We start from the raw sequence: 47,867 nt of genomic DNA, 5'->3' as shown, positions 1-47,867 counted from the left end.
TTTGTCGATTGACTTCAACCTCTGCGAGTGCCCACACAGATTGCTTGAATTGAATTGTTAAAGAGCGGTTTGACCCGGTTTCACCGGCGTCGTGGGATGCGCATCTTACTCGCTTCCCGCTTTGAGTCAAGCGCTATTTTCTCGCCGCTTTCCTCTGCTGCCGGGCTGTGCCCTGACAACGAGGGCGCATTATAGGGAGCGAAATTTACTTGGCAAGAGGTTAAGTGAAAAAAATCACAAACAACATAACTGACCGTAAATAACGCTACAAAACACGCCATCCAATAAAACAAAAGGCCGGGTTTCCCCGGCCTTTATTGCATTTGCTGAATTACTCTTCAGCGGCAGCTTCAGCGGCGGCAGGACGACCTACCAGCTCGATGTAAGCCATGGGTGCATTATCACCGGCGCGGAAACCGCACTTGAGGATGCGGGTGTAACCACCAGCACGCTCAAGGTAGCGCGGACCGAGTTCGGTAAACAGCTTGCCCACCACTTCTTTATCTTGGGTGCGGGCAAAGGCCAGACGACGGTTTGCAACGCTGTCAGTCTTGGCAAGTGTAATCAAAGGTTCAACTACACGACGCAGCTCTTTGGCCTTGGGCAGAGTCGTCTTGATAATTTCATGACGAACAAGGGAGCTGGCCATGTTGCGGAACATAGCCTGACGGTGGCTGCTGTTCCGGTTCAGTTGACGACCACTCAAACGATGGCGCATGACCTAATCCTTCTAACTAAATCAGTGGAATCCGTAATCTGGATTACTCGTCAGCGATGCTGGCAGGCGGCCAGTTCTCCAGGCGCATGCCCAGAGAAAGACCACGAGAGGCCAGGACGTCTTTGATTTCAGTCAAAGACTTCTTACCCAGGTTAGGCGTCTTAAGCAGCTCAACCTCGGTACGCTGTACCAGATCACCAATGTAATGGATGGCTTCTGCCTTCAGACAGTTCGCAGAGCGAACCGTCAGTTCCAGGTCATCGACAGGACGCAGCAGGATCGGATCGAATTCCGGCTTCTCTTCCTTCTTCTCCGGTACGGAGACATCACGCAGGTCCACAAAGGCATCCAGCTGCTCAGCCAAAATGGTGGCAGCACGACGGATGGCTTCCTCGGGGTCCAGGGTGCCGTTGGTTTCCATATCGATAACCAACTTGTCCAGGTCAGTCCGTTGCTCAACACGAGCCGCATCGACATTGTAGGCGATGCGAACTACCGGGCTGAAAGCAGCATCCAACAGCAGACGGCCGATCGGACGCTCTTCATCATCGGCATGAGCACGAGCAGAAGCGGGAACATACCCACGACCACGCTGCACCTTCAAGCGCATGCTGATTTCAGCATGATCACTGGTCAGATTGCAGATCAGGTGGTCGGGGTTGACGATAACAACATCATCACCATGGACGATGTCACCTGCGGTGACAGGGCCCGCACCAGACTTGGTCAGTGACAGGGTGACTTCGTCCTTCCCGTCCAGCTTCACAGCTACACCCTTGAGGTTCAGCAGAATCTCCAGGATGTCTTCCTGAATACCTTCTTTACTGCTGTACTCGTGCAGCACACCGTCGATTTCAACTTCGGTGATCGCACAGCCAGGCATAGAGGAAAGGAGGATGCGACGCAGCGCGTTACCCAGCGTATGACCAAAACCACGCTCCAACGGCTCAAGCGTAACTTTCGCATGAGTCGGGTTGAGTTGTTCAATGTCAACCAGCCGTGGCTTAAGAAAATCTGTTACAGAACCCAGCATTATGTCCTCTCTTAGAAGCTAGCCTTACTTGGAGTAAAGCTCGACGATCAGCTGTTCGTTGATATCAGCGGACAGATCGGAGCGCTCCGGCAGACGCTTGTAAACGCCTTCCAGCTTGTCGGCATCAACCTCAAGCCAGGTGGGCTTTTCGCGCTGGCCGGACAGGTCCATAGCGGCCTTGATCCGAGCTTGCTTCTTCGCCTTTTCACGAACGGCAACCACGTCTTCCGGGGAAACCTGGAAAGAAGGAATGTTCACAACGCGACCGTTAACTACGATGGCCTTGTGGCTTACCAGCTGACGCGCTTCGGCGCGAGTAGCACCAAAACCCATGCGGTAAACTACGTTGTCGAGACGACCTTCCAGCAGTTGCAGCAGGTTCTCACCGGTGTTGCCCTTGATCCGAGCAGCTTCGCGGTAATAGTTACGGAATTGCTTTTCCAGAATGCCGTAAATACGACGAACCTTTTGCTTTTCACGCAACTGAACGCCGTAGTCAGACAGACGCGGCTTGCGCGCACCATGTTGACCCGGGGCGGTATCAATTTTGCACTTTGAGTCAATCGCGCGAACACCTGACTTCAGGAACAGGTCAGTGCCCTCACGACGGCTAAGCTTGAGCTTAGGACCGATATATCTTGCCATGTTCTTTCTCCAACAATCCTAATCCAAAAAGCAACGTTACACGCGGCGCTTTTTGGGAGGACGACAACCGTTATGCGGGATCGGAGTCACATCAGTGATGTTAGTAATGCGGAAACCAGCCGCATTCAGAGCACGGATAGAGGACTCACGGCCAGGGCCAGGGCCCTTTACCATCACTTCCAGGTTCTTAACGCCATATTCTTTGGCGATTTCACCAGCACGTTCAGCAGCCACCTGGGCGGCGAACGGAGTGGACTTACGAGAACCACGGAAACCAGAACCACCAGCAGTAGCCCATGAAAGAGCATTGCCTTGGCGGTCGGTGATGGTGACGATTGTGTTGTTGAAAGAAGCATGTACGTGAGCGATACCATCACTCACTTGCTTTCTTACGCGCTTACGAGCACGAGTCGGAGCTTTTGCCATTTTCTACACCTTCCCGCTTACTTCTTGATGGGCTTACGCGGACCCTTACGGGTACGAGCGTTGGTCTTGGTGCGCTGCCCACGGACAGGCAGACCGCGACGATGACGCAGACCGCGATAGCACCCCAGATCCATCAATCGCTTGATGTTCATGGAGATTTCGCGACGCAGGTCACCTTCAACGGTGAACTTAGCTACTTGCTCACGCAGTTTTTCGATCTGGGCTTCGTCCAGATCCTTGATCTTCACATCCTCGGCAATCCCGGATTCAGCACAAATCAGCTTAGCGCGGGTGTTGCCAACGCCATAAATAGCTGTCAAAGCGATGACAGCATGCTTATGGTCAGGAATGTTAATGCCAGCGATACGGGCCACTATAGCACTCCTACAAAGTAATAAAAATTTGACCACCACAAAGCCCGTTCCGGATACATGGTGGTCTACCAACACAACAAAGGTGGCTGGCTAATTTAGCCAGCACGCCTTCTTTTTGCAAGTCTCTACCGTAAATAAATCAGCCTTGGCGCTGTTTATGCTTAGGCTCGCTGCAGATCACACGAACCACACCGTGGCGCTTGATGATCTTGCAGTTACGGCAGATGGCCTTAACGGAAGCACGAACTTTCATTGCTTAACTCCGTAACTAGTAACGCCAACCTTAGCGGCCGTAGCCCTTCAGGTTAGCCTTTCTCAGAACATCCCCATACTGATTAGACATCATATGGGTCTGAACCTGAGCCATGAAGTCCATGATGACTACCACGATAATCAGCAGCGAGGTGCCACCGAAATAGAACTGTACGTTCCAGGCATTCATCAAGAACTGGGGAACAAGACAGATAAAGGTGATGTACAGGGCGCCAGCCAGAGTCAGGCGGGTCATCACTTTATCGATAAATCTTGCAGTTTGTTCGCCAGGACGGATCCCAGGGATAAATGCACCGCTCTTCTTCAAGTTATCTGCCGTCTCGCGCGGATTAAATACCAGCGCAGTATAGAAGAAGCTGAAGAAGATGATCGCGGCCGCATACAGCATCTCGTACAGCGGCTGACCGGGTTGCAGAGTCATCGAGATTTCTTGCAACAGGTTAGCCACCCAGCTGTCACCTTGACCAAACCATGAGGCAATGGTGCCGGGGAACAGTATGATGCTGGAGGCGAAAATCGCCGGAATAACGCCAGCCATGTTCAGTTTGAGCGGCAGATGCGTACTCTGTGCGGCGAAGACGCGGTTACCCTGTTGACGCTTGGCATAGTTCACAACGATGCGACGCTGCCCACGCTCAACAAACACCACGAAATAAGTCACAGCAAAGACGATCACTGCCAGCAACAACAGCAACAGGATGTGCAATTCGCCTTGACGCGCTTGCTCTGCCGTTGCGCCCAACGCATGCGGCAGGCCGGCGATGATACCTACGAAGATAATCAACGAGATACCATTACCAATCCCCCGCTCGGTGATCTGTTCACCCAACCACATCAAGAACATGGTACCGGTGACCAGGCTAACGACGGCGGTGAAATAGAAGCCAAAGCCAGTGTGAACCACCAGCCCCTGCATCATATTCGGCAAGCCTGTCGCAATCCCCGTAGCTTGGAACGTTGCCAGAACCAACGTGCCATATCTTGTGTACTGACTGATCTTGCGGCGACCGCTTTCCCCTTCCTTCTTCAGCTCAGCCAAAGCAGGATGGATGACCGTCAGCAGCTGGATGATGATGGATGCCGAAATGTACGGCATGATCCCCAGCGCAAAGATAGAGGCGCGAGAGAGGGCACCACCACTGAACATGTTGAACATTTCAATGATGGTCCCTTTCTGCTGCTGGAACAGCTCGGCAAGAACATTGGCATCAATCCCAGGAATTGGCACATAGGAGCCTGCTCGGAAAACGATAATCGCCCCGAGAACGAAGAGCAAACGACTCTTCAGTTCACTCAGACCGCCCTGTGAGTTTTTAGCTTCAAATCCTGGTTTCTTAGCCATGTTGCTTATTATTCCTCGATCTTACCGCCTGCGGCTTCGATGGCGGCGCGGGCACCCTTGGTGACGCCCAGACCGCGAACGGTCACTGCACGCTCAATCTTGCCAGACAGAACAACCTTGGCGAACTCGATGTTCTTAGTGATAACACCGGCTTGCTTCAGGGTGTTCAGGTCGACTACGTCGCCTTCTACCGCAGCGATTTCGTTCAGACGAACTTCGGTGGTTACTGCACCCTTACGGGAGAAGAAACCGAACTTCGGCAGACGCTGCTTCAACGGCATTTGACCGCCTTCAAAGCCCAGACGGACACCGCCGCCTGAACGAGAGCCCGCGCCCTTGTGACCACGGCCGCCGGTCTTACCCAGACCAGAACCGATACCACGACCCCGACGCTTCTTCTCAGGCTTAGAACCTGCGGCCGGAGAAAGAGTGTTCAAACGCATGGATTACTCCTCCACCTTAACCATGTAGAAAACCCGGTTGATCATGCCGCGTACGCAGGCAGTATCTTCCAGTTCTACAGTGTGACCAATGCGACGCAGGCCCAGGCCACGCAGGGTTGCCTTGTGCTTCGGCAGACGACCGATCGCACTGCGAGTCTGAGTTACTTTTACAGTTTTATTAGCCATGGCGCATTACCCCAGAATTTCATCTACGCTCAGACCACGCTTCGCAGCCACTTGCTCAGGAGACTTAATCTGAGCCAGGGCATCGATGGTAGCGCGGACTACGTTCATCGGGTTGGTGGAGCCGTAAGTCTTCGCCAGTACGTTGTGTACACCAGCCACTTCCAGCACGGCACGCATGGCACCGCCAGCGATGATACCCGTACCTTGAGAAGCAGGCTTCATGAACACGTTGGAACCAGCGTGGACGCCCGTCACCGGATGGTGCAGAGTGCCAGCATTCAGCTCAACCTTGGTCAGGTTGCGACGAGCTTGTTCCATAGCCTTTTGAATGGCAGCCGGAACTTCGCGAGCCTTACCGTAACCAAAACCTACACGGCCGTTACCGTCACCCACTACAGTCAGTGCGGTGAAGGAGAAAATACGACCACCCTTAACAACCTTTGAAACACGGTTTACTGCAACCAGCTTTTCCTGCAGTTCACCGGCTTGAGATTCGATTTTAGACATTGTCGACTCCTAGCTTAGAACTGAAGGCCAGCATCACGAGCAGCAGCAGCCAGAGCGGCTACACGACCGTGATATTGGAAACCGGAACGGTCAAACGCAACGGTGGTGACACCCTTGGCGATGGCGCGTTCAGCGATGGCCTTGCCCACAGCGGCAGCGGCTTCAGCGTTACCGGTGCTTTTCACCTGCTCAGCGATCGCCTTCTCTACAGTAGAGGCAGCGGCCAGCACTTCAGCACCGCTTGCGGCGATGATCTGAGCGTAAATGTGGCGCGGAGTACGGTGAACCACCAGACGAGTCGCACCCAGTTCCTGCATCTTCTTGCGTGCCTTAGTAGCACGACGGAGACGAGCTGCTTTCTTGTCCATAGTGTTACCTTACTTCTTCTTAGCTTCTTTAGTACGCACAACCTCATCGGAGTAGCGTACACCCTTGCCCTTATAAGGCTCCGGAGCGCGGTAAGCGCGGATATCCGCTGCCACCTGGCCCAGCAGCGCCTTATCGGCACTCTTCAGAACGATTTCAGTCTGAGACGGGCACTCGGCAGTCACACCAGCCGGCAACGCGTGCTCAACCGGATGTGAAAAGCCCAGCGCAAGTGCTACAGCATTGCCCTTGACGGAGGCACGATAACCCACGCCAACCAATTGCAACTTGCGCTCGAAGCCAGCGGTAACACCGATGACCATGTTGTTCACCAGGGCGCGAGCAGTACCGGCCTGAGCATCTGCGCCGACGATACCGTCGCGCGGAGCAAATTTCAGGACGTTCTCTTCCTTGGTGATCTCAACGGCAGCATTGATGATGCGGTTCAGAGAGCCATTCTTACCTTTTACGGTAATTTCTTGACCGTTCAGGTTTACTTCTACGCCGGCAGGAATCGCGACGGGTGCCTTAGCAACACGAGACATTTTCCTACCCCCTTACGCTACGTAGCAGATGATCTCACCGCCCATACCCGCTTTACGCGCGGCACGGTCGGTCATCACACCCTTAGAAGTGGAAACGACGGCGATACCCAGACCATTCATGATCTTTGGCAGTTCGCCGCACTTCTTGTAGATACGCAGACCAGGGCGGCTAACGCGCTGGATCAGCTCAACTACTGGCTTGCCCTGGAAATACTTCAGTTCAACTTCCAGTTCCGGCTTCGCGTCACCGACAATCTTATAGTCAGCCACGTAACCTTCTTCTTTCAGCAGCTTGGCGATTGCCACCTTCTGCTTGGAAGAAGGCATAGAAACCGCAACCTTGCCTGCCGCCTGACCGTTACGGATGCGGGTCAGCATGTCGGCGATCGGATCTTGCATGCTCATTTGTCTTACTCCCGTGATTCGATTACCAGCTGGCCTTCTTCAGACCAGGAATTTCGCCCTTCATCATGTGCTCGCGCACCTTGATGCGGCACAGACCAAACTTGCGCAGATAGCCATGCGGACGACCGGTGATGTTACAACGGTTGCGCTGACGGCTCGGGCTAGAGTCACGAGGGAGTTGTTGGAGCTTGAGCACGGCATCCCAACGGGCTTCGTCAGAAGCATTAACGTCGGAGATGATCGCCTTCAGAGCAGTACGTTTTTCAAAGTACTTTTCAACCAGTTTGGCACGCTTAACTTCACGTGCTTTCATGGATAATTTTGCCATAACCCTACACCTTACTTGCGGAATGGGAAGCTAAAGGCAGCCAGCAGAGCACGGCCTTCTTCATCAGTCTGAGCGGTAGTGGTGATAGTGATATCCATCCCGCGCACCTTGTCGACCTTGTCATAGTCGATTTCGGGGAAGATGATCTGCTCACGCACACCCATGGAGTAGTTACCACGACCATCGAAGGACTTGGCGCTCACACCACGGAAGTCACGCACGCGCGGCAGCGCGATGCAGATCAAACGTTCCAGGAATTCCCACATACGCTCGCCGCGCAGGGTTACTTTACAACCGATCGGGTAGCCTTCACGGATCTTGAAGCCTGCAACAGACTTGCGAGCCTTGGTAACCAGCGGTTTTTGACCAGAAATAGCAGCCAGATCTGCGACCGCGTTTTCCAGGATCTTCTTGTCCGCAAGGGCCTCACCGACACCCATGTTCAGGGTGATCTTTTCGATCCGAGGGACTTGCATGACAGTCTTGTAGCCGAACTGAGTCATCAGTTCACTAACTACTTTCTGCTTGTATGAATCATGCAGTTTCGCCATCGTTAAACTCCAAATTACTTAACAAGTTCGCCGTTGGACTTGAAGAAGCGAACCTTCTTGCCGTCTTCAGTCCGGAAACCAACACGATCCGCCTTGCCAGTGGCAGGGTTGAAGATCGCTACGTTGGATACATCAATCGGGGTCTCTTTGGTGACGATGCCACCAGCCACACCCAGAGCCGGAACCGGCTTTTGGTGCTTCTTGACCTGATTGATGCCTTCTACGATTACCTTACCGTGCTGAACCAGGACTTGAGTGACTTTGCCACGCTTGCCCTTGTCCTTACCGGTCAGAACAATTACTTCGTCATCACGACGGATTTTTGCTGCCATGTTTCGACTCCTTACAGTACTTCCGGGGCCAGGGAGACGATCTTCATGAACTTCTCAGAACGCAGTTCACGAGTCACCGGGCCGAAGATACGGGTACCGATCGGCTGATGGTTGTTGTTCAACAGCACAGCCGCGTTGCGGTCGAAACGGATGACAGACCCATCCTGACGGCGAACGCCTTTCTTGGTGCGAACGACCACCGCGTTTACTACATCACCCTTCTTCACCTTACCGCGGGGAATGGCTTCCTTGATGGAAACCTTGATGATGTCACCGATACCGGCGTAGCGGCGGTGCGAACCACCCAGAACCTTAATACACATTACGCTGCGAGCGCCGGAGTTGTCGGCGACGTCCAGCATACTTTGCATTTGGATCATGTTAGTGCTCCGCTTTACTTTACTACTTACCCCTTTCGGGATCTGGCTGCCATTAAAGGCGCGGCATAATACCACGGTAGATCCGGAAATGGTAGCCGAAAAAAAGAACGGCCCCGGAGGGCCGTCCCGTTAGTGTGAAGGCGGATTAGGCCTTCTCAACGATGCTGACCAGGGTCCAGGACTTGGTCTTGGACAGCGGACGACATTCGCGGATTTCCACGAGGTCGCCGGCCTTGCATTCGTTGTTCTCGTCATGCACGTGCAGCTTGGTGGTACGCACGATAATCTTCCCGTAGATCGGGTGCTTTACCTTACGCTCAACCGCAACAGTGATGGACTTGTCCATCTTGTCGCTAACCACACGACCTTGCAGAGTACGGATTTTATCGGTCATTACGCACCCGCCTTCTCAGTCAGAACAGTCTTCACGCGCGCGATATCGCGGCGTACTTGCTTCAGAGTGTGAGTCTGAGCCAGTTGACCGGTGCTGGCTTGGATGCGCAGGTTAAACTGCTCACGCAGCAGACCGATCAGCTCGGCGTTCAGTTCTTCAACGCTCTTTTGACGCAGATCTTGAGCTTTCATCACATTACCGTCCGAGTTACGAAAGTGGTCTTAACTGACAGTTTAGCGGCCGCCAGGGCGAACGCTTCACGAGCCAGAGCTTCAGGCACACCGTCCATCTCGTACAGCATCTTACCCGGTTGGATCAGGGCGACCCAGTACTCCACGTTACCCTTACCTTTACCCATACGAACTTCGAGGGGCTTTTCGGTAATCGGCTTGTCCGGGAATACACGGATCCAGATCTTACCTTGACGCTTAACGTGACGAGTCATCGCACGACGAGCTGCTTCGATCTGACGAGCAGTCAGTTGACCGCGAGATACCGCCTTCAGACCAAAGGTACCGAAGGAAACTTCGTTACCGGCATTCGCCAGGCCGCGGTTACGGCCCTTATGGATCTTGCGGAATTTTGTACGCTTAGGTTGCAACATTTACCCAATCTCCTTACTTAGCAGCACGCGGCTTGCGCTTCGGCTTGGCAGGAGCGGGTTCTTGTTGAGCAGCCGCGGCAGCAGCGTTCACTGCAGCCAGACCACCCAGCACCTCACCCTTGAAGATCCAAACCTTGACGCCGATTACGCCGTAGGTGGTGTGAGCTTCAGAAGTTGCGTAGTCGATATCTGCACGCAGAGTGTGCAGGGGCACGCGACCTTCGCGGTACCATTCGGTACGGGCGATTTCCGCGCCACCCAGACGACCGCTCACCTCGACCTTGATGCCCTTGGCGCCCAGACGCATGGCGTTTTGGACGGCACGCTTCATGGCACGACGGAACATCACACGGCGCTCGAGCTGAGAGGTAATGCTGTCAGCTACCAGTTGGCCGTCCAGTTCGGGCTTGCGAACTTCGGAGATGTTGATCTGAGCAGGTACGCCGCTCAGCTTGGCAATGTGCTTCCGCAGCTTTTCTACGTCTTCACCCTTCTTGCCAATCACGACACCCGGACGAGCGGTGTGAATGGTCACACGGATGCTCTTGGCCGGACGTTCGATGACGATGCGAGCGACAGACGCAGCCTTCAGCTCCTTGGTCAGGTACTGACGTACCTGGAAGTCGCTGTACAGGTTGTCCGCAAAGTCAGCGGTGTTGGCATACCAAGTGGAGTTGAACGGCTTGGTGATGCCAAGACGAATACCATTAGGATGTACTTTCTGACCCATTGCTTATCTCCCAGCCTTAGCGTCGGATACCACCACAGTGATGTGGGCGGTACGCTTCAGGATACGGTCCGCGCGGCCCTTGGCACGGGGACGGATGCGCTTCATGCTCGGACCCTCATCAACCATGATGGTGGCGACCTTCAGCGTATCGATGTCCGCGCCTTCGTTGTGCTCGGCGTTAGCAATGGCTGACTCCAGAACCTTCTTGACCAGCACAGCAGCCTTCTTCGGGCTGAAGGTCAACAGGTTCAGGGCCCGCTCTACAGGCATACCACGTACCTGATCAGCAACCAGGCGTGCCTTCTGGGCAGAGGTACGGGCGAAACGGTGTTTAGCAATAGCTTGCATCATCTACCCCTTATCTCTTCTTGGCCTTCTTATCGGCGGCGTGGCCGCGATAAGTACGAGTCGGCGCAAATTCACCCAGCTTGTGACCGATCATTTCATCGGTAACGTACACAGGTACGTGCTGACGACCATTATGGACAGCGATGGTCAAACCGATCATATTCGGGATGATCATTGAACGACGGGACCAAGTCTTAATAGGCTTCTTGTCCCCGCTTTCCACCGCTTTCTCTACCTTCTTCAGCAAGTGCAGGTCAATAAATGGACCCTTCTTGAGAGAACGTGGCATGGCGATTCCTCTATAAAAGAATTACTTGTTACGACGACGTACGATGTACTTGTCGGTACGCTTGTTCTTGCGGGTCTTGTAGCCCTTGGACGGGGTACCCCAGGGTGACACGGGTTGCATACCCTTGTTACGCCCTTCACCACCACCATGCGGGTGATCGACCGGGTTCATCGCCATACCGCGAACGGTCGGACGAACACCACGCCAGCGGCTAGCACCGGCCTTACCCAGTTGACGCAGCATGTGCTCGGCGTTGCCGACTTCACCTACGGTGGCGCGACACTCAGACAGCACCTTACGCATTTCGCCAGAGCGCAGACGCAGGGTCACATAGGCGCCTTCACGGGCCAGGATCTGAGCGAATGCGCCAGCAGAACGAGCGATCTGAGCGCCCTTGCCCGGCTTCATTTCGATAGCGTGGACAGTGGTACCCACCGGGATGTTGCGCATCGGCAGGGTGTTACCTACCTTGATGGCCGCATCGATGCCGGAAGCAATCTTGTCGCCAGCCTGCAGGCCCTTGGGGGCCAGGATGTAGCGACGCTCACCGTCTGCGTACAGAACCAGCGCGATGTGAGCAGAACGGTTCGGATCGTATTCCAGGCGCTCAACGGTGGCAGGAATGCCATCCTTGTTGCGCTTGAAGTCGATCAAACGATAGTGCTGCTTGTGACCGCCGCCGATATGACGAGTGGTGATGTGACCGTTGTTGTTACGGCCACCGCTCTTGCGCTGATCTTCGATCAGGCCGGCAAAGGGCTTACCCTTGTGCAGTTCCGGGGTGACGATCTTGACGACGTGACGGCGACCCGGAGAAGTAGGCTTACATTTTACGATTGCCATTTAACTGGACTCCTCTTACTCGGCAGCGCCGCCCATGAAGTCGATGTCTTGACCCGGAACCAGCGTCACATAAGCCTTCTTCCAATCGGAACGACGGCCCATGCGAGCACCAGTACGCTTGGTCTTGCCCATCACGTTCAGGGTGCGAACAGCTTCAACTTTTACTTCAAACAGTTTTTCAACTGCAGCCTTGATTTCCGCCTTGGTCGCGTCAGTGGCAACCTTGAACACGATGGTGTTTTGCTTTTCAGCCACCATGGTGCTCTTCTCAGAGATGTGCGGAGCCTTCAGAACTTTCAGCAGACGCTCTTCACGGATCATGCCAGCATCTCCTCGATTTGCTTCACTGCGTCGGCAGTCATCAATACCTTGTCGAAAGCGATCAGGCTAACCGGGTCGAGGCCAGTCACATCGCGCACGTCAACCTTGTACAGGTTACGGGCGGCCAGGAACAGATTCTCATCGACTTCCGGAGTCACGATCAGCACATCGGCCAGGTCCAGACCCTTCAGCTTGGCTACCAGATCCTTGGTCTTGGGAGCATCGATACCGAACTGCTCAACCACGATCAGGCGCTCTTGACGTACCAGCTCAGACAGAATGCTCTGCAGAGCGGCGCGGTACATCTTCTTGTTCACCTTCTGGCTGTGGTCCTGAGGACGCGCAGCGAAGGTCACGCCACCGGAACGCCAAATGGGGGAACGGATGCTACCAGCACGGGCACGGCCAGTACCCTTCTGACGCCACGGCTTCTTACCGCCGCCAGACACTTCGGAACGGCTCTTCTGAGCGCGGCTACCTTGGCGTGCGCCGTTGGCATAAGCCACAACTACCTGATGGATCAGGGCTTCGTTGAACTCACGCCCGAAGGTAGTTTCGGAAACTTGAAGAGCGCTCTGGGCGTCTTTCATTACCAATTCCATTACTATCTCCTCAGACGTTACGCTTTGACGGCGGGTTTAACGATCAGATCGCCGTTGGTTGCGCCAGGAACTGCGCCTTTAACCAGCAGCAGATTGCGTTCAACGTCGACACGAACCAGTTCCAGGGATTGAACGGTGATCCGTTCGTTGCCCAGATGACCAGCCATCTTTTTGCCCTTGAATACCTTACCCGGGGATTGGTTTTGACCGATGGAACCCGGAACGCGGTGCGAACGGGAGTTACCGTGGGTCATATCCTGAGTGCGGAAGTTCCAGCGCTTAACAGTACCGGCAAAGCCTTTACCCTTGGAGGTACCAGTAACGTCTACCTTTTTAACGTCAGCAAACACGCCAACGTTCAGCTCAGCACCAACGGCTACGTCGGCCGCTTCGCTTTCATTCAGACGAAATTCCCACAAACCACGACCAGCATCGACGCCGGCTTTAGCAAAGTGACCTGCTTCAGCCTTGGTCAGGCGGTTAGCCTTCTTGGTGCCGGTGGTAATCTGGATGGCAACATAGCCGTCGCTTTCCAGAGACTTAACCTGAGTCACACGGTTTGCTTCAACTTCGATAACAGTCACCGGGATGGACACGCCGTCTTCAGTGAAGACGCGGGTCATGCCCAGCTTGCGACCTACAAGACCGATTGTCATTGTTATCAACCTCTATTCCGTAATTAACCCAGGCTAATCTGTACATCGACGCCAGCGGCCAGATCCAGACGCATCAGGGCGTCAACGGTCTTGTCGGTGGGCTCAACGATGTCTACCAGACGCTTGTGAGTGCGGATCTCATACTGATCACGTGCGTCTTTGTTCACGTGTGGAGAAATCAGTACGGTGAAGCGCTCTTTGCGAGTCGGCAGCGGGATAGGACCGCGTACCTGGGCGCCAGTGCGCTTGGCAGTTTCAACGATCTCCGCGGTGGACTGGTCGATCAAACGATGATCAAAAGCCTTCAGGCGGATACGGATTCTTTGGTTCTGCATGGACCAGAGCTCCAAATGGCAAAAAGAACATAAAACCAAACCGACCAAACCCCATTGAGGTTGGTGGCTGATTTCAAACATTTCCCTTCCAATCGAAGGGACTGTGGAACCAGCGGTAGATATTCCACCGTGGCCGAGCCCGCAGGCTCTGCTTAGCCAGATTGGCAAGCCCGTGCATTATACGGATCCCTTGCGCCGTTGCAAGGGGTTATCTGCTGCTTTATTCAACAATCCGAGGCCCAGCAGCAGACTCTTCCACAGCGACATTCGCCCTACTGAAAAAAGGGGGCTAAGCCCCCTTCGTGTAGCGTTTTTCCGCGTGACGCACCGACCGTTACAACTGACGGGCCGCGAGGCGGGACTGCGCCTCGGCCAAGGCCGCCGCAATCTGATCCGGCGCCACGCCGCCCTTGGCCACCCGCTTGCCCAGGGTGGACTCCAGCGACAGCACAGGATAGACATCCTCAGCCATGACTGAGCTGAACTGCTGCAGCTCGGCCAGGCTCAGATCTTCCAGTGGCTTAGCCACCTGGATGGCATAGACCACGGCCTCACCGACGATATGGTGGGCCTCGCGGAACGGAATGCCCTTGGCCACCAGGTAATCGGCCAGTTCGGTGGCATTGGCGTAACCGCCCTGGGCCGCCGCCAGGGTGCGTGCCTGATTCACCTTGATGTCATCCAGCACCAGAGACGCCATGTCCAGGCAGTCGTGCCAGGTGTCCAGGGCATCGAACAGCCCTTCCTTGTCTTCCTGCATGTCCTTGTTGTAGGCCAGCGGCAGCGCCTTCAGGGTCATCATCATGCCCATCTGGGCGCCCACCACCCGACCCACCTTGCCACGGATCAGCTCCAGGGCATCGGGGTTCTTCTTCTGCGGCATCAAGGAGGAGCCGGAGGTGACCTTGTCGGACAGCTCGACGAAGCCCGCCTCACCGGTGTTGTAGAAGATGAGATCTTCGGCAAAGCGCGACAGGTGGATCATGGACAGGGAGGCACAGTTCATCAGCTCCACCACATGATCCCTGTCCGCCACCGTGTCCAGGCTGTTGCGGGTCGCCCCGGCAAAGCCCATGTCCAGTGCCAGGGCCTCACGGTCGATGGCGTAGGCGGTGCCAGCCAGGGCGCCGCAGCCCAGCGGGCTCAGGTTTAGTCGCGCCAGGGCATCCTGCAGCCGGCTGTAGTCGCGCTCCAGCATCTCCACATAGGCCAGGGCCCAGTGGGCGAAGGTGACGGGCTGGGCACGTTGCAGGTGGGTGTAGCCCGGCAGTACCGTACCCTGATGAGCATCGGCCACCGCCACCAGCTGCCGTTGCAGGCCGTGAATGGCCAGCAGCAGCTGGGCGCCCTGGGTCTTGCACCAGAGCTTGAGATCCGTGGCCACCTGGTCGTTACGGGAACGGCCGGTGTGCAGCTTCTTGCCCAAATCCCCTACCCGCGCGATGAGCTGACTCTCCACCCAGGAGTGAATGTCCTCGGCGTCCGATTGCAGTATCTGCTCGGGATCGGCCTGCACCTGGGCCAGCAGATCCTGCATGGCCGCCTCCAGCTTGCGCTGTTCCTCGGCGGTGAGTACCCCCACCTTAACCAACGCCCGCGACCAGCTGATGGACCCCAGCACATCCTGCTCGGCCAGCCGATAGTCAAACGGCAGTGAGTCGTTGAATTGTTTAAACCGCGTATCAGCCGCCTGGCTGAACCGTCCGCCCCATAAGGCCATGGCGCTTCTCCAAATCTGTCTGTTCAAGAAATGACGACTCCCGCCAGGGCAGGAGTCGTTGGATTACTGGCGCCCCTGAGGGAGCGCTGGCTGACCCGGCTTACTTGCTCTGCTCCTTGAGGGCGCGGATGCGACTGGCCAGGGTGTAGAGACGGATGAAGCCTTCGGCGTGGCTCTGGTCGTACACCTCGTCGGCACCGAAGGTGGCGAAGTCTTCGGAGTAGAGGCTGTTGACGGAACGCTTCTGCACCGCGGTCACCGAGCCCTTGTACATCTTCAGCACCACCTCACCGGAGAGATCTTCGGCGATGGCGTCGGCAGAGGCCAGGATGGCCTTGCACAGCGGGGTGAACCAGCGGCCGTCATACACCAGGTGGGAGAACTCGGCCCCCAGCTTCTCGCGCCAGGCGCGAGTGGTCTTGTCCAGCACCAGCTCTTCCACCGCCCGCAGGGCAGCCATCATCACGGTGCCACCGGGGGTTTCGTAGCAGCCACGGGACTTCATGCCCACCAGCCGGTTTTCGGTGATGTCGATACGGCCGACGCCATGCTTGGCGGCACGCTCGTTCAGGGTCAGCAGCACCTCGTAGGGCGACAGGGCCTGGTCGTCCACCGCCACCACTTCGCCTTGGGCGACGGTCAGCTTGACGTACTCGGCCTTGTCCGGCGCAGCTTCCGGATCCACGGTCCACTGCCATACAGCGGCGGAGGGTTCGTTCCAGGTGCTTTCCAGCTCGCCACCTTCGGTGGAGATGTGCCAGGCGTTGGCATCCCGGCTGTAGATCTTGGTGATGGACGCCTTGCAGGGAATGTTGCGCTCGGACAGGTAGTTGAGCAGCTCTTCCCGGGAGCGCATGGTCCAGATCCGCCAGGGGGCGATCACCTTCAGCTGCGGCGCCAGGGCGGCCACGGCGCCTTCGAAACGCACCTGGTCGTTGCCCTTGCCGGTGCAGCCGTGGGCGATGGCATCGGCGCCTTCGGCCATGGCCGCTTCCACCATGGCCTTGGCGATCACGGGCCGCGCCATGGAGGTTCCCAGCAGGTAGGTGCCTTCGTAGATGGCGCCGGTCTTCAGGGTCGGATAGACGTAATCCTTGACGAACTCGTCCTTCAGATCCTTGACGATGCACTTGGAGGCACCAGAGGCCAGGGCCTTTTGCTCTACCCCTTCCAGGTCATCGGCCCCTTGCCCCACATCGGCCACGAAGCAGATCACTTCACAGCCGTAGTTTTCCTTGAGCCAGGGCACGATGGCAGAGGTATCCAGACCACCGGAATAGGCCAATACAACCTTGTTGATGCCTTCCATTTACTTGTCTCCTTGATTGATCAGTGTGTGGAGGATGGCGTTCTGGGCATGCATGCGGTTCTCCGCCTCATCCAGGATGAGGGAGGCCGGCCCGTCCATCACTTCCGATGTAATTTCCAATTCCCGGTGCGCCGGCTGGCAGTGCAGCACGTGGCGAATGCCGGTCTTATCCAGCAAGCCCTGGTTGATCTGATAGGGCATGAACTTGTCTTTTACCGTCTCCAGCGGGGTGTTGTCACCCATGGAAACCCAGGTATCGGTGTAGACCACATCGAAGCCCTTAATATCCTCTACCTGGTCGGTGACCGCCAGACGGGCACCGCTCTTTTTCGCCAGGTCCAGAGCCTGATTGAAGATCTGTACGTCCGGGCCGTTGCCCTTGGGGCAGACGGCGGTGACGCTAGTGCCCAGCAAGGCCCCCAGGATCAGCAGGGAGTGGGTCACGTTGTTACCATCGCCCAGGTAGGCCAGCTTGACCTTGGAGAGATCGTCATAGTTCTCGGCGATGGTCATGAAGTCGGCCAGCGCCTGGCAGGGGTGATAAAGGTTGCACAGGGAGTTCACCACCGGCACGCTGGCGTGATCCCGCAGCTCGATCAGCGTCTGATGGTCATAGACCCGCGCGACTATCCCCTCGCACCAGCGTGACAGGTTGCCGGCGAAGTCCTTGACGCTCTCCCGCTGCCCCATGGCGCCGTTTTGCTGATCCAGGTAGACCGCATGGCCCCCCAGACGATTGATGCCGATGTCAAAGGTCACCCGGGTACGCAGGGACGGTTTTTCAAACAGGGTGACCACACTCTTGCCGGCCAGGCTGGTGCGGTAGGCTGCCGGGTCGGCCTTCATGGCGCGGCCCAGGGCAATGAGCCCGAGCAGCTCATCCTGAGTGAATTCCATTGACGTTAACAGGTGACGCATTGCTCTCTCCTTATTGCTTTAAAACGAGTGTGGCGCTCAGGCCATGACCTTGGTCCCCACGGCGCCGCCCGCCAGCAGGCTGGACAGCTGCTCGGGATAACGCCAGCTGGCCACGGCGATGGGCCGGCCCAGGGTGGCGGCGGCGTGCAGGGCAGCCCGCACCTTCACTTCCATGCCGCCAGTGATGACCCCCTTGGCGATCAACTCTTCGGCCTTGGCCTGGCTCATCTCGGGGATCAGTTGGCCCTTGCCATCCAGGATGCCGCTCACATCGGAGAGCATCACCAGATCGGCGCCCAGCAGCTCGGCGATGGCGGTGGCCGCTTGGTCGGCGTTGACGTTCATCAGATCGCCCTGCTCCGTGATACCGATGGAGCTGATGACCGGCATGCAGCCCATGTTCAGCACCGCCTGCACCAGGCTGGCCTCGTTGGGCTGACACTCGCCCACCGCGCCCAGTTCAGGATCCAGCTGGGTGACCTTGCACATGGCGCCGTCCGCCAGACACAGACCCACGCTCTTGATGCCGTGGGCGATGGCCTTGGCCATCATCTGCTTGTTGGCGGTGCCCGCCAGGGCGCCGGCGATCAGCGGAATATGTTCAAACGGGGTGACCCGCAGGCCGTTCTTCTTGGTGCTCTTGAGCCCCAGGCCCTTGAGCAGATCATCCACCAGGCAGCCGCCACCGTGCACCAGCACCAGGGGTCTATGGCTGTCATTGAGGAACTGGGTCAGGCCGTCGAACAGGGCGGTCAGGGCCTCGTCGCTCTCCAGCAGGGTGCCGCCCAGTTTGATTACCAGGGTGTTGTTCGCCATCGTATTCTCCAATCAGATGAGGCCAGTGGTCTGGTCAAAGCCGTAATTGATGTTGATGCACTGCATGGCCTGGGATGAGGCGCCCTTGAGCAGGTTGTCGATGGCGGAGCCCACGATGAGCAGACCATCCTGCAATTGCCAGTGCAGGTCGCAGAAGGGCCGACCGGCCACACTGCGGATAGAGGGCCACTGGGCGCTCAGGCGCACCAGCGGCTGGTGACCGTAGGCGGCCTGATAGGCGGCATCCACCTGCTCGGCGGTCACACCGTCCGCCAGCTGCACATAGAGGGTCGCCAGAATGCCGCGCACGAAGTTGCCCAGGTGCGGCTGGAACACCACGCTGGTGCCCAGGTGATGGCTGATCTCCGGCTGATGGCGGTGGTTGAACACGCCATAGGGATTCAGGCTCACCTCGCAGAAGCTGGTGCCGATGGCGGCCTTGCGACCGGCGCCGGACACACCGGACACCGCATTGATGATGGGCTTGCTACCGGCCTGGATGAGCCCCGCTTCTTGCAGCGGCTTCAGGGCCAGCAGGGAGGCGGTGGGGTAGCAGCCGGGCACGGCGATGAGTTCGGCCTGCGCGATGGCGTCGGCATTCCACTCCGCCAGACCGTAGACGGCCTTGTTCAACCACTCGGGTTGGTTGTGGGCAAAACCATAATACTGGTCATAGAAGCCGGCCTGCTCCACCCGGAAGGCGCCGGAGAGATCGAATACCTTGATACCGGCGGCCAGAAACTGGGGCGCCAGATCCATGCTCACCTCGTGGGCGGTGGCCAGGCAGACCAGATCGGTGCCCGCCATGGCCTCGGCCATGCCTTCGTCGGTCAGCGGCTGCACCGGCAGGTCGATCAGGCCCAGGTATTGGGGATGCAGGGCGGAGAAGGCCTTGTTGGCATCCTGGCTGTTGGCGGAGACGTACAGCCCCTTGAGCTGCAGCTGAGGGTGGCCCTGAACCAGGCCCGCCAGATCTGCGCCGGCATAGCCACTGGCGCCAATGATGACCACGTTAAGCATCTTGCTATTCTCTATCTCGCTACGAAAACCTGAAGGAAGCGGGTCGCCTCGAAACGGGGCTGGACAGGGCATCCTGCCCATGTCAGGGTCGGAGTTTCGTTGTCGCGGCTGCGACACAATTCCGACACACAGTTGCCACTATTTCTTTACCGTGCCGACCAACTCGATTAATTTAATATTTATGCACTGATTTTGCATTTGTATTATTTACCAGATTCACCGCCGGCCCGCAAGGAGCAGTTATGTCCAAGCTAGATTTTTTTCAAATGTATCGGGATATCATCGCCATCCCATCCATCAGCAGCACGGATCCTGCCTGGGATCAGAGCAACCAGCAGGTGATTAATCTGCTGGCGGACTGGTTTACCGGACTGGGCTTTGCGGTGGAGGTACAGCCGGTGGCGGGCTTGGCGGGCAAGTTCAATCTGGTGGCGACCCTGGGCCAGGGCAGTGGCGGCCTGCTGCTGGCGGGGCACACGGATACGGTCCCCTTTGATGCTGACCGCTGGAGCAAGGATCCCTTCAAGGTCACCCAGGAGGGGGATCGCCTCTACGGCCTGGGCACCATCGACATGAAGGGCTTCTTTGCCTTTATTGTCGCCGCCTTGCAGGAGCTGGATCTGACCCAGCTCACCAAGCCCCTGCGCATCCTGGCCACCGCCGACGAAGAGACCACCATGGCCGGCGCCAAGGCCATTGCCGAAGCCGCCAGACTCAAGCCCGACTATGCGGTGATCGGTGAGCCCACCGGCCTGGTCCCCGTCATCATGCACAAAGGCCACATGTCCGAGTCCATCCGCATCACGGGCAAGAGCGGCCACAGCTCAGATCCGGCCAACGGCGTCAACGCCATCGAGCTGATGCATAAAGCCATCGGCAAACTGATGGGGCTGCAGCAAGAATTGAAGGAAAAATACAACAATAACCACTTCAAGGTGCCCTACCCCACCCTGAATTTCGGCGCCATCCACGGTGGGGACAGCCCCAACCGTATCTGCGGCTGCTGTGAGCTGCACATCGACTTGCGGCCCATCCCGGGTGTCAGCCCGGAGGAGCTGGTGGCCTTGCTGCAGGCGAACCTCGGCGAGCTACATGAGTGCCATCCCGGCTGCCTGCACATCAGTCACCTGCATGACCCCATTCCCCCCTATGCCTGCGCCGAGGACTCCCCCCTGATCGCCGAGGCGGAACAGGCCACAGGCCACGCCGCAGAAGCGGTCAACTACTGTACCGAGGCCCCCTTCATCCAGCAGCTGGGCTGCGACACGCTCGTGCTGGGCCCGGGCCACATCGCCCAGGCCCACCAGCCGGACGAGTACCTGGATCTCTCCTTCGTCAAGCCCACCCAGGCTGTGCTGCAGCACCTGGTGCGCCGCTTCTGCTGCTAATTGCCTCAATTGAGCCCGCCCCGCATAAATTTGCAGGTTGGAGCGGGCTCACTATTTGACCTGGCTCACCCATTACGGATAGATTGTTACGTCTGCTGGTGAGGGGCTTCTGTAGTAATCCTCACAAAATTAGGGAAGGACGACTATGAACGACAAGTATGCGGCGCTGCGCGGAAACGTGGGCCTGCTTGGCCAACTATTAGGGAAGACCATCAAGGAGCACATGGGGGAGGAGTTTCTCGACAAGATCGAGACCATTCGCCGCCTGTCCAAATCCGCTCGCAAGGGAAATGCAGAAGATCGTCAACGCCTTCTCGACACCCTGCACAACTTGAGTGATGACGAGCTGCTGCCCGTGGCCCGGGCCTTCAGCCAGTTCCTGAATCTGGCCAACGTGGCCGAACAGTTCCACACCATTTCCCGTCAGGGCGAGGATTACCTGAGTGCCGACGCGCTGGACAAGCTGTTCGTCAAGCTCAAGGCTGCCGACCTGAGCAAGGAGCAGATCCTGCAGGCGGTCACCGATCTCGACATCGAGCTGGTGCTCACCGCTCACCCCACCGAAGTGACCCGCCGCACCCTGATCCACAAGCACGTGCAACTGAACGAATGCCTGGAATACCTGGAGCTACAGGATCTGGGCAACCGTGAGCGTCAGTTCTTCCTGCACCGCATCGAGCAGTTGATCAATCAGGCCTGGCACACCAACGAAATCCGTCAACAGCGGCCCACGCCGGTGGATGAAGCCAAGTGGGGCTTCGCCATGATAGAGAACAACCTGTGGCCCGCCATTCCCGAATTCATGCGTCAGCTGGATGACCGACTGCACGAGGAGTTCGGCCTGCGCCTGCCGCTGGATGCCGCGCCGGTGCGCTTCGCCTCCTGGATGGGTGGCGACCGTGACGGCAACCCCTTCGTCACCGCCAACGTGACCCGGGAAGTGCTGACCCTGTCCCGCTGGGTGGCCATCAACCTGTTCCTCAAGGACATTCAGGAGCTGGTCTCCGAGCTGTCCATGATCGACTGCAGCGCCGAGTTGCGCGCCCGGGTCGGCGAAGGTTCCGAACCCTATCGGGTGCTGCTGCGCTCCCTGCGAGACGATCTGAAAGAAACCCTGCAACACCTGACCACCAAGGTGCAGGGCCAGCGCTCCGAGAGCCGCGACCTCATCACCCGGACCTGTCAGGTACGTGAACCGCTGGAGCTGTGCTACCGCTCCTTGCAGGAGTGCGGCATGAGCATCATCGCCGACGGCCTGCTGCTGGATGTGCTGCGTCGCCTGGCGTGCTTCGGCATCAACCTGAGCAAGCTGGACATCCGTCAGGATGGCGAACGCCACGGCCTGGTGCTGTCCGAGCTGACCCGCTATCTGGGCCTGGGGGATTACGCCCAGTGGAGTGAAGAGGACAAGCAGGCCTTCCTGCTGAACGAGCTCAACTCCCGCCGCCCCCTGCTGCCCCGCGACTGGCAACCCAGCGAAGAATCCCAAGAGGTGCTGGACACCTGCCGGGTGATCGCCGAGGTGGATCCGGATGCCTTCGGCATCTACATCATCTCCATGGCCCGCCAGCCCTCCGACGTGCTGGCGGTACAGCTGCTGCTCAAAGAATGTGGCGTCACCTTCCGCATGCCGGTGGCCCCGCTGTTCGAGACCCAAGCCGACCTGCAAAACGCCGCCGCCGTGATGAACCGTCTGTTGTCCGTCGACTGGTATCGCGGTTATATCCAGGGCCAGCAGTACGTGATGATCGGTTACTCCGACTCCGCCAAGGATGCCGGCATGCTGGCCGCCAACTGGGCCCAGTACCGCGCCATGGAAGAGCTGGTGGCCATCGCCGAGCGCGAAAGCCTCAAGCTCAACCTGTTCCACGGCCGTGGTGGCACCGTGGGTCGTGGCGGTGGGCCGGCTCATCAGGCCATACTGTCGCAACCGCCGGGATCCCTGAAGGGCGGTTTCCGGGTCACCGAGCAGGGCGAGATGATCCGCTTCAAGTTCGGTCTGGCCAAGGTCGCCATCACCAGCCTCAAGCTGTACACCAGCGCCGTGCTGGAAGCCAACCTGTTGCCGCCGGCCAAGCCCAAGCAAGCCTGGTGCGATCTGATGGAGCAGCTGGCCAAGGTCTCCTGCGATCACTACCGCAGCATCATCCGTGGCGAGCCGGACTTTGTGCCCTACTTCCGCGCTTCCACCCCCGAGATGGAGCTGGGCAAGCTGCCCCTGGGTTCACGTCCGTCCAAGCGCAAGCCCAACGGCGGCGTCGAATCCCTGCGCGCCATTCCCTGGATCTTCGCCTGGACCCAGAACCGCCTGATGCTGCCCGCCTGGCTGGGCACCCACGCAGCCCTGGAGCGGGCCATGGCCGATGGCCACGAGGAGCTGCTGCGGGAGATGAGCCGGGAGTGGTTCTTCTTCCGCACCCGGCTGGAGATGCTGGAGATGGTGTTCCTCAAGGCCGACCTGGGTCTGTCCGAGTACTATGACCACCGCCTGGCCCCCGAAGCGCTGTGGCCCCTGGGTCAGCGCCTGCGGGAAGAGCTCAAGGCCTCCATCGCCGCCGTGCTCAAGCTGCGGCCCCAGGGTGGTCTGCTGGATGATCAGCCCTGGATCAAGGAGTCCATCAAGCTGCGCAACCCCTACACGGATCCGTTGAACATGCTGCAGGTGGAGCTGCTCAACCGCTCCCGCACCGATCCCGACTCCCTGCACCCGGAGATCGATCAGGCCCTGATGGTGACCATCGCCGGGATTGCCGCCGGTATGCGCAATACGGGCTAGTCCTGTCACAGCAAGGCCGGGGGAAACCCCGGCCTTTTTCTTTGCCTGCGTTACCTCTGCCCACATCACAATGGAGAATAGGCGTATGACCCCTGCTATCCGTTATCTGCAAATGAGCCAGATCCCCTTCGACAGCCACAGCTATCACTGCGAGGTGAGTGAGGACTTCGGTCGTCACGCCGCCGACCAGCTGGGCCTGCCCGCCGAGGTGGTCTACAAGACCCTGCTGATCCACCAGGAGAAACAGGTGGTGGTGGCCGTCATTCCGGTGGACTGCCACCTCAACCTCAAGGAGGCCGCCAAGGCCGCCGGGCTCAAGAAGGTGGAGATGCTGAAGCCCGCCGATGCCGAGCGCCTCACCGGCTACAAGGTGGGGGGCATCAGCCCCTTCGCCCAGAAGAAGAAGCTGCCCACCCTGCTGGACAGCCGGGCCCTGGCCCAGGAGAAGATCTTGGTCAGTGGCGGCAAGCGTGGCCTGTCGGTGGGGCTGACCCCGGCGGATCTGGTGCGCAGCCTCGGCGCCACCGTGGCGCCCATCGCCGAATGACTCTCAGCCCTGGTAACGCCGCCGGTAGTGGGCGGGCAGACAGCCCACCGGTTCACGGAAGCAGCGGGTAAAGCCGCGCTGATTGGTAACCCCAGCGTCGGTCGATGTCCAACCCCCGGCCATAAAAAAGCCCCTGCAGTGCAGGGGCTTTTGTCTTGGGGCTCGGGCTCAGAGCGCCGGGGTGAAGGTGGGGGCCTGACGGGGCTGGGCCACCTGCTCGTAGCCGTAGGCCAGGTTCAGCAGGGTCTGCTCGTCAAACTCCCGCCCCAGCAGCTCGATGCCCACCGGCAGCGCCGGGTCGGTATCTGCCATGCCGGCCGGCAGCGTCAGGGCCGGGAAGCCGGAGAAGGGGCTCAGGCGGTTGTTGCTGCCGGAGGTGGGCGAGGAGCCCAGCGCCGGTGCCAGCCCCAGGATGCTGGGATAGACCAAGGCATCGAAGGGTTCGCCCTGGGAGACCCCGGCCTCGCTCAGGTTCTCCAGCGCCTGCATCAGGGCACCGCGCACGACTATGGGTCGCTCGATCAGGTTCAGCTGATAGTCGGTGTTGGCACTCTGATCACCACAGAAGGAGCCGTAGAAGGTGAAGGTGGACTGGTTGCGGGTCTCGTACTCCAGGCTGTCGGCCACCGCCTGGAAGCTGGTGTAATGGCCATCCAGTTCGTTGGACCAGGCGCTGAGGTAGCTGGTGAGGTCGTTGCAGAACTCGTAACGGGAGACACTCTTGTAGGTGGACAAGATGGTGTCCAGGTTGGGGATGGTCACCTCCTCCACCAGGGCACCGGCCGCGGTCATCTTCGCCAGCGCCGAGTCCAGCACCGCCTGCACCGCCTGGTTCTCTTCCGACTCGCCATCACCGAACAGGGCCCGCACCACGCCTATGTGCGCCCCCTTGAGGGCGGTGGCGCTCAGGCCGCTGGCGTAGCTGGCAGGCACACCCGTCACCTGCTGGTACTCGTAGGCGGAGGCCACCAGGGGGGCATCGTACTCATAGCTGTTGCGCTGGCCGCTGTCGCTGGCGCTGTCGTAGCCCACCAGGGCATCCATCACCAGGGCACAATCTTCCACGGTACGGCACATGGGGCCGGCGGTGTCCTGGGTATGGGCCAGGGGCACCACGCCATCCTGACTCACCAGCCGCAGGCTGGGACGCAGCCCCACCAGCCCCTCCAAAGAGGAGGGCACCCGAATGGAGCCGCCCGTGTCCGTACCCAACCCCACCATGGCGAAGCTGGCGGCGATGGCGGCGCCGGTCCCGGCGGAGGAACCGCCCGGCCCCTTGGTCTGGTCATAGGCATTCTTCACCTGACCGCCCACCGAGCTGCTGCCCTGGTAGCCGAAGGCGAACTCATCCAGGTTGGCCTTGCCCAGTATGATGGCACCTTGCTCGCGCAGCCGCTTGACTATGTAGGCATCGTCCTCCGGCTGACTGTGTTGCAGGGCCAGACCGCCGGCGGAGGTGGGCATGTCGGCGGTGTCGATGTTGTCCTTGAGCAGGACGGTCACACACTGCAACGGCTGCATGCTCTCGCCAGCAGCCAGCGCCTCATCCTGCTCCCTGGCCGTGGTCAAGGCCTCGTCGCTGACGCTGATGACGCTGTTGAGGGTCGGACCGGTTCTGTCATAGGCCGCAATCCGATCGATATATTGCTGCACCACGGCCTCGCAGCTGGTGGTGCCGGCCGTCAGGGCGGCGTGCAGTTGGGCTATGGTGCCCTCCACCGGGGAAAATTCGGCAACCACCGGATTCGCGGATTCCTTGCTGTCACCACAGCCGGTCAGCAGCGCGGCAACCACCAGGCTGGAGAGCAGGGTCTTGGACGGAAGAATGATCATGTTGCTCCTTGCAATCAAATGACGTCACTCACGTTCGGCAACCAGTTCGCCGACGTACCTGAGGCGGCCATCGCAACGAGCGTGCCAGTTAAGGGCGGTAAGCGGATGTGGGGAGAGTGTCAGGGCAAGTTGAGCAAGGAGCACAGGCGTCATAGGGCAACCTGCATAAGGTGTCGCTGTAAATCACATCGGTTGTAAACTACAGATATAAAAAGAAAAACCATGCAAATATAGAGTGATTGCTCGATTTTGGTGTCGCCGCCTCGCACCAGGGCACCAACCCGCATCAGCTATCCGCACCTTGCCGTCTTCCCCGTGCAAATCCGTCCATCGTCAGAAGATGCAAGCTCAATTGCGCTTTTAAGCGCGCCGGGTAGATTGCTGACAGCTTTCCTGTTGCGCCCGTCCTGGGTCATTGGCCGTATCGGAGTTTCATGTGAGTGGTGACAATGTCTGCATGAGCTGCGGCGCCTGCTGCGGCTTCTTTCGCGTGTCGTTTTATTGGGGAGAGGTGGAAGGGGAATACCAGGTGCCCGAGGCGCTGGTGGAGCCGCTGCCGCCATTTCGCGGCTGCATGCTGGGCACCAACCAGGCCCAGCCGCGCTGTGTGGCCTTGACGGGCACCATAGGCGAGGCGGTGAGCTGCACCATCTACCCCAACCGCCCTTCCCCCTGCCGGGAATTTGAGGCCGGGGATGCCGAGGGCGCCTGCAACCGGGCTCGGGCGGCCTACGGACTGCCGCCCCTGCCCTGGCTGGCCCAGGCCATTGCCGTGGTCAATCAGCCGGCGTCGCCGGCAACGGCAGGCTGATGCCCCGCGCCTGGAACACCCCCTGAGCGGTGAGCACGGCGTTGATCACCACGGGGAAGCCGGCGTAGGCCACCATCTGCAACATCACCTCGATGACCTGCTGCGGCGAGCAACCGACGTTCAGGGCGCCATGCACATGCACCGCCAGCTGGGGCTGGGCATGCCCCATCACCGTCAGGGCCGCCACCGTCGCCAGCTCGCGGCTGGTCAAATCCAGCCCAGGGCGGCTATAGAGGTCGCCGAAGGCAAATTCCACTATGTAGCGGCCCAGATCCGGTGCCACCGGCGCCAGGGCCGCCATCACCTGCTCGCCGGCGGCACCATCGATCTCGGCCAATTTTGCCCAACCGGCGGTAAAACGTGCGTTGTTCATTGCTCAGACTCCCTTGGATGACATGACAGCCTGAGGGTAAAACTTCGAGTTCACTCGAGATCAAGGGCTTTTTCTTGCTGGCGATACCAGGCGATCTTCTGCTCCAGGGCCGCCAGGTGCGCCTGCTGTACCGCCAGGGCTTCGGCCAGCTGCAGCGCATGGCCCTCCAGCAGCTGCCGCCGGGCCGTCAGGCTGCCCTCCCCGGCCAGCCGCAGGGTGGCGTAGTGCTGGATCTGGGCCAGAGGCATGCCGGTGGCCTTGAGCCGCTGGATGAAGCCCACCCACGCCAACTCCCGCTCGCCGTAACGGCGGTGCCCCGCCGGGGAACGATTGACGGGCGCCAGCAGGCCGATCTGTTCGTAGTAGCGCAGGGTGTGCACGCTGAGCCCGGTGCGCCGGGCAAACTCCTGTATCCTCATGACGTCTCCGGCAACAGGCTGTCCAGAGCCGACCGCCCCTGGTGCTTGTGGGCATACATGGCCTGATCCGCCCGTTTGAGCAGCCCAGCCAGGCTGCCATCGCCACGCTGCCACTGCCCCAGCCCCAGGCTCAACCGCACCGGCAACACCTGCCCCTGATAGTGCAGCGGCTGGCAGGCAAAACAGCGTTGCAAGCGCTGCAGCAGGGCACTGGCCTGGGCTTCGTCTGTATCCGGCAGCAAGATGAGGAACTCATCCCCCCCCAGGCGGTATGCCCTATCGTTGATCCGTCGCCGGGCGTCGATGAGCCGCGCCACATGGCGCAGCATGGCATCGCCACACAGGTGGCCCTGGGTGTCGTTGAGCTGTTTGAAGCCGTCGAGATCCAGGGCCAAGGCCGCCAGCGGCGCCCCACGCTGAGCCCGGGCCAGCAGCTCGCCCGCCTGGTTTTCAAATGCCCGCCGGTTCAACAGGCCGGTGAGGCTGTCGGTGGTGGCCTCCAGTTGCGCCCGCAGCTGATCCTCCCGGGTCTGCTTGAGCCGGTCGGCCAGTGCCAGGGACATGAGCACCCCATCCAGCACCAGCCCCAGATCCAGCGCCTTGTAGCCCAGGTAGCTGTAGGGCAACACCCCCATGACGGTCAGCGCCGTCACCAGGGTGCCCAGCAGGCCGCTGGCCGCCCCCAGCAGGAAGAAACGGGCGGAGCCGTTGCCGCGCCACCAGGAATAACAGCCCACCAGGCAGCAGTAGCTGCTGGTCAGGCTCGACAGCAGTATGGCCAGGTGCACATGGGTGGCATAACCCAGCACAGGTGACAGCAGCGCGATCCCCAGCAACCCCCATATCAGCCGGCGGGTCAGCCGGCCCAACCGGCGGTGGCGCTGTGCCAGCCCCAGGAAGGAGCGGGTAAACACCAGGCCGGTGATCAAGAAGGCGAAGATGGCGCCGGACTGCATCCAGTCCTGCCAGTCCGGATGCTGGGCGAACAGCAGGGGGAAGGTGTAGTTGTTGTAGGCGGCGTTCATCAGCAAGAAGCTGCCCAGATACCCCACGTAGGCCAGCTGGTAGCGCCCGCCGGCGGTAGGAAACAGCAGCAGGTTGAACAGCAGCAGGCAAAGGATGGCGCCATAGATGAGGCCGGTGTGCAGGCTGCGCGTCCCCTGATCCAGCAGGAAGTCCCGCTCCGGCATCAGGTTCAGGGAGACGATGAAGGGATCCGGCGTCTGCACCCGCAGGTAGAGCAGGCTGTCACCGGGAGGCAAGACCAGCCGCTGGTTGGGGGGGATCAACGGCAGGCTGCGCCGCTCAAACGGCAGGCCATTGCCGAGGATGAAGCGGGTCAGCTGCCCATCCGCCGCCAGCAGGTAACCGTCGATGCGATGCAGCCAGGGGGCGTCCAGCCAGAGCAGCCGTGTCAGGGAGTGGGCATCGGGATTATTCAGCGGCACTCGAAACCAGTAGCTGGATCGGGTGAAGGGCCGGCTGAACACGGGCCAGCCCACCGGGGTGAAGGCCAGGGCCGGCAGGGCCCTCACCTTATCGAAGCTCAGCTCGCCACGGGTATCCTCCAGGTAGGCCGCCGCCTCCCCCAGACTGAACTGCGCCGGGCGTACATCGAGGGCGGCCCGGGCGTGAGCGCCCAGACACAGCAGCATCAAACACAACAGGCGCAGGATCATAGCTCCTCCCCTCCTGCCCGGGCCGCCCCTTGTCGCGGTGCGCAAGGGTTACAAGGCCAGGCACACCTGCCACAGATCCGCCTGTACCGCAGCGGCCGTCACCTCGCGCCCCGCGCCGGGCCCCTGGATGATGAGCGGCGCCAGGCGGTAGCAATCGGTCTCGATGGCAAAAATATTGTCACAGGGCCGCAGATTGGCAAACACATGGTGCGGATCCAGCGCCTCCAACCCCACCCGCGCCGAGCCGTTACGCTCCAGCCGCGCCACGTAGCGCAGTACCTTGCCCTGGGACTGGGCCTCCTCCAGCTCATCCAGCAGGATGTCGTCCAGCTCGCCGAGCCGCTCCATGAACTGTTCCGGCTTCACCGCCTTGAGGCCCGGCGGCACCAGCCCCTTGAGGCTGATGTGCTCCGGCTCCAGCTCGAAGCCCGCCTCCCGCGCCAGGATCAGCAGCTTGCGCCGCACGTCCTGGCCGGAGAGATCCTCCCGGGGATCCGGCTCGGTGAGACCCCGCTGCCAGGCCCGCTCCACCAGGGTGGAGAAGGGCACAGTGCCGTCGTACTGCTGGAACAGCCAGCTCAGGGTGCCGGAGAAGATGCCGCTGATGCCCTGCACCTTCTCGCCGGACTGCTGCAGCATCTGGATGCTGGACTGTACCGGCAGGCCGGCCCCCACGGTGGCGTTGTAGCCCCAGTAGAGCTGGTGGTCGGCGAAACTCTGCTTCACCTTCTGGTAGAACTCGGCCTCGGCCGCGCCGGCAAACTTGTTGGCGGTGATGAGGTGCGCCCCCAGCTGGGCGAACTCGGGGTAGCGACGGCTGAGCTCTGTGCTGGCGGTGAGATCCAGCACCACCAGGTGATCGAAGGGGTGCTGCTCCAGCTGCTGCTGCAGGGTCGGCCAGTCGTAGGCCTGCGGCTCGAACTGCTCCAGCAGGCGCGCCGGATCCAGCCCCTCCTCGCTCAAGACACCGCCGCGGGAGTCGAATACCCCATAGAGGGTGAACTGCAGCGGATGGGCCGCCTCCAGCCGGGCCTTGTCCCGGGCAAACAGCCCCAGCCACTGGCTGCCGATGTTGCCCTTGCCAAACAGCACCAGGCCCACCTTGTGCACCTGATCAAACAGGCTCTCGTGCAGGGCCAGCAGCAAGGGTTCCAGGGTCACCTCGCGGATGAGGGCCACCAGGCTCAGGCCATCCCGGCCGGTCTGCACAAACTCCAGGGGCTGATCGGCCAGCAGACGGTAGAAGCGGTGACACTGTTCGGCGTTGTCGCAGACCCCGGCCCCCACCAGCCCCACCAGGCTGTAGCCCTCCCGCTGGCTCAGGGCGGTGAAGCCGCCTTCGAGCTGGGAGTCCTGCAGCAGGGCGAAGGCGCCGCTGACGGTTTCCAAGGTGTAGGCCAGCCGCAGCAGCTTGCGATCCGCCTGCTGATGGGCGGTCAGCGGCGACAGCTGATGGCGGGCCAGCAGGGCCTCTATCTCCCCCACTGCCTCGGCATAGGGCACCTGGGGCAGGATCTTCAGCTCGATGAGGGCCACCTGCTCCACCGAGGTGACGATGCGGGCGCCCTTCACCAGGGCCTGCTTGCGCAGTATGTGGGTGGCGCCCCCCTCCGGGTCATAGCTGCAGCGCAGGCTGAGGCGCTGGCTGCTGGCCAGCAAGGGCTGCAGGGTGCGGGAGTGCAGCACGGGCGCCCCCAACCGGGCCAGCTCGTTGGCCTCGGCCAGCGAGAGGCGCTCCAGCAGACGGGCCGCCTTCACCTGACGGGGATCGGCACTGTAGACCCCGGCCACGTCGCTCCAGATGGTGGTGGCTTCGGCACCGGCCAGGGCACCGATCAGGGTGGCGGAATAGTCGGAACCGTTGCGCCCCAGCAGCAGGGTGCGCCCCTGGGCATCGGCGGCGATGAAGCCGGTGATCACCACGGTCTGCTGGCCCAGCCGGCTCAATTGTTCGGTGAGGCGCTGGCCGGAGACCGCCACGTCGACCCGGGCCAGAGCGGCCTCCTCGGCCAGCAGAAACTCGCGGGCATCCAGCCAGGCGGCCTGATTGCCCCGCTCCTCCAGCAGGGCGGCCAGCAGGCGGGCGGACCAGACCTCGCCGTGAGCCAGCACATAGTGGCGCTGGTAACTGTCCAACCGGCTCTCCAGCAGCCGACCGATCTGCTGCAGATCCGTCATGAGCTGGCTGCTGAGCCGCTGGCGGCGCTCCCCGTCCAGCAGACCGTCGATCAGGCCCTGCTGGTAGCCCTGCAGGGCGGCGAGGGCATCGGCGGCGGCATGGTCGCCGCTGGCCACCAGCTCCATCAGCTCCAGCAGCCGGTTGGTGGTCTTGCCGGCGGCGGAGACCACCACCAGCGGATGCAGGCCGGCCTGCTGTTCGATCAAGCCGGCGACCCGCCGATAGCAGGCGGGATCCGCCAGACTGCTGCCACCAAACTTATGGACCTGACGGCCCTGGCTGCTTTCCTGGATGGACATGGTGTTACCTCGTTACCACTGCAAGTTGTTGACTATCAGGCGCCCAGCGCCGCCACGGCGGCGAAGCCGCGCCGCAGATCTTCGACCAAATCGTCCGCATGCTCAATGCCGATGGACAGGCGCAGCAGCTGATCCGAGATGCCGGCCACCTTGCGCGCCTCCGGATCCATGCCGGCATGGGTCATGCTGGCCGGGTGGGCCACCAGGCTCTCCACCCCACCCAGAGACTCCGCCAGACAGAACAGCTCCAGGGCGCCGAGGAAAGCCTCCAGCTGGGGTTGGCTCACCTCCAGCTCGAAGCTCAGCATGGCGCCGAAGCCCTGCTGTTGCCGACAGGCGATCGCGTGTCCCGGGTGACTGGGCAGGCTGGGATGATACAGGGTCTTGACCAGGGGTTGGGTCTGCAGGAAGGCCAGCACCTGCTGGGCGTTCTCCAGGTGGGTGCGCAGTCGGGGCGCCAGGGTACGCAGGCCCCGCAGGGTCAGGTAGGCATCGAAGGCGCCGCCGGTCAGCCCCAGGCAGTTGCCCCACCAGGCCAGTTGCTCGGCCAGCTCCGGGGTCTTGGCGATGGCCACGCCCCCCACCACATCGGAGTGACCATTGAGGTACTTGGTGGTGGAGTGCACCACTATGTCCGCCCCCAGGGCCAGGGGTTGCTGCTGCAGCGGCGTCAGGAAGGTGTTGTCCACCGCGACGGTGGCGCCCACCGCCTGAGCCTGCTGGCACAGCTTGGCCACGTCCACCACCCGCAGCAGCGGGTTGGAGGGGGTCTCGATCCAGATAAGCTTGGGCCCCTGGGCCAAGGCGGCCTGCCAGGCGGCATCGTCACCCTGATCGACGAACAGCACCCGATAGTGGCCCTTGGCCGCCACGTGCTGGAACAGGCGGTAGGTGCCGCCGTAACAGTCATGGGGCGCGATCAGCAGATCGCCGGCATTCAGCAGGGCCGTGGCCACCAGGTGGATGGCCCCCATGCCGGTGCCGGTCACCACGGCGCCGGCACCGCCTTCCAGGGCGGCCAGCGCCTCCGCCAGGGTCTGGCGGGTGGGATTGCCGGAGCGGCTGTAGTCGAAGGCCCGCTTCTGGCCGTAGCCGGCGAAGGTGTAGTTGGTGGAAAGGTAAATCGGGGGCACGACGGCACCGTGCTGGCCGTCGCTGGCGATCCCCGCCTTGACGGCGTGGGTCTGAGGTTTGAACTGAGCCATGGCACTCCTCGCGTTGGCTGGCGGCATTGCGCTCACCTTACGTGAGGGCAAAAAAGCCGTCAATACTTCTAGACGTCTAAAAGGCTTTGCCTATGGATTGCCACGACAAACCATAAGGGTTAAACTTGCTGCCCATCCTTTACGACCGCAGGTAGAGCATGAAAACCGAGTGGAACGGCGATTACGTCAGCCCTTATGCCGAGCACGGCAAGAAGAGTGAGCAGGTCAAGAAGATCACCGTCTCTATCCCCACCAAGGTGCTGAAGATCCTCACCGACGAACGCACCCGCCGCCAGGTCAACAACCTGCGTCATGCCACCAACAGCGAACTGCTGTGCGAAGCCTTTTTGCATGCCTTCACCGGCCAGCCCCTACCGGGCGATGAAGACCTGCGCAAGGACAGACCCGACGACATACCCACCCAGGCCAAGGAAATCATGCTGGCCCTGGGCAAGCCCATCGAATCCTACGACGACTAGGCCGGCGGTTCGCCTGCCGACTGTGCCTGCAGATAACCCAGCGCCAGCAACAGGGCGGCCACGCTGCGGGCATTGTTGAAGTCCGGCGCCGACAACAGCTCCTGTGCCCGGCTTAACGGCCAGGTCACCAGCTCCAAGGGCTCCGGCTCGTCCCCTTCCCGCAGCTCGGGATAGAGATCCCTCGCCAGCAGCACCGTCATGCTGCTGGCAAAAAACTCCGGCACCAGATTCAGGGTCTTCAGGGCCACCAGCTCACGGGCACCGTAGCCCGTCTCTTCCATCAGCTCGCGGTTGCCCGCCTCCGGCGCCGTCTCCCCGGCATCGATCAGCCCCTTGGGAAACCCCAGCTCGTAGCTGTGGGTGCCGGCGGCATATTCACGCACCAGCAGCAGGGTATCGTCCCCCAGCAGAGGCACCAGCATGACGCCGCCGCGATGACCGCCCGCCATGCGTTCGTACACCCGCTCGGCGCCATTTTCGAAGCGCAGGTGCACCGCCTCCACCTTGAACAACCGGCTCTCGGCCACCAGCTCGCGCTTGAGGACATCCGGTTTGACTCTGTGCTGTTTCATACCCTGGTTCGGCATATAATCGCCGCCTCTTGCCCCGTGGGGCGATTAAAACAAACTTGCACAAGGAATACCATGTTAGCCTGGCGCCACATCGACACCGTCCTGCTGGACATGGACGGCACCCTGATCGATCTGCACTTCGACAACCACTTCTGGCAGCAGCTGGTGCCGGCGCGCTGGGGGGCTGCTCGCGGGCTGGATCTGGAGGAGGCCCGGGCGGCCCTGGATCCTGTGTTTGCCGCCGTGGCCGGCACCCTCGACTGGTACTGTCTGGACTACTGGCGCGACACGCTCGGCCTGGACATCCTCGGCCTCAAGCAGGAGATAGCCGAGAAGATCCGCTGGCGCCCCGACGCCCGTCCTTTCTTGGAGGCCCTGCGGCTGAGCGGCCGTCGCTGTTACCTGTTTACCAATGCCCACCCGGACAGCCTGGCGCTGAAACTCAAGCGCACCGGGCTGGATCGTTATCTGGACGGACTCTACTCCACCCATGGCTTTGGTGTCAGCAAGGAAGATCAGGGCTGTTGGCAGGCACTGCGGCAGACGCTGGCCTTCGACCCGGCCCGCACCCTGTTTGTGGATGACTCGCCCCGCATCCTGGCGGCGGCAGGCGAGTTCGGCATCGGCCACCGGCTGGGGATACTCAACCCCGACAGCCAGCGGCCACGCCAGGTGATGGCCGACGTGCCGGGGATCTGCGATTACGGCTGCCTGATCCCCGCGCTGCTGGCCAATCCGGTCAGAGCCGACCGTTGACGTTAAGGGTCACGACGCCGCGGCTGTCCGGGCGTCCCAGCATGGCCAGGGTACTGCGCATGTCCGCCGGCATGGCCGGCCCCGGGGTCAGCTTGCCCTTGAACTGGTAGCGGCCATCCCAGCCCCACTCCCCTTCACCGCTGAGGCTCAGGCTATCGCTGCTTTGTTGCAGTTTGCCGATGAGCTTGCCGCCACGGCAGCTTAGGGTCAGCACAGGCTCGCCCAGAGGCAATTCACCCGCCGGGGTCAACAGGCTGGCGCCACGCCAGCGCAGGGTGCCCTTCACCGCCTCGCAGCCCTTGGCCGTCAGGCTGGCCTCCGGCAGGCTCAACTGCAGCTGACCGCTGCCCTGCAATGGGATGGGCAGCGGCAGGCGGGGCACCAGATCCTCGGCATCCAGGCTGACTTGCCAGCCCTCCAGGCTCAGCTGCCCCCCCAGGCCAACGCTGGCCACCCCCTGGCCGTTGAGCCCCTGGCGGCGGCCGAACTCCAGCTCCAGGCTGGGGGCGAGCCACAACAGACTGGTGACCGGCAGGTGCCAGCGGACACGATCCAGCTGCTCGGGGCCCCAACGCAGTCGATCCACTTCGCCACGCCACAAGGAACCCTGCACCCCCTCAAGCCGCAGGGGCGCCGGCAACGGCAGGGCATTGACCACCGCCTGGGCCGGCAGCTGGGCCAGCAGGAAACCGAGATAACACAAGAGGCTCAGCAGGCCACCCAACCACCATGACTTCATGAACGGCGCTCCAGAACCAAACGTCTCACCTTCACCTCGCCCTTGATCTCCGGCAGGGCCGCCAGCTCCAGCGCAGCGACGGTGACGCCATACTGCTCCTCCAACTGACGCACCCACTCCAGCCAGCGATCAAACGGCAGGCGCTCTATCTCCACCTGCACCTGGCCGGACAGGGACTGCATGCGGGTCAGGGTGATCTTGGCCCGGCTGGCGCTCTGGTTCACCACCGACTCCAGTGACCCGGACAGATCCACTTTGGCGCCGCCCTGGCGCTGCAGGCTGAGCACCCGCCCCCCCTGCTCCTGCATCCAGGCCAGGGTGGCCTGTTGCTTGGCCACCCGCGCGCGACTCGCCTCCAGACCACTCTGGAAGGGCTGCCACAGCCCCCAGTAGAGGATGGCCAGCAGCAGGGCGCCGCCGCCCAGCAGCAGCAGGCGGCGTTCCCGCTCGCTCAGGGTCTGCCAGCGCTGTATCCATGTCTGCATCATGACTTGCTCCTCAGGATCAGGGTGCCGGTGACCCGATTGCCCTCGCTGCGTAGCTCGGCCGGTTTCACCTCAAAGGTATCCGCCACCTGGGCCCGGAAACGCTCGAAACTGTCAAAGCCGGCGGCGGACATCTGCATGCGCAGCTCCTGCTGCTTGCCGTCGTAGCGCAGGGTCAGAGGGCGCAGATCCGGCAACTTGGCCAGCACAGGATGCAGTTGCTGCAGCATCTGCAGCAGCCCCTGCTGGCCGGCGGCCCCCTCCAGCACCGCCAGGTGCTGTTTCAGCTGACTGCGCGGATCAATGAGCCGCTTGTCTGCCGGGAACAGCTGACGGTAGACGCCGTCGATCTGCACCTTGAGGGCCTGCTCCTGCTGCGCCAGTTGCCAGCGCTCGCTGCCCAGATTGGCCAGCACCACCAGCAGGCAGACGCCGGCGGCGATGGCCACCTTGCGCCAGGGCTGCCACAGGCGAGCCCATTCCGGTTGCCGGCGATGGGCCCCGGTGAGCAGGTTGGCCCGGTTGCCCAGCACACCGGCTGCCAGCAGCTGCATGGCCAGCACGGGCGGCTCGGCCTGCCACTCACCCGGCGCGCCGTCCGGCACAGGGCCATAGCTGGCGATCCTGGGAGTCGGATCGATGCGCACCAGCAGGGGATCCAGCCAGTCCGGCTCCACCACCATGCCGGCACTGGCACTGCGGCGGATCAGCCACTGTCCCTCCAACGGCACGGCGCTCCAGCGATCGTCCTGCCAGGGCAGACAGAGCACATCCGGCAACAGGCTGCGGGCTTGCAGGCCCGTCTCCGTCAACCACGCCAGCCAGCTGTCCATCCGCTTGTTTTCCACCGCCACCAGATCCACCTGCTGGCCCTGCTGCTCCAGCAGTACCAGGTGCAGGGCGTCCACGTCGGAGGCCAGCTCCTCTTCCAGCAGGTAGGGCAGCGCCTTGAGGGACTGACGGGTCAGGCGGCCCGGCACCGTCACCTGGCGAAACGCCAGGTCGGCGGCGCTCACCAGCACATGCAGCGGCCGACCGCCGGCCCGCTCATGCAGCTGGTTCAGGTGCGCGGCGCCGGGCAGCACGCCGCTGGCGATGACCTCATCCCCCGCCGGATCCCAGACCAGCCAGGGAATGGGGTCCCTGGCCTGGCTGCCCAGCCGAATTACCACTATTTCGCTCACTCCAGCCCTCCGTATTGCCGGCGGATCACTTTCAACTTGTTGGCATCGGTCCGCATAAACAGGCTGCGCATCAGCAGGCGCCGCTCGTCGGTTCGATATTCGATCAGGGCATCAAAGTAATTACTCTTGATCGTGATGACATTGCTGGGCTTATCCCCCAGGCCACTGAGGTTGGTGATGGCCTCCTCGGCCAAAAACTCGCTGGTGGTGTTCCAACCGTCCGACGACCGCTCCTCAATCAGCTTGCGAGCCTCATCCACCTCCAGCCGCTCCAGGAACAGGGCAGACAGCAGGGGCGCCTGGGCGGGCCGCAGAGTATTGACGTTCACCGCCAGGCTGGTGGTGGGCAGGGCACAGATATAGGGCTCCAGCCGCCGGTATAGCTCGGCGCTCACCCCCCGCACCGCCCGCAGCTCGGTGACATCCTGCATCAGGGTGTTGCCCGGCAGGTAGGGTACCGGCAGCCCCTCGTAATAGCTGTCCTCGGCACCGTTGCTGGAGACCAGATCACTGTCACTGTCGATCCAGTCCCGCAGGGCCTCGGTGATCTGGGTGGCGGTGAAAGACTCCACATCCAGGGCCATCAGCAGATGCCGAAACACCTGGGCCTCGTAGGGCAGGTTGCCCTCGCCGTCGTCGTTGTCGTCCACGCCCGTGGTGCCGGCATTGATGCCGTTGAGGTTGTAACAGGCTTGGCCATCCCGCACCTGGCCGGCCAACTGGTCACCGTTATCCAGCGGAAACACCTGGCCGTCGGTGGCCCAGTACTGGGACAAGTCCGTCTTGTTGGGCTGATCCTTGATGTCCTGCAGCAAGGTTTTGGCCACCAGGGCCTCGCCGCTGCGCACAAACCAGTAACCGGAGAGGCTCAGCTGCTGGGCGGCGCTGCGCTGCATGGCCAGAAAGAAGCGGCTGCTCATGTTACCGGCCACCAGCATCATCAGCGCCAGGATCAGCAGTACCACCAGCAGGGCGACGCCGGACTGCCGCCTCATGAGCCGCTCTCCACCAGGGTGAACACCCGGCGGATGCTGCCGTAATCCTCCAGCTCCAGGGTGACCTCGATGCCGGTGGGCAGGCGGCTGGTGTCGCTCCAGCTCTCCAGCCAACGGTTTTGCCAGTAACGCAGCTTAAAGCCGGTGACCCGGCTCAGCAGGCTGGCTTCCTGAGGCTCGGTGCCGATCACGGGATCCGGGAACAGGTAGCTGAGCCGCTGCAGCTTACCCTCCATGAGGCGAAAGCCCACCCACTGCAGGTTGGAGCGAGGGAGCTGGGCGCCGGGGTTGAGCCAGCCGGTATGCACGAAGGCGACGGCATCTCCCTCGCTCTGCAGTTCGGCGGCATTGACCCGGATGACCTCGGTGCTGGCCTCCCCGGACACCCGAACCGGCCGCGGCACCGCCTGCTGGAAGTCCCGCGCCAGCACGGCAAACGCCCGCTGCACCTCTCCCATCCTGCTCACCTGGGTGCGGGTCACCTCATCGTTACGCAGCACTCCCTGCAGCACCTGATAGGCAGCCAGGCTCATGCTGGCGAAGATGGCGATGGCCAGCAGCACCTCCAACAGGGTGAAGCCCTTAGCGGGCTGGTGGTTATTGATTGACATAGCTGCGCAGGGTCACCAGGGGTGACTCGTCCTTCTCCTCGGCCCGCACCTCTACATCCAGGGCACGGAAACTGTCATCGGCGGTCTGCACCCCCTGCCAGCGCCAGTACCAGGTGCGACCGGCCATCTCCTCCTTGCCGTTGACCCAGCTCAGGCTGGGCCACTTGCCCTCCAGGCGCCGTTCGGCCATCTGGTTGTCCGCCACCCAGTTGGCAAAGGTGCGACTCTCCAGATAGCCCAGGCCACTCACCTGGTCACCGGCACTCTTCACCAGGGCCAGGCCCGCCACGGCAAATACGGCCAGGGCCACCATCACCTCCAGGAGCGTCATGCCGGCCGCTTTCATTTATCTGCCGCCTCTATCTCATCACCCTGCAACAGGGTGAACTGGCCCAGCTCGTCGGCGCGGATCTGCCGCGTCTGGTCGGCGTCGGCCTCGACGCTGCTCAGCGTCAGGGAGAAGGGGGTCACTTCACCACCGGGTAGGAACAGCACTTGCGGATCCGCCTGCTGCCCCTCGGGCAACACGCCCCAATCCCGATCGGAGGAGACCAGCCGGCTCTCCTCGGTTTCCAGCTGCAGGCCCCCTACCGTCAGACTCAGGCTCAGGCTGTCTCCATAGTCCCGTTTGGCCGGGAACTTGCCCTGCTCGTAGGGCACCCACTCCAGGTTGTTCCAGTCCAGCCCCTGATCCAGGGGCGCGGCACTGCTGACCGCACCCTGCGCCTCGGCGCTGGTCTTGGTACGGCGGATCAGAAACTGATAGCCGTGCTCATCGACCCGCAGCCCCAGGGTGCGGCCTTCCAGCACCGACTGCTCGGCAGCCAGCTGCACCGTGGCCAGCAGCCGCTCGCTCTCGCTGCGCAGATCCTGCACCTTGCCCTGGGACCCCATGCCGGGCAGCGACAGTATGGCGATGCCCACGGCACAGCCGAGGATCACCACCACCAACATGATTTCAATCAGGGTGAAGCCCGTTTGGCGACGCGGCATGGATCAGTTATCCGCCTTCTCGCCGTCCAGGTTCCAGTTACCTATGTCGTCCTCGGTGCCGGACTCACCATCGAGTCCCATGGAGAAGACGTCAATCTTGCCGTGCTCGCCCGGGCTCAGCATCTGGTAGGCGTTGCCCCAGGGATCCATGGGCAGACGCTTGATGTAACCATCGTCACGGTAGTTGCGCGGTGCCGGATCCGACTCGGGTTTGGTGACCAGCGCATCCAGCCCCTGTTCCGTGGTGGGGTAACGGCTGTTGTCCAGCTTGTACATGTCCAGGGCATTTTCCAGCGCCACTATGTCGCTGACCGCCTTCTGGCGATCCGCCTTCTCCTTGTTGCCCATCAGATTGGGCACCACCAGGCTGGCCAGGATGCCGAGGATGACGATGACGACCATGATTTCCAGCAGGGTAAAGCCGCGCTGACGACGAGTTTGCATAAGGGTCTCCCGATAGATGAATTACTGACTAACCATATTGTTGAGCTGCAGTATGGGCTGCAGTATGGACATGACGATAAAGAGCACCACTGCGGCCATGCCCACCACCAGCAGCGGTTCGAAGACGCCCAGGGCCATGTTGACCTGCCCCTCGAATTCCCGATCCTGGTTGTCCGCCGCCCGGGCCAGCATGCTGTCCAACTCGCCACTGCGCTCGCCGGAGGCGATCATGTGCAGCATCATGGGGGGGAACAGCTTGGTGTTGTCCAGGGCCGCACGCAGGCTGGTGCCTTCCCGTACCCGCTCGGCGGCTTCCGCCAGCTTGGCCCGGGCAAAGTCGTTGGCCAGCACCTGGCCGCTGATCTTCATGCCTTCCAGCAGGGGCACGGCACTGGAGTTCAGGATGCTCAAGGTACGGGCGAAGCGCGCCGTGTTGAGGCCGCGGCTGACCCGGCCGATGACCGGTAGGCGCAGCAACAGGGCATGATAATGGATGCGGCGCTCCGGCGCCTTGTTCCACCAGGCAAACAGCAGACCCAAGGCCGCCAGCAGCATCAACAGGAACAGTCCATAGTCCCGCAGGAAATCACTGGCGCCGATGAGAAACCGGGTGCTGGCCGGCAGCTGCTGCTTCATGTGAATGAACTGCTCCACCACCTTGGGCACCACTGAGGTGAGCAGCACACTGATGACGCCGATGGCCACCAGGGTCAGCACGGTCGGGTAGATCATGGCCTGCATCAGCTTGCCCTGCAGCTGCTGCCGCTGCTCCGTGTAGTCCGCCAGCCGGTTGAGCACAGTGTCCAGGTGACCGGACTTCTCGCCCGCCGCCACCATGGCGCGATAGAGCTGATCGAAGGCGCCGGGGAAGCCCGCCATGGCATCGGCCAACGAGTGGCCCTCCACCACCTTGCTGCGCACCGCGGCAATCAGGCTGCGCAGGCGTGGCTTCTCGCACTGTTGCGACACCGCCTTCAAGGCCTCTTCGATGGGCAGGGCCGCCGCCACCAGGGTGGCCAGCTGACGGGTGATCAGGGCCAGATCCTTGGTGCCGATACGGGGGCGGAACAGGCTGAAGCTGCGCCCCTCCTGACGGGCCAGTTCACTGGCCTCGTTCACCTCGATGGGGGTCAGCCCCATCTCCCGCAGCTGCTGGCGCACCTGGCGGGCAGAGTCGGCCTCCAGCACCCCCTGCTTCTTGCGACCCTTGGCGTTGAGGGCCTGATAGGCATAGGCGGCCATGGTTAGTCCTCCCGGGTCACGCGCAACACCTCTTCGAGGCTGGTGATGCCGGCCAGCACCTTGTCCAGGCCGTCATGGCGGATGCTGGGGGTATGGTCGCGGATCAGTCGCTCTACCTGCATCTCCCCTTCCCCGGCATGGATGGCCTCGCGCACGTGCTCGTCCACCAGCAACAGCTCGTGGATGCCGGTCCGGCCGCGATAGCCGGTCTGGTTGCAGGCCTCGCAGCCACTGGGGCGGTAGATGACCTGATGGCTGTCGGCGGCCAGCCCCAGCAGCTCTCGCTCCTGGGCGTTGGGTTCATGGGGCGCCTTGCAATGGGGGCACAGGGTGCGCACCAGGCGCTGGGCCAGCACCGCCAGCAGGGAGGTGGAGAGCAAGAAGGGCTCTATGCCCATGTCCCGCAACCGGGTGATGGCACCGATGGCGGTGTTGGTGTGCAGGGTGGACATCACCAGGTGACCGGTGAGGGAGGCCTGCACGGCGATCTGCGCCGTCTCCAGGTCACGGATTTCCCCCACCATCACCACATCCGGATCCTGACGCAGTATGGCCCGCAGCCCTCGGGCGAAGGTCATGTCGACCTTGCTGTTGACCTGGGTCTGGCCGACGCCTTCCAGGTCGTATTCGATAGGGTCCTCCACCGTGAGGATGTTGCGATCCCGGGAGTTGATCTCCGACAGGGCGGCATACAGGGTGGTGGACTTGCCCGAACCCGTGGGCCCGGTCACCAAGATGATGCCGTGGGGCTTGCGGATGAGATCCGAGATATGGGCGCGGTTGGCCACCGTCATGCCCAGCTGCTTGAGCTCCAGCCGCACGCTGTTCTTGTCCAGCAGCCGCAGCACCACCCGTTCGCCGTGGCTGGAAGGCATGGTGGAGACCCGCACGTCCACCGCCCGACCACCGATGCGCAGGGCGATACGGCCATCCTGGGGCACCCGCTTCTCGGCGATGTCCAGCTTGGCCATGACCTTGATCCGCGACACCAGCAGGGAGGCCAAGCGCCGTTGCGGCTTGAGGATCTCCCGCAGCACGCCGTCGATACGAAAGCGGATCACCAGCTGGCGCTCGAAGGTCTCGATGTGAATGTCCGACGCCTCTTCCTTGATGGCCTCGCTCAACATGGCGTTGATCAGGCGGATGATGGGGGCATCGTCGTCGGCATCCAGCAGATCTTCGTTCTCCGGCATCTCTTCGGCCAGGGTGAAGAAGTCCATCTCGTTGCCCAGATCCTCCATCAGCTGACGCGCCTCGGACGAGTCACGCTGATAGCATTCGGTCAGCTGTTCATCGAACGCCTCGCCATCGAGCCACTGCACCGTGAAGGGGCCACCGGCCAACCGGCGCACCTCCAGCATGGCCTCGGGCCGCACGTCATGCCGGCACAACAGCAGGCGGCCCTGGGGCCGCTCCAGCAATATGACGCCCTGATCCCGGGCAAAGGCAAAGTGCAACCGGAAGGCATCCCGCGGCGGCTCGTCCTCGCCCAGGGCGTGAGGCAGATCCCCTAAGATGGCGTCACTCACTGGCTGCCCCCGTCATAGACCGAAGGGCTCAGATTGTCGCCGCCGTATTCCGGCAATATGGCGCTATCCTGAGACGGGAATAGGCTGGAGCCGGCCTCCTTGTCCGCCAGCTGGCGGGCACGGAACAGGTTGTATTTGGTGGAGGAGATGCTGTCGTAGGAGCCGGCGTCGCGCAGTATGGTCGGCCGGATAAACACCATCAGGTTCTGCTTGGACTTGCTGTTGCTGGTGGAGCGGAACAGGTTGCCCAGCAAGGGAATGTCCCCCAGCAGCGGCACCTTGGAGACGGTTTCCGTGGTGCCATCGCTCAGCAGGCCGCCCAGCACCACCGTCTGACCGCTCTTCACCAGCACGGCATTGCTGATGGTGCGGGTGTTGAAGGTGGAGCCCAGATCCGAGCTGGTACTGCTGGTGGAGTCCGCCACGCTGGAAACCTCTTGCTCGATCTCCAACAGCACAGAATCCCCTTCGTTGATCTGGGGCGTCACCTTGAGCTTGGTGCCCACCGTCTTGCGTTCCACCGTGCTGTAGACACTGCCGGTGGATGAGGTCTGGGAGCCGGTGGTCACCGGCACTTCCTGACCTATGTTGATGGTGGCTTCCTTGTTGTCCAGGGTGACTATGCTGGGGGTGGCCAGCAGGTTGCTCTTGGTGTTACTGGACAAGGCGGTGAGCAGGGCGCCCCAGTTGCCGGAATAGAAGCCCGCTGCCAAGCCGTTGAAGGAAGACAGGGATTTCAACACATCGCTGCTGATCTCGCCGTCGTTCTGGTAGTCCAGCGCCCCTTGCACCACGGTACTGGTGGGCAGACCGGTGTTGGTGAACTGGGTACCGCCACCATAGCGGTTAACCCACTGTACCCCCAGGCTCAGGGCATCGCCGTCCTGCACCTCCACTATGATGGCTTCCACCAGCACCTGGGCACGGCGGATGTCCAAACGGGCGATGACCTTCTCCAGCTCGCCCATCACGTCCGGCTCGGCGGTGATCACCAGGGCATTGGTCTGCTCGTCTGCATCTATGCTCATGTTGCTCTTGGCGCTGGTGGCCCCCTTGGCCTGCTGCTTCTCGGACTCGACGGTCTTGCTCACGCCGCCCAGCACGGCCGCGAGATCCTTCGCCTTGGCATACTTGAGGTAGAAGACCCGGGTATTGCCCTGGGTTTCCTGATCCCGGTCCAGCTGGCGCACCAGCTGTAGCACCCGCTGCCGCGACTTGGGTTCGCCGCTCACCACCACGGAATTGGTGCGCTCATCGGCCACCACCTTGGGGGTCAGCACAGAGCTGACGCTGTTCTTGCCATCTTCCTTGGTGAGGGTATTCACCAGGCGGACTATCTCGGTGGCGGAGGCATACTTGAGCTTGACGATGTCCACGTCCTGATCGCCCACCCGGTCCACCCGGCGGACGATATCCACCAGGCGGTTGACCACGGCGGCGCGGCCGGTGATCAGCAGGACGTTGGAGGGTTCATAGTGCACCACGTTGCCGCCGCCGGCGTTGTCGTTGAGCTGACGCAACAGGGGAGCCAGTTCCCGCACCGAGACGTTGCGCACCGGCACCACCCGGGTCACCATCTCGTCGCCCATGCCCGGCTGGCCATCGTCCACCACGGGAATGGCCGAGGTCTTGGCGTCCTTGGCGCGCACCACCTTGAGCACGCCATTGTCCATGGGCACCACGGCAAAGCCATAAACATCCAGCACGCTGAGGAAGAACTGGTAGTACTGCTCGTCGTTGAGCAGGTCATAGCTGCGGACGTTGATCTTGCCGCGCACCGAGGGCTCTATGATGATGGTCTTGCCCAGATTCTTACCGACAGTGTTGATGAACTCTTCGATGTCGGTGCCCTTGAAGCTGGCCGAAAATTCGGCCGCCGGGCTCATGGCTGGGGCCATCAAGACCGCCGCCAGCAGACAGGCGCGCCAGCTTGCCTTACTTCTTGTCATCATTTACCGCTCGACTCCCTGAAATATTCGTTATTGTTGCAGTGACACCGACAGGCTCTGCTGTACGCCATCGCGCTCTATCGTCATTTCCAGCTGGCCAACCTCTTTCATCTGCTGCATGGCCTGCATGGCCTGCGCCGGATCCCGCAGATCGTAACCATTGATATTGAGCGCCAGGTCATTGGGTTGCAGCCCCAGGCTGCCGAACAGCTCCGGCTTCTTGCCGGGATTCAGACGATAGCCCTTGAGCACATTGTCCTCCCGCACCGGGGAGATGGTGATGTAATCCAGCAACTGTGCCGGATTGTCGTTGATATTGTCCCGCAGGTCGGACAGATTCTCCTCCTGCGGCCGGCCCGGCGGTGGCGGCATGCTGCTGCGGGGCGCGGTGGCGCTCTCCGTATCCAGCATCAAGGTCTCATCACGCCCCTGATTGTCGATGATGATCCGATCCGGCAACACGGCGCGCAATTTGGCCGGGGTACCGTCAATCTTGTCACCAATAAGATAACTGGCCTGATTGCTGCCCTGAGCCACGATGGCAATGGAGCGCTTGGGATCCGTGCTGGCCAGCAGCCCGGTCAGGGTAATGTTGAGCTTGGTTTTGGGGGCCGACAGGCTCACCTGCTCCGGCGGGAGCAGCTCGCCCCCCTGGGCCGCCCCCGAACGCGGTTCTGGCTTGCCAAACAGTGCCAAGCGTTGCAACGGCCCCAGATCCAGGCGCTCGGGGCCCTGCCCCACCTGTGCCGCCGGCGCCAGCCGGACCGGGCGATCGGCGGTTTGCAAGCCAGGCCACCAGCGCCAGGTCAGCTGGGCCAGTTGCTGGGTACAAAGCAGGATCAGCAGCCACATGCTTATTTGGCTCCAGCGGGAAAGGGACACCCACCCAAACAACGCCAACAGACTCTTGTACTGCTCCATGCCTCATCCTTTGTAAAACGTTCAACCCACCACCGACACAGGGTCGGGCGGCTGTAGCCGGGTATTCTCACCCGGGCCCTGGCCGCTGACAACCCATTGAGGGGGACAGGGATCTAATTCCTGACACAAGGGCGCCCATTGGACTGTTATAATCCGCCAATATGACGTTCATTCTGGTTAAGCCTTGAGATTTCAGCATGCCAGCCCCACATAACGACGACGATGGCCTGCGCCTGGACAAATGGCTCTGGGCCGCCCGCTTCTATAAGACCCGAGCCCTGGCCCGGGCCATGATCGAAGGGGGCAAGGTGCACTATAACGGTCAGCGCGCCAAACCCAGCAAGCAGGTGGAGCTAGGCGCCCGCCTGAAGCTGTGGCAGGGCGACGAGGAAAAAGAAATCGAGATCCGCGGGCTCAGCGGCCAGCGACGGCCCGCCGACGAGGCCCAGCGTCTCTACCAGGAGACCGCCGACAGCCTGGCCCGCCGGGAGCGCAATGCCGAGGCACGACGCCTGGGCAGCCTCCACTCCCCCAAACCCGATACCAAACCCGACAAGAAGCAGCGGCGGGATCTGCTGCGCTGGAAACAGGGTTAACCGCCAAGATGAGAGACACTATGCACACTCAGGATCAACTGCATCGCTTCCTGTTCGAACACCACCAGGTGCGGGGCGAGCTGGTACAGCTCAACGATACCTTCGGCAAGATGATTGCCGCCCAGGCGTATCCCCTGCCGGTTCAGACCCTGCTGGGGGAGTTGCTGGTGGCCAGCAGCCTGCTAACCGCCACACTGAAGTTCGAAGGCTCCATCACCATACAGGTGCAGGGCAACGGCCCGGTACGCTTTGCGGTGATCAATGGTGACCACCTGCAACAGCTGCGTGGTGTGGCCCGCTGGGAGGGCGAGCTGCCCGCCGACGGCGACCTTCGCACCCTGGTGGGCGAAGGCCAGATCGTCATCACCATCACCCCGGACGAGGGAGAGCGCTACCAGGGGATAGTCGCGCTCACGGGTGACAGCCTGGCCAGCAGCCTGGAAGCCTACTTCGCCCAATCCGAGCAGCTGCCTACCCGCATCTGGATCCATACCGGCATGCACCTGGGTCAACCCAAGGCGGCCGGCATGCTGCTGCAGACCCTGCCCGCCAGCCACGAGGAGCATGCCGAGGACTTCGATCACCTGCAGCAGCTCACCGACACCATCAAGGCCGAGGAGCTGTTCAGCCTGCCCGCCGAAGAGATCCTCTATCGCCTCTATCACCAGGAGGATGTGCGCCTGTTCGAGCCCCAGCCGGTGAGCTTCCGCTGCACCTGCTCCCGGGAGCGCTGCGCCAACTCGCTGCTGCAGCTGGGCGAACAGGAGACCCGCGAGCTGCTGGCCGAGCAGGGCAACATAGACATGCACTGCGACTACTGCGGCAGTCACTATCGCTTCGACGCAATCGACGTTGAAGCCCTGTTCGCCGGCGGCCACAGCAGCCCCTCGCTCCAGTAACAACACCTCTCGTTAGACCAAAAGGGCAGAATTATCTGCCCTTTTTTCATGATCTGACCGACAAAAATGGAATGCTGGATCTTTGAGCAACGTCGCTTTAATGCCGAGGTGGACTGCTAGACTCGGAGCTAGTTGTGATCTCTCTGTAGGTTGTTCACTCGGGGCATTCCCGGAGAATTGGAGGCGCCAACCAAACCAATCAGCC

60 protein-coding genes are annotated in these 47,867 nt (G+C 61.3%); 8 read left to right on the top strand and 52 right to left on the bottom strand.

Annotation, left to right across the window (positions count from 1 at the left end):
- Window positions 1–331: 331 nt before the first annotated feature.
- The 33 genes from rplQ to argC form a co-directional block, all read right to left on the bottom strand.
- A complete protein-coding gene (rplQ, locus tag ABD847_RS14255) occupies window positions 332–718 on the bottom strand; it encodes a 50S ribosomal protein L17 (protein ID WP_345014193.1) in 387 nt (128 codons plus the stop codon).
- A gap of 43 nt (window positions 719–761) precedes the next feature.
- Complete coding sequence (locus ABD847_RS14250; RefSeq protein ID WP_345014191.1) at window positions 762–1,751, bottom strand: DNA-directed RNA polymerase subunit alpha; 990 nt, start codon at window positions 1,749–1,751, stop codon at window positions 762–764.
- A gap of 24 nt (window positions 1,752–1,775) precedes the next feature.
- Entirely contained in the window at window positions 1,776–2,396 is a 621-nt protein-coding gene (gene rpsD, locus ABD847_RS14245; RefSeq protein ID WP_345014189.1) for a 30S ribosomal protein S4, read from the bottom strand.
- 36 nt (window positions 2,397–2,432) lie between these two features.
- Window positions 2,433–2,822, bottom strand: a complete 390-nt coding sequence (gene rpsK, locus ABD847_RS14240) for a 30S ribosomal protein S11 (RefSeq protein ID WP_012728351.1) — start codon at window positions 2,820–2,822, stop codon at window positions 2,433–2,435.
- A gap of 17 nt (window positions 2,823–2,839) precedes the next feature.
- Window positions 2,840–3,196 carry a 30S ribosomal protein S13 gene (gene rpsM / locus ABD847_RS14235; protein ID WP_345014184.1) on the bottom strand — a complete coding sequence of 119 codons (357 nt, stop codon included), beginning with the start codon at window positions 3,194–3,196 and terminating at the stop codon, window positions 2,840–2,842.
- A gap of 139 nt (window positions 3,197–3,335) precedes the next feature.
- Window positions 3,336–3,449 (bottom strand): 50S ribosomal protein L36, encoded by a 114-nt coding sequence (rpmJ, locus tag ABD847_RS14230; RefSeq protein ID WP_005319705.1) that lies wholly within the window; start codon window positions 3,447–3,449, stop codon window positions 3,336–3,338.
- Window positions 3,450–3,479: 30 nt separating this feature from the next.
- Window positions 3,480–4,811, bottom strand: a complete 1,332-nt coding sequence (secY, locus tag ABD847_RS14225; RefSeq protein WP_345014182.1) for a preprotein translocase subunit SecY — start codon at window positions 4,809–4,811, stop codon at window positions 3,480–3,482.
- Between the two features lie 8 nt (window positions 4,812–4,819).
- Window positions 4,820–5,254 (bottom strand): 50S ribosomal protein L15, encoded by a 435-nt coding sequence (gene rplO / locus ABD847_RS14220; protein ID WP_345014180.1) that lies wholly within the window; start codon window positions 5,252–5,254, stop codon window positions 4,820–4,822.
- A 3-nt stretch (window positions 5,255–5,257) separates the two neighbouring features.
- Window positions 5,258–5,440, bottom strand: coding sequence for a 50S ribosomal protein L30 (gene rpmD, locus ABD847_RS14215; protein ID WP_345014178.1), 183 nt, complete (start codon window positions 5,438–5,440; stop codon window positions 5,258–5,260).
- A gap of 6 nt (window positions 5,441–5,446) precedes the next feature.
- On the bottom strand, window positions 5,447–5,947 hold the full coding sequence (gene rpsE, locus ABD847_RS14210) for a 30S ribosomal protein S5 (RefSeq protein ID WP_345014176.1): 501 nt from the start codon (window positions 5,945–5,947) through the stop codon (window positions 5,447–5,449).
- A 14-nt stretch (window positions 5,948–5,961) separates the two neighbouring features.
- Window positions 5,962–6,315: a 50S ribosomal protein L18 gene (gene rplR / locus ABD847_RS14205; protein WP_345014174.1), complete on the bottom strand. Its 354-nt coding sequence runs from the start codon at window positions 6,313–6,315 to the stop codon at window positions 5,962–5,964.
- A gap of 9 nt (window positions 6,316–6,324) precedes the next feature.
- Window positions 6,325–6,858: a 50S ribosomal protein L6 gene (gene rplF / locus ABD847_RS14200; protein ID WP_345014172.1), complete on the bottom strand. Its 534-nt coding sequence runs from the start codon at window positions 6,856–6,858 to the stop codon at window positions 6,325–6,327.
- 12 nt (window positions 6,859–6,870) lie between these two features.
- Complete coding sequence (rpsH, locus tag ABD847_RS14195) at window positions 6,871–7,263, bottom strand: 30S ribosomal protein S8 (RefSeq protein ID WP_345014170.1); 393 nt, start codon at window positions 7,261–7,263, stop codon at window positions 6,871–6,873.
- Window positions 7,264–7,285: 22 nt separating this feature from the next.
- Window positions 7,286–7,591, bottom strand: coding sequence for a 30S ribosomal protein S14 (gene rpsN / locus ABD847_RS14190; protein ID WP_345014168.1), 306 nt, complete (start codon window positions 7,589–7,591; stop codon window positions 7,286–7,288).
- 11 nt (window positions 7,592–7,602) lie between these two features.
- Complete coding sequence (gene rplE, locus ABD847_RS14185) at window positions 7,603–8,142, bottom strand: 50S ribosomal protein L5 (protein ID WP_345014166.1); 540 nt, start codon at window positions 8,140–8,142, stop codon at window positions 7,603–7,605.
- A 14-nt stretch (window positions 8,143–8,156) separates the two neighbouring features.
- Window positions 8,157–8,474 (bottom strand): 50S ribosomal protein L24, encoded by a 318-nt coding sequence (gene rplX, locus ABD847_RS14180; protein ID WP_345014164.1) that lies wholly within the window; start codon window positions 8,472–8,474, stop codon window positions 8,157–8,159.
- 11 nt (window positions 8,475–8,485) lie between these two features.
- Window positions 8,486–8,854, bottom strand: coding sequence for a 50S ribosomal protein L14 (rplN, locus tag ABD847_RS14175; protein ID WP_345014162.1), 369 nt, complete (start codon window positions 8,852–8,854; stop codon window positions 8,486–8,488).
- A 145-nt stretch (window positions 8,855–8,999) separates the two neighbouring features.
- Complete coding sequence (gene rpsQ, locus ABD847_RS14170) at window positions 9,000–9,248, bottom strand: 30S ribosomal protein S17 (protein ID WP_345014160.1); 249 nt, start codon at window positions 9,246–9,248, stop codon at window positions 9,000–9,002.
- Window positions 9,248–9,439, bottom strand: a complete 192-nt coding sequence (gene rpmC, locus ABD847_RS14165; RefSeq protein ID WP_345014158.1) for a 50S ribosomal protein L29 — start codon at window positions 9,437–9,439, stop codon at window positions 9,248–9,250. The genes rpsQ and rpmC overlap by 1 nt, the downstream gene beginning before the upstream one ends.
- Entirely contained in the window at window positions 9,439–9,852 is a 414-nt protein-coding gene (gene rplP, locus ABD847_RS14160) for a 50S ribosomal protein L16 (RefSeq protein ID WP_345014156.1), read from the bottom strand. The genes rpmC and rplP overlap by 1 nt, the downstream gene beginning before the upstream one ends.
- 13 nt (window positions 9,853–9,865) lie before the next feature.
- On the bottom strand, window positions 9,866–10,582 hold the full coding sequence (rpsC, locus tag ABD847_RS14155; protein WP_345014154.1) for a 30S ribosomal protein S3: 717 nt from the start codon (window positions 10,580–10,582) through the stop codon (window positions 9,866–9,868).
- A gap of 3 nt (window positions 10,583–10,585) precedes the next feature.
- Window positions 10,586–10,930, bottom strand: a complete 345-nt coding sequence (gene rplV, locus ABD847_RS14150) for a 50S ribosomal protein L22 (protein ID WP_345014199.1) — start codon at window positions 10,928–10,930, stop codon at window positions 10,586–10,588.
- A 10-nt stretch (window positions 10,931–10,940) separates the two neighbouring features.
- Window positions 10,941–11,219: a 30S ribosomal protein S19 gene (gene rpsS, locus ABD847_RS14145; protein ID WP_345014152.1), complete on the bottom strand. Its 279-nt coding sequence runs from the start codon at window positions 11,217–11,219 to the stop codon at window positions 10,941–10,943.
- A 21-nt stretch (window positions 11,220–11,240) separates the two neighbouring features.
- Window positions 11,241–12,062, bottom strand: coding sequence for a 50S ribosomal protein L2 (gene rplB / locus ABD847_RS14140; protein ID WP_345014149.1), 822 nt, complete (start codon window positions 12,060–12,062; stop codon window positions 11,241–11,243).
- 15 nt (window positions 12,063–12,077) lie between these two features.
- Window positions 12,078–12,383, bottom strand: a complete 306-nt coding sequence (rplW, locus tag ABD847_RS14135; protein WP_425568469.1) for a 50S ribosomal protein L23 — start codon at window positions 12,381–12,383, stop codon at window positions 12,078–12,080.
- Complete coding sequence (rplD, locus tag ABD847_RS14130; RefSeq protein ID WP_345014147.1) at window positions 12,380–12,985, bottom strand: 50S ribosomal protein L4; 606 nt, start codon at window positions 12,983–12,985, stop codon at window positions 12,380–12,382. Before rplD ends, rplW begins: the two co-directional genes overlap by 4 nt.
- Window positions 12,986–13,002: 17 nt before the next feature.
- Entirely contained in the window at window positions 13,003–13,641 is a 639-nt protein-coding gene (rplC, locus tag ABD847_RS14125; RefSeq protein ID WP_345014145.1) for a 50S ribosomal protein L3, read from the bottom strand.
- A 23-nt stretch (window positions 13,642–13,664) separates the two neighbouring features.
- On the bottom strand, window positions 13,665–13,976 hold the full coding sequence (gene rpsJ, locus ABD847_RS14120; protein WP_005307944.1) for a 30S ribosomal protein S10: 312 nt from the start codon (window positions 13,974–13,976) through the stop codon (window positions 13,665–13,667).
- Window positions 13,977–14,310: 334 nt separating this feature from the next.
- Window positions 14,311–15,696 carry an argininosuccinate lyase gene (gene argH, locus ABD847_RS14115; protein WP_345014143.1) on the bottom strand — a complete coding sequence of 462 codons (1,386 nt, stop codon included), beginning with the start codon at window positions 15,694–15,696 and terminating at the stop codon, window positions 14,311–14,313.
- A 100-nt stretch (window positions 15,697–15,796) separates the two neighbouring features.
- The gene (locus ABD847_RS14110; protein ID WP_345014141.1) at window positions 15,797–17,005 is read right to left on the bottom strand and encodes an argininosuccinate synthase; all 1,209 of its coding nucleotides are present in this window, start codon (window positions 17,003–17,005) and stop codon (window positions 15,797–15,799) included.
- On the bottom strand, window positions 17,006–17,923 hold the full coding sequence (locus ABD847_RS14105) for an ornithine carbamoyltransferase (RefSeq protein ID WP_345014139.1): 918 nt from the start codon (window positions 17,921–17,923) through the stop codon (window positions 17,006–17,008).
- 36 nt (window positions 17,924–17,959) lie between these two features.
- The gene (argB, locus tag ABD847_RS14100) at window positions 17,960–18,739 is read right to left on the bottom strand and encodes an acetylglutamate kinase (protein WP_345014138.1); all 780 of its coding nucleotides are present in this window, start codon (window positions 18,737–18,739) and stop codon (window positions 17,960–17,962) included.
- Window positions 18,740–18,751: 12 nt separating this feature from the next.
- A complete protein-coding gene (gene argC / locus ABD847_RS14095) occupies window positions 18,752–19,759 on the bottom strand; it encodes an N-acetyl-gamma-glutamyl-phosphate reductase (protein WP_345014137.1) in 1,008 nt (335 codons plus the stop codon).
- Between the two features lie 242 nt (window positions 19,760–20,001).
- On the opposite strand from argC, the gene argE reads away from it, so the two are divergent.
- From argE to ybaK, 3 genes are all read left to right on the top strand, one after another.
- Window positions 20,002–21,147: an acetylornithine deacetylase gene (gene argE / locus ABD847_RS14090; RefSeq protein ID WP_345014136.1), complete on the top strand. Its 1,146-nt coding sequence runs from the start codon at window positions 20,002–20,004 to the stop codon at window positions 21,145–21,147.
- Window positions 21,148–21,292: 145 nt separating this feature from the next.
- Entirely contained in the window at window positions 21,293–23,923 is a 2,631-nt protein-coding gene (gene ppc / locus ABD847_RS14085) for a phosphoenolpyruvate carboxylase (protein ID WP_345014134.1), read from the top strand.
- Window positions 23,924–24,008: 85 nt separating this feature from the next.
- Entirely contained in the window at window positions 24,009–24,470 is a 462-nt protein-coding gene (gene ybaK / locus ABD847_RS14080; protein WP_345014131.1) for a Cys-tRNA(Pro) deacylase, read from the top strand.
- Between the two features lie 168 nt (window positions 24,471–24,638).
- Here ybaK and ABD847_RS14075 read toward each other — a convergent pair whose 3' ends face one another.
- Entirely contained in the window at window positions 24,639–26,303 is a 1,665-nt protein-coding gene (locus tag ABD847_RS14075; protein WP_345014129.1) for an amidase, read from the bottom strand.
- Window positions 26,304–26,739: 436 nt separating this feature from the next.
- Here ABD847_RS14075 and ABD847_RS14070 point away from each other — a divergent pair, with 436 nt between their 5' ends.
- Window positions 26,740–27,114: a YkgJ family cysteine cluster protein gene (locus ABD847_RS14070; RefSeq protein ID WP_345014127.1), complete on the top strand. Its 375-nt coding sequence runs from the start codon at window positions 26,740–26,742 to the stop codon at window positions 27,112–27,114.
- Here the strand turns inward: ABD847_RS14070 and ABD847_RS14065 are convergent.
- The 5 genes from ABD847_RS14065 to metB are packed head-to-tail and all read right to left on the bottom strand — an operon-like array spanning window position 27,080 to window position 33,268.
- A complete protein-coding gene (locus ABD847_RS14065; RefSeq protein ID WP_345014125.1) occupies window positions 27,080–27,487 on the bottom strand; it encodes a carboxymuconolactone decarboxylase family protein in 408 nt (135 codons plus the stop codon). The genes ABD847_RS14070 and ABD847_RS14065 overlap by 35 nt on opposite strands.
- Before the next feature lie 50 nt (window positions 27,488–27,537).
- Entirely contained in the window at window positions 27,538–27,906 is a 369-nt protein-coding gene (locus ABD847_RS14060; RefSeq protein WP_345014123.1) for a MerR family transcriptional regulator, read from the bottom strand.
- Window positions 27,903–29,585, bottom strand: coding sequence for a sensor domain-containing diguanylate cyclase (locus ABD847_RS14055; RefSeq protein WP_345014121.1), 1,683 nt, complete (start codon window positions 29,583–29,585; stop codon window positions 27,903–27,905). The genes ABD847_RS14060 and ABD847_RS14055 overlap by 4 nt, the downstream gene beginning before the upstream one ends.
- 48 nt (window positions 29,586–29,633) lie before the next feature.
- Window positions 29,634–32,063 (bottom strand): bifunctional aspartate kinase/homoserine dehydrogenase II, encoded by a 2,430-nt coding sequence (locus ABD847_RS14050; protein ID WP_345014119.1) that lies wholly within the window; start codon window positions 32,061–32,063, stop codon window positions 29,634–29,636.
- A gap of 35 nt (window positions 32,064–32,098) precedes the next feature.
- Complete coding sequence (gene metB / locus ABD847_RS14045; RefSeq protein WP_345014117.1) at window positions 32,099–33,268, bottom strand: cystathionine gamma-synthase; 1,170 nt, start codon at window positions 33,266–33,268, stop codon at window positions 32,099–32,101.
- Between the two features lie 158 nt (window positions 33,269–33,426).
- Here metB and metJ point away from each other — a divergent pair, with 158 nt between their 5' ends.
- Window positions 33,427–33,747 (top strand): met regulon transcriptional regulator MetJ, encoded by a 321-nt coding sequence (metJ, locus tag ABD847_RS14040; RefSeq protein ID WP_345014115.1) that lies wholly within the window; start codon window positions 33,427–33,429, stop codon window positions 33,745–33,747.
- Here metJ and nudE read toward each other — a convergent pair.
- Window positions 33,744–34,319, bottom strand: coding sequence for an ADP compounds hydrolase NudE (gene nudE / locus ABD847_RS14035; protein ID WP_345014113.1), 576 nt, complete (start codon window positions 34,317–34,319; stop codon window positions 33,744–33,746). The genes metJ and nudE overlap by 4 nt on opposite strands.
- Window positions 34,320–34,391: 72 nt before the next feature.
- Between nudE and yrfG the strand changes: the two genes are divergently transcribed.
- Window positions 34,392–35,075, top strand: a complete 684-nt coding sequence (gene yrfG, locus ABD847_RS14030) for a GMP/IMP nucleotidase (RefSeq protein WP_345014111.1) — start codon at window positions 34,392–34,394, stop codon at window positions 35,073–35,075.
- On the opposite strand, the gene ABD847_RS14025 is transcribed toward yrfG, so the two are convergent.
- The 12 genes from ABD847_RS14025 to gspC are packed head-to-tail and all read right to left on the bottom strand — an operon-like array spanning window position 35,059 to window position 46,098.
- A complete protein-coding gene (locus ABD847_RS14025) occupies window positions 35,059–35,814 on the bottom strand; it encodes a type II secretion system protein N (protein ID WP_345014109.1) in 756 nt (251 codons plus the stop codon). The genes yrfG and ABD847_RS14025 overlap by 17 nt on opposite strands.
- Window positions 35,811–36,302, bottom strand: coding sequence for a type II secretion system protein GspM (gspM, locus tag ABD847_RS14020; RefSeq protein WP_345014107.1), 492 nt, complete (start codon window positions 36,300–36,302; stop codon window positions 35,811–35,813). The genes ABD847_RS14025 and gspM overlap by 4 nt, the downstream gene beginning before the upstream one ends.
- Window positions 36,299–37,483, bottom strand: a complete 1,185-nt coding sequence (gspL, locus tag ABD847_RS14015) for a type II secretion system protein GspL (protein WP_345014105.1) — start codon at window positions 37,481–37,483, stop codon at window positions 36,299–36,301. Before gspL ends, gspM begins: the two co-directional genes overlap by 4 nt.
- The gene (gene gspK / locus ABD847_RS14010; protein ID WP_345014103.1) at window positions 37,480–38,478 is read right to left on the bottom strand and encodes a type II secretion system minor pseudopilin GspK; all 999 of its coding nucleotides are present in this window, start codon (window positions 38,476–38,478) and stop codon (window positions 37,480–37,482) included. Before gspK ends, gspL begins: the two co-directional genes overlap by 4 nt.
- Window positions 38,475–39,089: a type II secretion system minor pseudopilin GspJ gene (gspJ, locus tag ABD847_RS14005; RefSeq protein WP_345014101.1), complete on the bottom strand. Its 615-nt coding sequence runs from the start codon at window positions 39,087–39,089 to the stop codon at window positions 38,475–38,477. Before gspJ ends, gspK begins: the two co-directional genes overlap by 4 nt.
- A complete protein-coding gene (gene gspI, locus ABD847_RS14000) occupies window positions 39,076–39,435 on the bottom strand; it encodes a type II secretion system minor pseudopilin GspI (protein ID WP_345014099.1) in 360 nt (119 codons plus the stop codon). Before gspI ends, gspJ begins: the two co-directional genes overlap by 14 nt.
- Entirely contained in the window at window positions 39,432–40,082 is a 651-nt protein-coding gene (gene gspH, locus ABD847_RS13995) for a type II secretion system minor pseudopilin GspH (protein ID WP_345014097.1), read from the bottom strand. The genes gspI and gspH overlap by 4 nt, the downstream gene beginning before the upstream one ends.
- Window positions 40,083–40,085: 3 nt before the next feature.
- Entirely contained in the window at window positions 40,086–40,526 is a 441-nt protein-coding gene (gene gspG, locus ABD847_RS13990) for a type II secretion system major pseudopilin GspG (RefSeq protein WP_345014095.1), read from the bottom strand.
- A gap of 21 nt (window positions 40,527–40,547) precedes the next feature.
- Window positions 40,548–41,768 carry a type II secretion system inner membrane protein GspF gene (gene gspF / locus ABD847_RS13985; protein ID WP_345014092.1) on the bottom strand — a complete coding sequence of 407 codons (1,221 nt, stop codon included), beginning with the start codon at window positions 41,766–41,768 and terminating at the stop codon, window positions 40,548–40,550.
- Window positions 41,769–41,770: 2 nt separating this feature from the next.
- On the bottom strand, window positions 41,771–43,273 hold the full coding sequence (gene gspE / locus ABD847_RS13980) for a type II secretion system ATPase GspE (RefSeq protein ID WP_345014195.1): 1,503 nt from the start codon (window positions 43,271–43,273) through the stop codon (window positions 41,771–41,773).
- Window positions 43,274–43,293: 20 nt separating this feature from the next.
- The gene (gene gspD / locus ABD847_RS13975) at window positions 43,294–45,246 is read right to left on the bottom strand and encodes a type II secretion system secretin GspD (protein WP_425568470.1); all 1,953 of its coding nucleotides are present in this window, start codon (window positions 45,244–45,246) and stop codon (window positions 43,294–43,296) included.
- Between the two features lie 30 nt (window positions 45,247–45,276).
- Entirely contained in the window at window positions 45,277–46,098 is an 822-nt protein-coding gene (gspC, locus tag ABD847_RS13970) for a type II secretion system protein GspC (protein WP_345014088.1), read from the bottom strand.
- Between the two features lie 266 nt (window positions 46,099–46,364).
- Between gspC and hslR the strand changes: the two genes are divergently transcribed.
- Both hslR and hslO read left to right on the top strand, forming a co-directional pair.
- Complete coding sequence (gene hslR / locus ABD847_RS13965; RefSeq protein ID WP_345014086.1) at window positions 46,365–46,763, top strand: ribosome-associated heat shock protein Hsp15; 399 nt, start codon at window positions 46,365–46,367, stop codon at window positions 46,761–46,763.
- A 20-nt stretch (window positions 46,764–46,783) separates the two neighbouring features.
- A complete protein-coding gene (gene hslO / locus ABD847_RS13960) occupies window positions 46,784–47,662 on the top strand; it encodes an Hsp33 family molecular chaperone HslO (protein ID WP_345014084.1) in 879 nt (292 codons plus the stop codon).
- The last annotated feature ends 205 nt before the right edge of the window (window positions 47,663–47,867 follow it).

This window comes from Pseudaeromonas paramecii, from assembly GCF_039540575.1.
GTDB lineage: Bacteria > Pseudomonadota > Gammaproteobacteria > Enterobacterales > Aeromonadaceae > Pseudaeromonas > Pseudaeromonas paramecii.
This window is presented reverse-complemented; position numbering and strand designations above follow the sequence as displayed.

Coding starts and splice junctions, on each gene's coding strand:
- rplQ (WP_345014193.1), bottom strand. CDS start 718: ATGCGCCATCGTTTGAGTGGTCGTCAACTGAACCGGAACAGCAGCCAC.
- ABD847_RS14250 (WP_345014191.1), bottom strand. CDS start 1,751: ATGCTGGGTTCTGTAACAGATTTTCTTAAGCCACGGCTGGTTGACATT.
- rpsD (WP_345014189.1), bottom strand. CDS start 2,396: ATGGCAAGATATATCGGTCCTAAGCTCAAGCTTAGCCGTCGTGAGGGC.
- rpsK (WP_012728351.1), bottom strand. CDS start 2,822: ATGGCAAAAGCTCCGACTCGTGCTCGTAAGCGCGTAAGAAAGCAAGTG.
- rpmJ (WP_005319705.1), bottom strand. CDS start 3,449: ATGAAAGTTCGTGCTTCCGTTAAGGCCATCTGCCGTAACTGCAAGATC.
- secY (WP_345014182.1), bottom strand. CDS start 4,811: ATGGCTAAGAAACCAGGATTTGAAGCTAAAAACTCACAGGGCGGTCTG.
- rplO (WP_345014180.1), bottom strand. CDS start 5,254: ATGCGTTTGAACACTCTTTCTCCGGCCGCAGGTTCTAAGCCTGAGAAG.
- rpmD (WP_345014178.1), bottom strand. CDS start 5,440: ATGGCTAATAAAACTGTAAAAGTAACTCAGACTCGCAGTGCGATCGGT.
- rpsE (WP_345014176.1), bottom strand. CDS start 5,947: ATGTCTAAAATCGAATCTCAAGCCGGTGAACTGCAGGAAAAGCTGGTT.
- rplR (WP_345014174.1), bottom strand. CDS start 6,315: ATGGACAAGAAAGCAGCTCGTCTCCGTCGTGCTACTAAGGCACGCAAG.
- rplF (WP_345014172.1), bottom strand. CDS start 6,858: ATGTCTCGTGTTGCTAAGGCACCCGTCGCGATTCCTGCCGGCGTAGAA.
- rpsH (WP_345014170.1), bottom strand. CDS start 7,263: ATGAGCATGCAAGATCCGATCGCCGACATGCTGACCCGCATCCGTAAC.
- rpsN (WP_345014168.1), bottom strand. CDS start 7,591: ATGGCAAAATTATCCATGAAAGCACGTGAAGTTAAGCGTGCCAAACTG.
- rplE (WP_345014166.1), bottom strand. CDS start 8,142: ATGGCGAAACTGCATGATTCATACAAGCAGAAAGTAGTTAGTGAACTG.
- rplX (WP_345014164.1), bottom strand. CDS start 8,474: ATGGCAGCAAAAATCCGTCGTGATGACGAAGTAATTGTTCTGACCGGT.
- rplN (WP_345014162.1), bottom strand. CDS start 8,854: ATGATCCAAATGCAAAGTATGCTGGACGTCGCCGACAACTCCGGCGCT.
- rpsQ (WP_345014160.1), bottom strand. CDS start 9,248: ATGACCGATAAAATCCGTACTCTGCAAGGTCGTGTGGTTAGCGACAAG.
- rpmC (WP_345014158.1), bottom strand. CDS start 9,439: ATGAAAGCTCAAGATCTGCGTCAAAAGAGCGTTGAAGAACTGAACGCC.
- rplP (WP_345014156.1), bottom strand. CDS start 9,852: ATGTTGCAACCTAAGCGTACAAAATTCCGCAAGATCCATAAGGGCCGT.
- rpsC (WP_345014154.1), bottom strand. CDS start 10,582: ATGGGTCAGAAAGTACATCCTAATGGTATTCGTCTTGGCATCACCAAG.
- rplV (WP_345014199.1), bottom strand. CDS start 10,930: ATGCAAGCTATTGCTAAACACCGTTTCGCCCGTACCTCTGCCCAGAAG.
- rpsS (WP_345014152.1), bottom strand. CDS start 11,219: ATGCCACGTTCTCTCAAGAAGGGTCCATTTATTGACCTGCACTTGCTG.
- rplB (WP_345014149.1), bottom strand. CDS start 12,062: ATGGCAATCGTAAAATGTAAGCCTACTTCTCCGGGTCGCCGTCACGTC.
- rplW (WP_425568469.1), bottom strand. CDS start 12,383: ATGATCCGTGAAGAGCGTCTGCTGAAAGTTCTGAAGGCTCCGCACATC.
- rplD (WP_345014147.1), bottom strand. CDS start 12,985: ATGGAATTGGTAATGAAAGACGCCCAGAGCGCTCTTCAAGTTTCCGAA.
- rplC (WP_345014145.1), bottom strand. CDS start 13,641: ATGACAATCGGTCTTGTAGGTCGCAAGCTGGGCATGACCCGCGTCTTC.
- rpsJ (WP_005307944.1), bottom strand. CDS start 13,976: ATGCAGAACCAAAGAATCCGTATCCGCCTGAAGGCTTTTGATCATCGT.
- argH (WP_345014143.1), bottom strand. CDS start 15,696: ATGGCCTTATGGGGCGGACGGTTCAGCCAGGCGGCTGATACGCGGTTT.
- ABD847_RS14110 (WP_345014141.1), bottom strand. CDS start 17,005: ATGGAAGGCATCAACAAGGTTGTATTGGCCTATTCCGGTGGTCTGGAT.
- ABD847_RS14105 (WP_345014139.1), bottom strand. CDS start 17,923: ATGCGTCACCTGTTAACGTCAATGGAATTCACTCAGGATGAGCTGCTC.
- argB (WP_345014138.1), bottom strand. CDS start 18,739: ATGGCGAACAACACCCTGGTAATCAAACTGGGCGGCACCCTGCTGGAG.
- argC (WP_345014137.1), bottom strand. CDS start 19,759: ATGCTTAACGTGGTCATCATTGGCGCCAGTGGCTATGCCGGCGCAGAT.
- argE (WP_345014136.1), top strand. CDS start 20,002: ATGTCCAAGCTAGATTTTTTTCAAATGTATCGGGATATCATCGCCATC.
- ppc (WP_345014134.1), top strand. CDS start 21,293: ATGAACGACAAGTATGCGGCGCTGCGCGGAAACGTGGGCCTGCTTGGC.
- ybaK (WP_345014131.1), top strand. CDS start 24,009: ATGACCCCTGCTATCCGTTATCTGCAAATGAGCCAGATCCCCTTCGAC.
- ABD847_RS14075 (WP_345014129.1), bottom strand. CDS start 26,303: ATGATCATTCTTCCGTCCAAGACCCTGCTCTCCAGCCTGGTGGTTGCC.
- ABD847_RS14065 (WP_345014125.1), bottom strand. CDS start 27,487: ATGAACAACGCACGTTTTACCGCCGGTTGGGCAAAATTGGCCGAGATC.
- ABD847_RS14060 (WP_345014123.1), bottom strand. CDS start 27,906: ATGAGGATACAGGAGTTTGCCCGGCGCACCGGGCTCAGCGTGCACACC.
- ABD847_RS14055 (WP_345014121.1), bottom strand. CDS start 29,585: ATGATCCTGCGCCTGTTGTGTTTGATGCTGCTGTGTCTGGGCGCTCAC.
- ABD847_RS14050 (WP_345014119.1), bottom strand. CDS start 32,063: ATGTCCATCCAGGAAAGCAGCCAGGGCCGTCAGGTCCATAAGTTTGGT.
- metB (WP_345014117.1), bottom strand. CDS start 33,268: ATGGCTCAGTTCAAACCTCAGACCCACGCCGTCAAGGCGGGGATCGCC.
- metJ (WP_345014115.1), top strand. CDS start 33,427: ATGAAAACCGAGTGGAACGGCGATTACGTCAGCCCTTATGCCGAGCAC.
- nudE (WP_345014113.1), bottom strand. CDS start 34,319: ATGAAACAGCACAGAGTCAAACCGGATGTCCTCAAGCGCGAGCTGGTG.
- yrfG (WP_345014111.1), top strand. CDS start 34,392: ATGTTAGCCTGGCGCCACATCGACACCGTCCTGCTGGACATGGACGGC.
- ABD847_RS14025 (WP_345014109.1), bottom strand. CDS start 35,814: ATGAAGTCATGGTGGTTGGGTGGCCTGCTGAGCCTCTTGTGTTATCTC.
- gspM (WP_345014107.1), bottom strand. CDS start 36,302: ATGATGCAGACATGGATACAGCGCTGGCAGACCCTGAGCGAGCGGGAA.
- gspK (WP_345014103.1), bottom strand. CDS start 38,478: ATGAGGCGGCAGTCCGGCGTCGCCCTGCTGGTGGTACTGCTGATCCTG.
- gspJ (WP_345014101.1), bottom strand. CDS start 39,089: ATGTCAATCAATAACCACCAGCCCGCTAAGGGCTTCACCCTGTTGGAG.
- gspI (WP_345014099.1), bottom strand. CDS start 39,435: ATGAAAGCGGCCGGCATGACGCTCCTGGAGGTGATGGTGGCCCTGGCC.
- gspH (WP_345014097.1), bottom strand. CDS start 40,082: ATGCCGCGTCGCCAAACGGGCTTCACCCTGATTGAAATCATGTTGGTG.
- gspG (WP_345014095.1), bottom strand. CDS start 40,526: ATGCAAACTCGTCGTCAGCGCGGCTTTACCCTGCTGGAAATCATGGTC.
- gspF (WP_345014092.1), bottom strand. CDS start 41,768: ATGGCCGCCTATGCCTATCAGGCCCTCAACGCCAAGGGTCGCAAGAAG.
- gspD (WP_425568470.1), bottom strand. CDS start 45,246: ATGACAAGAAGTAAGGCAAGCTGGCGCGCCTGTCTGCTGGCGGCGGTC.
- gspC (WP_345014088.1), bottom strand. CDS start 46,098: ATGTGGCTGCTGATCCTGCTTTGTACCCAGCAACTGGCCCAGCTGACC.
- hslR (WP_345014086.1), top strand. CDS start 46,365: ATGCCAGCCCCACATAACGACGACGATGGCCTGCGCCTGGACAAATGG.
- hslO (WP_345014084.1), top strand. CDS start 46,784: ATGCACACTCAGGATCAACTGCATCGCTTCCTGTTCGAACACCACCAG.